This is a genomic window from Stenotrophomonas sp. S41 (assembly GCF_016624625.1).
GTDB lineage: Bacteria > Pseudomonadota > Gammaproteobacteria > Xanthomonadales > Xanthomonadaceae > Stenotrophomonas.
In genome coordinates this window covers 1-49,743 of record NZ_JACVTV010000020.1, presented here as the reverse complement: position 1 = coordinate 49,743, position 49,743 = coordinate 1, and the positions used below count along the sequence as shown (strand labels likewise).

The 49,743-nt window shown below is 61.2% G+C and carries 41 protein-coding genes and 1 pseudogene; 19 read left to right on the top strand and 23 right to left on the bottom strand.

Translation table 11 applies throughout. From position 1 onward, the window contains the following. The first annotated feature begins 190 nt into the window (after nucleotides 1–190). The 9 genes from IAE56_RS06895 to IAE56_RS06855 all read left to right on the top strand — a co-directional run bounded on the left by IAE56_RS06895 (nucleotide 191) and on the right by IAE56_RS06855 (nucleotide 10,293). Nucleotides 191–1,198: an alpha/beta hydrolase-fold protein gene (locus tag IAE56_RS06895; protein ID WP_325167174.1), complete on the top strand. Its 1,008-nt coding sequence runs from the start codon at nucleotides 191–193 to the stop codon at nucleotides 1,196–1,198. A gap of 121 nt (nucleotides 1,199–1,319) precedes the next feature. After that, nucleotides 1,320–2,699 carry a YncE family protein gene (locus IAE56_RS06890; protein ID WP_200751980.1) on the top strand — a complete coding sequence of 460 codons (1,380 nt, stop codon included), beginning with the start codon at nucleotides 1,320–1,322 and terminating at the stop codon, nucleotides 2,697–2,699. A 53-nt stretch (nucleotides 2,700–2,752) separates the two neighbouring features. Continuing rightward, complete coding sequence (locus tag IAE56_RS06885; protein ID WP_108768844.1) at nucleotides 2,753–3,799, top strand: ABC transporter substrate-binding protein; 1,047 nt, start codon at nucleotides 2,753–2,755, stop codon at nucleotides 3,797–3,799. Further along, nucleotides 3,796–4,839: an iron ABC transporter permease gene (locus IAE56_RS06880; protein WP_108768845.1), complete on the top strand. Its 1,044-nt coding sequence runs from the start codon at nucleotides 3,796–3,798 to the stop codon at nucleotides 4,837–4,839. Before IAE56_RS06885 ends, IAE56_RS06880 begins: the two co-directional genes overlap by 4 nt. Continuing rightward, nucleotides 4,836–5,597, top strand: a complete 762-nt coding sequence (locus IAE56_RS06875) for a heme ABC transporter ATP-binding protein (protein ID WP_200751979.1) — start codon at nucleotides 4,836–4,838, stop codon at nucleotides 5,595–5,597. The genes IAE56_RS06880 and IAE56_RS06875 overlap by 4 nt, the downstream gene beginning before the upstream one ends. A 69-nt stretch (nucleotides 5,598–5,666) precedes the next feature. After that, complete coding sequence (locus IAE56_RS06870; protein WP_200751978.1) at nucleotides 5,667–6,416, top strand: hypothetical protein; 750 nt, start codon at nucleotides 5,667–5,669, stop codon at nucleotides 6,414–6,416. Nucleotides 6,417–6,891: 475 nt separating this feature from the next. Beyond that, on the top strand, nucleotides 6,892–8,928 hold the full coding sequence (fusA, locus tag IAE56_RS06865) for an elongation factor G (protein WP_200751977.1): 2,037 nt from the start codon (nucleotides 6,892–6,894) through the stop codon (nucleotides 8,926–8,928). A gap of 225 nt (nucleotides 8,929–9,153) precedes the next feature. Continuing rightward, nucleotides 9,154–9,426 carry a hypothetical protein gene (locus IAE56_RS06860; protein ID WP_079221882.1) on the top strand — a complete coding sequence of 91 codons (273 nt, stop codon included), beginning with the start codon at nucleotides 9,154–9,156 and terminating at the stop codon, nucleotides 9,424–9,426. 111 nt (nucleotides 9,427–9,537) lie between these two features. Next, the gene (locus tag IAE56_RS06855; RefSeq protein ID WP_200751976.1) at nucleotides 9,538–10,293 is read left to right on the top strand and encodes a SapC family protein; all 756 of its coding nucleotides are present in this window, start codon (nucleotides 9,538–9,540) and stop codon (nucleotides 10,291–10,293) included. A gap of 1 nt (nucleotide 10,294) precedes the next feature. Here the strand turns inward: IAE56_RS06855 and IAE56_RS06850 are convergent, their stop codons facing one another. Next, nucleotides 10,295–12,607: an ATP-binding protein gene (locus IAE56_RS06850; RefSeq protein WP_325167172.1), complete on the bottom strand. Its 2,313-nt coding sequence runs from the start codon at nucleotides 12,605–12,607 to the stop codon at nucleotides 10,295–10,297. Beyond that, nucleotides 12,604–13,230 carry a response regulator transcription factor gene (locus tag IAE56_RS06845; RefSeq protein ID WP_200751975.1) on the bottom strand — a complete coding sequence of 209 codons (627 nt, stop codon included), beginning with the start codon at nucleotides 13,228–13,230 and terminating at the stop codon, nucleotides 12,604–12,606. Before IAE56_RS06845 ends, IAE56_RS06850 begins: the two co-directional genes overlap by 4 nt. A 315-nt stretch (nucleotides 13,231–13,545) precedes the next feature. Between IAE56_RS06845 and IAE56_RS06840 the strand changes: the two genes are divergently transcribed. Beyond that, nucleotides 13,546–13,749, top strand: coding sequence for a hypothetical protein (locus tag IAE56_RS06840; protein ID WP_200751974.1), 204 nt, complete (start codon nucleotides 13,546–13,548; stop codon nucleotides 13,747–13,749). A 352-nt stretch (nucleotides 13,750–14,101) separates the two neighbouring features. On the opposite strand, the gene IAE56_RS06835 is transcribed toward IAE56_RS06840, so the two are convergent. Next, nucleotides 14,102–14,581, bottom strand: coding sequence for a hypothetical protein (locus IAE56_RS06835; protein ID WP_200751973.1), 480 nt, complete (start codon nucleotides 14,579–14,581; stop codon nucleotides 14,102–14,104). A gap of 280 nt (nucleotides 14,582–14,861) precedes the next feature. On the opposite strand from IAE56_RS06835, the gene IAE56_RS06830 reads away from it, so the two are divergent. Continuing rightward, a complete protein-coding gene (locus IAE56_RS06830; protein WP_200751972.1) occupies nucleotides 14,862–15,308 on the top strand; it encodes a hypothetical protein in 447 nt (148 codons plus the stop codon). A gap of 62 nt (nucleotides 15,309–15,370) precedes the next feature. Here the strand turns inward: IAE56_RS06830 and IAE56_RS21290 are convergent, their stop codons facing one another. Then, entirely contained in the window at nucleotides 15,371–15,877 is a 507-nt protein-coding gene (locus IAE56_RS21290) for a LysR family transcriptional regulator (RefSeq protein WP_325167173.1), read from the bottom strand. Nucleotides 15,878–17,071: 1,194 nt separating this feature from the next. Here IAE56_RS21290 and IAE56_RS06820 point away from each other — a divergent pair. Further along, the gene (locus tag IAE56_RS06820) at nucleotides 17,072–17,878 is read left to right on the top strand and encodes a competence protein CoiA family protein (protein ID WP_200751971.1); all 807 of its coding nucleotides are present in this window, start codon (nucleotides 17,072–17,074) and stop codon (nucleotides 17,876–17,878) included. Between the two features lie 158 nt (nucleotides 17,879–18,036). On the opposite strand, the gene IAE56_RS06815 is transcribed toward IAE56_RS06820, so the two are convergent. Genes IAE56_RS06815 through IAE56_RS06805 form a run of 3 tightly spaced genes read right to left on the bottom strand, consistent with a single transcriptional unit; the run spans nucleotide 18,037 to nucleotide 20,359 of the window. Continuing rightward, complete coding sequence (locus tag IAE56_RS06815) at nucleotides 18,037–18,774, bottom strand: hypothetical protein (RefSeq protein WP_200751970.1); 738 nt, start codon at nucleotides 18,772–18,774, stop codon at nucleotides 18,037–18,039. Nucleotides 18,775–18,818: 44 nt separating this feature from the next. Further along, a complete protein-coding gene (locus tag IAE56_RS06810; protein ID WP_200751969.1) occupies nucleotides 18,819–19,517 on the bottom strand; it encodes a hypothetical protein in 699 nt (232 codons plus the stop codon). 38 nt (nucleotides 19,518–19,555) lie between these two features. Then, on the bottom strand, nucleotides 19,556–20,359 hold the full coding sequence (locus tag IAE56_RS06805; RefSeq protein ID WP_200751968.1) for a hypothetical protein: 804 nt from the start codon (nucleotides 20,357–20,359) through the stop codon (nucleotides 19,556–19,558). Nucleotides 20,360–20,463: 104 nt separating this feature from the next. Between IAE56_RS06805 and IAE56_RS06800 the strand changes: the two genes are divergently transcribed. Then, nucleotides 20,464–21,549: a site-specific integrase gene (locus IAE56_RS06800; protein ID WP_200751967.1), complete on the top strand. Its 1,086-nt coding sequence runs from the start codon at nucleotides 20,464–20,466 to the stop codon at nucleotides 21,547–21,549. 257 nt (nucleotides 21,550–21,806) lie between these two features. On the opposite strand, the gene IAE56_RS21310 is transcribed toward IAE56_RS06800, so the two are convergent. From IAE56_RS21310 to IAE56_RS06755, 11 genes and pseudogenes are all read right to left on the bottom strand, one after another. Then, nucleotides 21,807–22,190, bottom strand: a complete 384-nt coding sequence (locus IAE56_RS21310; protein ID WP_343237610.1) for a DUF6527 family protein — start codon at nucleotides 22,188–22,190, stop codon at nucleotides 21,807–21,809. Between the two features lie 77 nt (nucleotides 22,191–22,267). After that, nucleotides 22,268–23,443 carry a ThiF family adenylyltransferase gene (locus tag IAE56_RS06795; protein WP_200751966.1) on the bottom strand — a complete coding sequence of 392 codons (1,176 nt, stop codon included), beginning with the start codon at nucleotides 23,441–23,443 and terminating at the stop codon, nucleotides 22,268–22,270. Further along, entirely contained in the window at nucleotides 23,418–24,173 is a 756-nt protein-coding gene (locus IAE56_RS06790; protein WP_200751965.1) for a multiubiquitin domain-containing protein, read from the bottom strand. Before IAE56_RS06790 ends, IAE56_RS06795 begins: the two co-directional genes overlap by 26 nt. 86 nt (nucleotides 24,174–24,259) lie before the next feature. Continuing rightward, nucleotides 24,260–27,658, bottom strand: coding sequence for an ATP-dependent helicase (locus IAE56_RS06785; RefSeq protein WP_200751964.1), 3,399 nt, complete (start codon nucleotides 27,656–27,658; stop codon nucleotides 24,260–24,262). A gap of 1 nt (nucleotide 27,659) precedes the next feature. Continuing rightward, nucleotides 27,660–28,232 (bottom strand): hypothetical protein, encoded by a 573-nt coding sequence (locus IAE56_RS06780; protein WP_200751963.1) that lies wholly within the window; start codon nucleotides 28,230–28,232, stop codon nucleotides 27,660–27,662. Beyond that, nucleotides 28,229–29,014 (bottom strand): hypothetical protein, encoded by a 786-nt coding sequence (locus tag IAE56_RS06775; protein WP_200751962.1) that lies wholly within the window; start codon nucleotides 29,012–29,014, stop codon nucleotides 28,229–28,231. The genes IAE56_RS06780 and IAE56_RS06775 overlap by 4 nt, the downstream gene beginning before the upstream one ends. 424 nt (nucleotides 29,015–29,438) lie before the next feature. Beyond that, complete coding sequence (locus tag IAE56_RS06770; protein ID WP_200751961.1) at nucleotides 29,439–29,987, bottom strand: HEPN domain-containing protein; 549 nt, start codon at nucleotides 29,985–29,987, stop codon at nucleotides 29,439–29,441. A gap of 155 nt (nucleotides 29,988–30,142) precedes the next feature. Continuing rightward, complete coding sequence (locus tag IAE56_RS06765; protein ID WP_200751960.1) at nucleotides 30,143–30,691, bottom strand: hypothetical protein; 549 nt, start codon at nucleotides 30,689–30,691, stop codon at nucleotides 30,143–30,145. 685 nt (nucleotides 30,692–31,376) lie between these two features. Next, nucleotides 31,377–31,787 (bottom strand): annotated as a pseudogene (locus IAE56_RS21105) (hypothetical protein); the annotation flags it as partial. 43 nt (nucleotides 31,788–31,830) lie between these two features. Continuing rightward, entirely contained in the window at nucleotides 31,831–32,253 is a 423-nt protein-coding gene (locus IAE56_RS06760; protein ID WP_200751959.1) for a BLUF domain-containing protein, read from the bottom strand. 142 nt (nucleotides 32,254–32,395) lie between these two features. Then, on the bottom strand, nucleotides 32,396–33,010 hold the full coding sequence (locus IAE56_RS06755) for a hypothetical protein (protein WP_200751958.1): 615 nt from the start codon (nucleotides 33,008–33,010) through the stop codon (nucleotides 32,396–32,398). A gap of 66 nt (nucleotides 33,011–33,076) precedes the next feature. Between IAE56_RS06755 and IAE56_RS06750 the strand changes: the two genes are divergently transcribed. Continuing rightward, nucleotides 33,077–33,364 (top strand): hypothetical protein, encoded by a 288-nt coding sequence (locus tag IAE56_RS06750; protein WP_234455935.1) that lies wholly within the window; start codon nucleotides 33,077–33,079, stop codon nucleotides 33,362–33,364. Nucleotides 33,365–33,679: 315 nt separating this feature from the next. Here the strand turns inward: IAE56_RS06750 and IAE56_RS06745 are convergent, their stop codons facing one another. The 3 genes from IAE56_RS06745 to IAE56_RS06735 all read right to left on the bottom strand — a co-directional run bounded on the left by IAE56_RS06745 (nucleotide 33,680) and on the right by IAE56_RS06735 (nucleotide 37,966). Continuing rightward, a complete protein-coding gene (locus IAE56_RS06745; protein WP_200751956.1) occupies nucleotides 33,680–34,570 on the bottom strand; it encodes a hypothetical protein in 891 nt (296 codons plus the stop codon). A 434-nt stretch (nucleotides 34,571–35,004) separates the two neighbouring features. Next, nucleotides 35,005–36,012 carry an AAA family ATPase gene (locus tag IAE56_RS06740; RefSeq protein WP_200751955.1) on the bottom strand — a complete coding sequence of 336 codons (1,008 nt, stop codon included), beginning with the start codon at nucleotides 36,010–36,012 and terminating at the stop codon, nucleotides 35,005–35,007. Between the two features lie 7 nt (nucleotides 36,013–36,019). Continuing rightward, complete coding sequence (locus IAE56_RS06735) at nucleotides 36,020–37,966, bottom strand: Mu transposase C-terminal domain-containing protein (protein ID WP_200751954.1); 1,947 nt, start codon at nucleotides 37,964–37,966, stop codon at nucleotides 36,020–36,022. 1,398 nt (nucleotides 37,967–39,364) lie between these two features. Between IAE56_RS06735 and IAE56_RS06730 the strand changes: the two genes are divergently transcribed. The 3 genes from IAE56_RS06730 to IAE56_RS06720 all read left to right on the top strand — a co-directional run bounded on the left by IAE56_RS06730 (nucleotide 39,365) and on the right by IAE56_RS06720 (nucleotide 46,057). Next, nucleotides 39,365–39,772, top strand: coding sequence for a hypothetical protein (locus IAE56_RS06730; protein WP_200751953.1), 408 nt, complete (start codon nucleotides 39,365–39,367; stop codon nucleotides 39,770–39,772). Between the two features lie 138 nt (nucleotides 39,773–39,910). Further along, nucleotides 39,911–41,599, top strand: coding sequence for a hypothetical protein (locus IAE56_RS06725; RefSeq protein WP_200751952.1), 1,689 nt, complete (start codon nucleotides 39,911–39,913; stop codon nucleotides 41,597–41,599). A 1,413-nt stretch (nucleotides 41,600–43,012) separates the two neighbouring features. After that, nucleotides 43,013–46,057, top strand: coding sequence for a TrlF family AAA-like ATPase (locus IAE56_RS06720; RefSeq protein WP_200751951.1), 3,045 nt, complete (start codon nucleotides 43,013–43,015; stop codon nucleotides 46,055–46,057). Nucleotides 46,058–46,184: 127 nt separating this feature from the next. On the opposite strand, the gene IAE56_RS06715 is transcribed toward IAE56_RS06720, so the two are convergent. Both IAE56_RS06715 and IAE56_RS06710 read right to left on the bottom strand, forming a co-directional pair. Beyond that, on the bottom strand, nucleotides 46,185–46,808 hold the full coding sequence (locus IAE56_RS06715) for a hypothetical protein (protein ID WP_200751950.1): 624 nt from the start codon (nucleotides 46,806–46,808) through the stop codon (nucleotides 46,185–46,187). Nucleotides 46,809–47,727: 919 nt separating this feature from the next. Further along, nucleotides 47,728–48,438: a hypothetical protein gene (locus IAE56_RS06710; RefSeq protein WP_200751949.1), complete on the bottom strand. Its 711-nt coding sequence runs from the start codon at nucleotides 48,436–48,438 to the stop codon at nucleotides 47,728–47,730. A gap of 480 nt (nucleotides 48,439–48,918) precedes the next feature. Between IAE56_RS06710 and IAE56_RS06705 the strand changes: the two genes are divergently transcribed. Together IAE56_RS06705 and IAE56_RS06700 are read left to right on the top strand one after the other, a co-directional pair. Further along, complete coding sequence (locus tag IAE56_RS06705; protein ID WP_200751948.1) at nucleotides 48,919–49,275, top strand: hypothetical protein; 357 nt, start codon at nucleotides 48,919–48,921, stop codon at nucleotides 49,273–49,275. Nucleotide 49,276: 1 nt separating this feature from the next. Continuing rightward, entirely contained in the window at nucleotides 49,277–49,663 is a 387-nt protein-coding gene (locus tag IAE56_RS06700) for a hypothetical protein (protein WP_200751947.1), read from the top strand. The last annotated feature ends 80 nt before the right edge of the window (nucleotides 49,664–49,743 follow it).

Sequence of the window (49,743 nt, the reverse complement as noted above, 5' to 3'; positions counted from 1 at the left end):
CCCCCCCCCCGGCGGGGGGGGGGGGGGGGGGGGGGGGCCCGGGCCCCCCCCCGCCACTGGCGCGCGGCCCCAGGATCGCGCGCGCGATACACAGCGTGACGTGTGATCGATGTGATAATCATTCGCGTTTAAGGTAGACTGCGGTCCCTTGATGAAGAGGCGGCAGTGCCCGCCGCATCCGTCACCCATGATGTTTTCCGCACGCTCTTTCGGCTGCCTGGCCGCCCTGATGATGGGGGTCCTGATGGCCACGCCCTACGCCCATGCGCAGCAGCGCAATCCGCAGCAGCTGATGGGCCGCACCGTGCTCGACGAGCCGGCGTCCAGCTATCGCTTCGAACGTTTCGTGATCGACAGCCCTGACCAGCAGCGCCGCTGGCGGGTGAACGTGGCGATCCCGGCGAAGGCCTCCAAGACCCCGTCGCCGGTGCTGTACGCACTGGATGGCAACGCCGTCGCCATGGTGCTGGACCAGCCGCTGCTGGCCGAACTGGCCGCCACCAAGGCGCCGCCGGTGCTGGTGCTGATCGGCTACGACAACGAGCTGCGCATCGACTCGCCGGCCCGCACCCTGGATTACACCGCCTGGATCGACCGCGCCGATGACGAGGGCGGTACCACCCAGGCCGTCGGCGGTGGTGCCGACGTCTTTCTCGACCTGATCGAGCGCCGCATCAAGCCCGAAGTGGAGCGCCGCGCCAACATCGACACCCACCAGCAGTCGCTGTGGGGTCACTCGCTGGGCGGCCTGTTCGTGCTCAATGCGCTGTACACCCGACCTGCCGCGTTCCAGGCCTATCTGTCGGCCAGCCCGTCGCTGTGGTGGAGCCAGGGCGCCGCGCTGGGCGACCCGGAACAGCAGTTCCTGCAGAACGTGCATGGCCAGCCTGCCAAGGTCTGGTTGATGCTGGGCGGTGCCGAGCGTGTTGGCGACCGCGGCAAGCGTGACATGAGCAACCCGCGCGTGGTCGCGCATCTGCGCCGCATTGGGGGTGCCACCCCGGATGCCGCCATGCAGCTGTCCACGCGCCTGGCCAAGGTGCCCGGCCTGAGCGTGCAGTACCGCGAATTCCCCGGCCTCGGCCACGGCCCGATGCTGCCCGCGTCGTTCCACGCGGCCCTGCATGAGCTGTACGGTGTGACTGACCGCAGCGTGGATGACGGCAAGGCGCCGCCGTCCGCCAACGCTGCCGAATGAATCCCCGCACGGCGTGGCCGTGCGACCCCACTACCCAGGCGTGACTGCCGATGTGCAGCGGCCCAGGCAACCGATGAATCCCGCGCCACGAGGCGCGGCCTACGTGTGCAAGGAGCCTTTCATGTCGTTTCGTCCGTCCCTCCGCCTGACCTCCCTGGCCGCCGGCCTGCTGCTGGCAGTCACCGCCACCGCGCAGCCGGTGTTCGACCAGCCCGCCAGCGCCACGTTCAAGGGCACCGTGATCTCGCGCGGCGAGAACGTCGTCCCCGGCAGCACGGCCGAGGTCATCGGCCGCGGCTTCGTGCCGGGCCAGCAGGTCAGCCTGGTGCGCGGTGACAGCGTGCTCAACGCGCAGCCGCTGGTGGTCGACGCCGATGGCAACTTCAAGACCCAGCTGGCGATCCCCGCCGATGCCGTGCCGGGCACGCATCCGGTGGTCGTCCGCGCCAGCCAGCCTTCGGCGGCCACCGTGCTGAAGCTGCGCGTCTCGCCGCAGCTGCCGCTGTCGGGCCAGCAGCAGTTCGCCACCCAGTCCAACAAGCTGGTGCCGGGTCTGTACCAGTCGGCCTACAGCGCTGCCAGCAACGCTGTGTTCGTCACCTCGTCGGTCGGCCGTCCGCCGGTCACCCAGTCGCAGCTGCTGAAGCTGGACCCGAAGACCCTGAAGGTGACCAAGGCGATCACCCCGGCGCAGGTTGCCGGCACCACCAATGGCGCGGTGTACGCGGTCTATGGCGTGGGCGTGGATGACACCAACGGCAATGTCTGGGTGACCAACACCCGCCAGAACTCGATCGCGGTCTATCGCCAGAAGGATCTGTCGCTGGTCCACCAGTTCCCGGTCGACACCGTGCCGCATGCGCGCGACGTCGTGGTGGATGGAACGCACGGCAAGGTGTTTGCCTCGGCCACCGGCGAAGACCACCTGTCGGTATTCGATGCGAAGACGCTGAAGGAACTGCCGTCTATCACCCTGGAGTCGGGCGTCGACGAAGGCAAGTTCACCCCGATGAGCCTGGTGCTGGACGAAAAGGCCGGCAAGCTGTTCACCGTCAGCATCGGCACGCCCGAAGCTGCGGTGATCGACGTCGCCACCGGTGAAGTCGACAAGGTCATCGACCTGGGTAACTCGATCAGCGCCTCGGGCGTGGCCTTCGATGCGCAGCAGAACCGCCTGTACGTGGCCTCGCAGGGCACCGACAACCTGCTGATCGTCGACGTCGCCAGCGGCAAGGTCGTGCACGATGTGCCGGTCGGTGCTGGTGCGCTGAACGTCGCCTTCGATGACAAGAGCGGCCTGGCCTATGTCACCAACCGCGGCGCCGGTACCGTCACCGTCGTTGATCGCGATGGCAAGGTGGTCGGCAACCTCGATGGTGGCACCTTCCCCAACCATGTGCGCGCCGATGGCAAGGGCAGCGTGTTCGCGGTGAACAAGTCGCGCGGCGCCGATGACGCCAAGGGCGACCGCATCACCCGCATCACCCTGCGTCAGCCGTAACCCACGTGCCGGGCGAGGGCAGTGCCTTCGCCCGGCCAGCAAGGAGATTCCGCATGAACATCGCTTCCCGCCTGCGCCTGTGTGCGCTTCCGCTGGCCGTTTCGCTGGCACTGGCCGCCTGTGGCGGCACGTCTGCGCCGCCTGCGGCCAACGACGCCGCTGCGCCTGCCGCAGAAGGCGCCACGGCGGCCACCGAACTGCCGGCCGGTTGGCAGCGCGTGGCGGGCACCGATCTGCCGGCCCTGACCGGCCAGGTGCCGGTGCTGCCGGCCAAGGTGCGTTCTGACGATGGCGCCGACGCCGAAGTGACCGACACCAGCCGCATCATCGCCGGCGGTGACGATGTGATTGCCGTGCTGGAGGCGCTCGGCCTGGGCAAGCAGGTGTTTGCCGCGCCGACCAACACCACCACGCAGGCCGGCCAGGCCGCGCCGCACCAGTTCCTGTTCAACCGCACCACCGGCGTCGAGGGTGTAGTGAGCCTGCATGGCTCGCTGTTCCTCGGCAACAGCCTGCGCCGCCACACCGTGCTGGCTGGCAAGCTGCGCGAGGTGGGCGAATCGGCCGTGGTGATCGATGACCTGCAGCCGGCGCCGGACAAGGTGCGCAAGGTGGCGGCCGCCGTCGGCCTGGCAGATGCCGGGCAGACGCTGGCCACGCAGGTGCAGCGTCAGCTGGATGAGGCGGCGGCACTGGGCAAGGGCCTGGCGCATGCGCCGCGCGTGATCCACGTGTCGGCCACCGGTGGCGGTGGCGCCCCGACCGTGGCCGGCGCAGACAGTGCGTCGGCCGAGATGATCGCCCTGGCGGGCGGCGTCAACATCGGCAGCGAGGCAGGGGTCAAGAACTACTCGCAGCTGAGCAATGAAGGCGTGATCGCCGCAGCACCGGAGGTCATCCTGGTGACCGAGCACGATCTGCAGCAGTTCGGGGGCGCCGACGGCCTGTGGAAGGCCTACCCGACCCTGAAGCAGACGCCGGCTGGCGCGGCCAACCGGGTCTGGGTGATGCCCGATGTGCAGCTGAAGTACACCAGCGTCGGCACCGGCGCGGGCGCTCTGGCCTTGGCCAAGGCTCTGGCGGCGCTGCCGCCGGCATGAGTCCGGCTGATCGGCGCCGCCGTCGCGGGCGGGTGATGCTGTTGGTGGCACTGCTGGCCCTGGTGGGCGCGGTGCTGGCGTCATTCGCGATGGGGCCGCTGCGCCTGCCGCCATTGGACGTTCTGCAGGCCCTGGGGGTGAAGCTGGGCCTGGTCGATCCGCAGGCGGTCAGCCGCCGCGACCTCGCCGTGGTGTGGCAGCTGCGCATTCCGCGCGCCCTGCTGGGGGCCATGGTGGGGGCGGCGTTGGCGATGGCCGGTGCGAGCCTGCAGGGATTGTTCGGCAATCCGCTGGCCGACCCCGGCATCGTCGGCGTCAGCCAGGGCGCGGCGCTGGGCGCCGTGGCGGCGATCGTCCTGGGGGCGGCAGGCGCAGCGGGCTGGCTGGTGCCGGTGGCTGCATTTGGCGGTGGCGCACTGGCCATCGGCCTGACCTACGCATTGGCGCGCCCGGGGAAGGGCAGCGGCAATGCGACCTTGCTGCTGGTGGGCATAGCGATGGCGGCGTTCTGCTCGGCGCTGATCGGCTTCCTCACCTACATCGCCAGCGAGAGCCAGCTTCAGTCGCTGGTGTTCTGGCAGATGGGCTCGTTGGCGCAGGCCAACTGGGCGGACGTCGCTGCCGTGGTGCCGCTGTTCGCCATTGGCGTGTTCGCGTTGCTGCGTTTGGCCACGCCGCTGGACATGCTGGCGCTGGGTGAGCGCCAGGCACAGCACCTGGGCCTGGATGTCGCGCGGACGCGGCGGATGCTGGTGGCCTTCAGTGCATTGCTGGTGGGTGCGGCGGTGGCGTTTGCCGGCTCGATCAGTTTCGTCGGCCTGGTGGTGCCGCACGTGGCGCGGCTGCTGGTCGGCCCGGGCCATCGCTGGCTGCTGCCGGTGTCGGGCGTGCTGGGTGCGCTGTTGATCGTCATTGCCGATACCGCCGCGCGTACGCTGGATCCACCGGCAGAGATCCCGCTGGGCCTGTTCTCGGCCGCGCTGGGCGCGCCGTTCTTCCTGTGGCTGGTGCTGCAGCAGCGCCGCAAGGACACGCCATGAGCGACTTCCTGCAGTTGCGCGATGTGGTGGTGCGCCGCCAGCAACGCGAGATCCTGCATGGCATCAACCTGGCGTTCGCGCCGGGCACGGTGACCGCGCTGGTGGGCCCGAACGGTGCCGGCAAATCGACCCTGCTGGCGGTGGCGGCCGGCGATCTGCGGCCTGACGTTGGCGAAGTGCAGCTGCATGGCGCGCCGCTGCGCAGCTACAAGTCCGGCCCGTTGGCACGCGAACGCGCAGTGATGCCGCAGGAACATGGCGTGCGCTTCGCCTTCAGCGTTGAAGAAGTGGTGGCGATGGGGCGGCTGCCGCATCCGCCGGATCCCGCGGTGGATGATGCGCGGGTGGAAGCTGCCATCGACGCCGCCGAGCTGCAGGCGCTGCGCCTGCGCGAAGTACAACAGTTGTCCGGCGGTGAATCGGCACGCACCACGTTTGCGCGTGTGCTGGCACAGGACACGCCGCTGCTGCTGCTGGATGAGCCGACCGCCGCGCTGGATCTGCGCCACCAGGAGCGTACGCTGCGCAGCGTGCGCGCGTGTGCCGAAGCGGGCGCCTGTGTGATCGTGGTGCTGCATGATCTGAATCTTGCAGCCGGTTATGCCGATCGCATCGTGCTGCTGGAACAAGGCAGGGTTGCGGCCGATGGGACGCCTGCGCAGGTGCTCACCGAGGACAACCTGCGGCGCGTGTACCAGCAGGATGTGGTGGTGCTGCAGCATCCACGACGGGGTGTGCCGCTGGTGGTGGTGACCTGATGCGGTAAAGCGTCGTGTTGCATCGCGACGTATTATTGGCGGTTCGTTTTTCTCAACGGACTGACCCCCATGAAGCATCGTTTCCCCCGCGCGGCACTGCTGGTTTCGTTGGCTGCAACGGCGTGCACCGCGCATGCTGCCTCCACCCGCACGGTGTCGATCGAGAAGGCGGCCGACCAGGCCACGTCGATCGAAACGCGGCATGCAAGCCGCGCAGGCGCCGCGCCTGATCTGTTCACCACGCACTACTTCACCGGTGGCGCGATGATGATGGCCTGGGGTGATCAGCGCGTGCTGCTGCTCTGCAAGAAGTCGGCGTACCTCAAGCTGCCGGGCATGAAGCCTGCGGCCAGCGAGTTGCCGCTGGAGAAGCGCCAGATGGTCGGCTACGAGGCCATGATGGCCGGCTACGGCGGCATCGCTGCCATTGTCGGGCTGGCAGATGGTTCGGTTGAAGTGGCTGACGATGGCAGTGAAGTGCGCCGCCATGCCGAGCGCCCGTGGGCCTACGGCACTGAACGCTACGATGTGATCAGCCAGCGCATGCCGGGTGGCGCGCTGCGCGTACGCGCGTTGAAGACCGCAACGGTGAACACTGCGAAGCCGTCGAAGTCGGGCGCTACCTTCAGCAGCGATGAGGACCAGGCTGCACGTTTGGCTGAGCTGGGTGCGGTGGGCAGCTGGACCGAGATCACGATGTACGACTCGCCCAAGCGTGGCGAGGTCGATCCGCAGTACCCGTTGAAGGACTGGGTGTCGGTGACCGGTGACCATGCCGCGACCGTGGCTGAGGCGCGCCGGATCAACGGCTGCGAGTGAGGCTCGTTGGAGGGGTCAGAGCCCATGGCTTTGCCAAGGGATCCGACCCCGTCCTTGCCCATCAAGCCTCATCGTTCCACCCATGCGTGCAATAGCCACTTGCGCGCGGGAATCACAGGTCTAGAATGCGCCCCATGAACCGGATGCCGCTCCTGAAGTTTTTCACCCTGACCCGCGCAAGCGCGGAACGGGCGTGTCTGCCTGGAGTGCCACGGGGCCGTTGATCCGGCCATCGATGGACCATCCACAGAGCGCCCTTCGGGGCGCTCTTTTTGTTTGAGATTTTGTAGAGTCGACCGTTGGTCGACTGATTGTTCCAGCAGTCGACCAACGGTCGACTCTACCCGGTCGCCTTTTTCAGTACCGCAAGGAGAACGTGCCATGCACCAGATCGCCGAGACCGAACGCTAGCCGCGCGCCCTGTCGCCAACCGGGGTGCGCGGCCCCTGAAGTTGGCTTTGCAGGAACCTATCTCATGAACACCCACGTCCTTTCCCGTCGTCGCAACCTCGGCATCATTGCCCACATCGACGCCGGCAAAACCACGCTGACCGAACGCCTGCTGTGGAAAAGCGGTGAGATCCATCGCGTCGGCGAAGTGCACGACGGCAATGCGACCACCGATTTCTCGGCGATCGAGCGCGAACGCGGCATCACCATCGGCGCGGCCGCCGTGCAGGCGCAGTGGGCGCCGCGCGACTTGCTGCCGCATCGGCTGACCCTGATCGACACCCCCGGCCACATCGACTTCGCCATTGAAGTCGAGCGTTCGCTGCGCGTGCTCGACGGTGCGGTGGCCGTGTTTTCGGCCGTCGACGGCGTGCAGCCGCAGTCGGAAACCGTGTGGCGCCAGGCGCGCCGGCATCGCGTGCCGCTCATTGCCTTCGTCAACAAGATGGACCGCGTCGGCGCATCGTTCGAGCGCGTGCTGGAGCAGCTGCAGGACAAGCTGCAGGCGCGGCCGTGGGCGCTGGGTGTGCCGTTGGGCAGCGAGAGCGACTTCCATGGCTGGGTCGACCTGGTCGATGAGCGCGTGCTGCGCTGGCAGGACGGCGCTGCGGCGTCCATCACCCCCTGGGGCGAGGACGAGCGCGCGCAGTGGCAGGCTCAGCGGCAGGTGCTGATCGAGGCCGTGGCCGACCATGACGACGTGCTGGCCACGGCGTGGCTGGAAGGTGCGACGATCGATGCGGCGATGCTGCGCGCGGCGATCCGCCGGGCCACGCTGGCCGGTGCCGGCGTGCCGGTGCTGGCGGGCGCGGCCTTCAAGGACAAGGGCATCGAAACGCTGCTGGACGCGGTGGTCGATTACCTGCCGTCGCCGCTGGATCGCCCGGCTGTCACTGCCGAAGCGGAACACGGCGAAGTGTCGCTGCCGCCGGACCCGGACGGTCCGCTGGCGGGCCTGCTGTTCAAGATCACCCACCAGCAGCACGGCGCGCTGAGCTTCGTGCGGCTGTACTCGGGCACCTTGAAGGTGGGCGATGCCATTGCCAGTTCGCAGCACCCGCAGGGGCGCCGCGTCAGCCGGCTGGTGCGCGTGCAGGCCGACCAGACCCACGACATCGAGCAGGCCGTGGCCGGTGACATCGTCGCGGTGCTGGGCTGGAAGGATGCCGTCAGCGGTGAAACGCTGAGCGGGCGAGGGCAGCCGTTGCGCCTGGAGAGCATCCAGTCGCAGGCGCCGGTACTAGCCTGGCGGCTGGAGCCGGCACGCGCGGCCGACCTCATGCGCATGGCGCAGGGCCTGGCCAGCCTTGCCCAGGAAGACCCGTCGTTCAAGGTGGAAACCGAGCGCGACAGTGGTGAAACCCTGGTCTGGGGCATGGGCGAGCTGCACCTGGAGGTGATGGTCGAGCGCCTGCGCAGCGAATGGAAGGTCGATGTCGGCGTTGGCGCGCCGCGCGTGGCCTACCAGGAAACGCCGGTGCGCGCGGTGTCCGGCGTGGTTGGCCGGGTCTCCAAGCAGAACGGCGGCCAGGGCCAGTTCGCCCATGTGGTGCTGGACGTGGTGCCGCGCGAGGACGACCAGGTCGTGTTCAACGACCGCATCGTCGGTGGCGTGGTCCCGCGCGGCTTCATCGCCGCGGTGGAAAAGGGTGTGCGTGCGGCGCTGACGTCCGGGCCGCAGGGGCATCCGGTGGTGGGCATCGAGATCAGCCTGGTCGATGGGGAAACCCATGCCAAGGACTCCTCGGAGATGGCCTTCCACCGCGCCGGCGGCGAGGCGATCAAGGCCGCGCTGGCCGCGGGCGGTACGCAGCTGCTGGAGCCGGTGATGGCAGTGACGGTGCATTCGCCGTCGGCCTCGGTGGGTGATGTGGTGGGCGACCTCAACCGTCGCCACGGCCGCATCGCGCGCATCGACGACCAGGAAGGTCGCGCCGAAGTCAGCGGTTTTGCACCGCTGGCCAACCTGGTGGGTTACACCACGTCGCTGCGCTCGCTCAGCCAGGGGCGTGCCAGCAGTGAAGCGCATCTGCACGGTTACGAGCCGGTGCGCGCTGCGTGATGCAAGGCAGGGGGAGCCCGTTCGCGGGCTCCCCTTTTTCTTGTGTGCACATGTTTTGCGGGTGTCATGCGCATCCATGCATGGCATGGATCTACAATGTGCCGGCGGCTTGATGCGCGCCGGCTTGCGCTGCAATGCAACAAAACTGCAGAAAAAGCTGGATTAAAGTGATGCCTCACGATAAATTGCGCACCCCCTGTTGATTTGCCGCCGATCGCACCCGCCATGCGTGATGACAACGACCCCGGAACCCTGGAGCTGACCCTGCCGCGCAAACGCGGTCGGCCGCCCAAGTTCGGGTACGCAATGAGCGATGCGCAGCGAGCTGCGCGCTACCGTGCGCGCAGGGCAGGGCAGGCCAACCACGCCGATGTGCGCTCGTGCAGCGACATGGTGCTTCTGGACAAGATCCGCGCGGCCGTCAGCGCCCGCGACACCGAACTGGCCGGCTTCCTGGTTCACGTGCTGTGGCAACGCTACCCGCTGCAGCTGAAATAAATTCGCGTCGGGGTGGCTCTTGTCATCCGGCTTGTTGATAATGCGGGGTTCAGGTTGTTCCCGCTGGCGCGCCCGGGATGGCAGGCGTGCATGTTCGACATGGCTTTGACGATGACCACCACCAGCGACACCACCACCGAAGCTGCACAGAGCGGCGCACCCCTGTTCTACACCCGTCCGGTGCCGCTGCAGGCCGACGTGCATGCCGATGTGCGCATCCTGCCGGGCAAGCTGGAGTTCGCTGCTGGCAGCAACTCGATCCCGCTGGTGCTCGGCGAATTCTCGCTGGCGCTGCACCATTTCCCGATTCTGTTCGCCGGCCCGACCGCCGTGCCGATGGCCGCCGTCGGCATCACCACCGAAAACCTGTTCATCACCGATGGCCTGTGGGCGGATGAGACCTACATCCCGGCCTACCTGCGTCGCCACCCCTTCATCTTCATCGACACCGGCAAGGACAATGACTTCCTGCTGGGCATCGACGAAGAGAGCCCGCGCATCGCGCGTGGCGGCGAAGAAGGCCAGCCGCTGTTCGTCGATGGCAAGGCCGCCGAAATCGTGCAGCAGGCGCTGGAATTCTGCGGCCAGTTCACCCGCGAGCACGAACAGACCCAGGCCTTCTCCAAGGCACTGCTGGAAAACAACCTGCTGGTCGAGCGCAACGCCACCATCCGCCTGCCCGATGGCCGTGAGTTCAACCTCAATGGCTTCTTCGTGGTGGACGTGGAGAAGTTCGTCGCGCTGCCGGACGCCACCGTGGTTGAATGGCACCGCAGCGGCTGGCTGGCGCTGATCCACCAGCACCTGATGTCGCTGGGTCGCTTCAACGACCTGACCCGTCGCCAGGCTGAGCGCAACGCAGCCTGAGTCAGGGCTCTGGCGCGGCGGGAAGATGGCCGCGCCAGACACGCAACACCCGCAGCAGCCGCTGCGCTTCGGGCCAGTCCGGGGCAGCGGCGTTGCCCACGCTCCACAGTTCACCTGCCACGTCCTGCATGGCGGCGACGCCGCGCATCTGCAGGACGCCCTGCAGGCGGTGGGCATGATGGCGCAGCGCCGGTGCATCCCGCGCGTCCATGGCCTGCTGCAGCAGCGCCATTTCTGCGCGGATGTCCTGATCGTAGTCCGCAAGCAGCTGCGCCGTCAGGTCGGTTGCGGACGGCGACTCCGTGCCGCCCAGGTCCAGTGCCTCCAGCAGTCGTTCGATCTGCAGCGGCTTGACCAGCACATCATCGAAACCCGCACGCTGACAGCGCTGCAGGTGCTCATCACCGCTGTGCGCTGATAGCGCGAGCAGCCATGCCCGATTCGCCTGGTCGCGCTCCTGCGCGCGCAACTGCGTGGCGAGCGCATAGCCATCCATCGCGTCCAGTTCTATGTCGAGCAGGACGACCGACGCGGGTGAGGCGGCCTGCTGGGCAAGCGCCGCGGCGGGGCCATCCGCTTCGCATACGTCCGCGCCGAGCTGCTGCAGTTGTGCGGCTATGACCCGGCGATTGAGTAAATGGTCGTCAACCAGCAGCACTTGCAAGCCGCCGAGTGGCATAGACGTATCCAGCGCTTCCTGCGCAAGCGCGCCCTCATCCAGCACCCGCACCGGCACGCGCAGGATGAAGCGGCTGCCGCGGCCATGGACGCTGTGAGCATCCAGGGTGCCGCCCATGGCCTGCGCCAACTGACGGCAGATCGACAGACCCAGCCCGCTTCCGCCGCGCTCATGGCCGCCGTCTGCCTGCCGATACGGCGCGAACAGCTCGGCCATCTGTGCGGGCGCAATGCCGATGCCACTGTCGACCACCTCGATCTGCAGCCGGGCAGGGTGCAATGCGGCGTCCAGCTCCACGCGCAGATCCACGCCGCCCACGTCGGTGAACTTGAGTGCATTGCCCAGCAGGTTGTCCAGGATCTGGCGCAGGCAGTCGGGATCGACCAGCACCGGCGGCAGGGCTTCGTCCGCATGCAGTTGCAGCCGCAGGCCTCGCTGCTGGGCCTGCGGCGTCGCGGCCTGCACGGCCTGCGCGCATAGCGCAGCCGGCGCGCATGGCCGGGGCCGCGGCCGGAAGCTGCCGTCCGCCAGCCGGGAGAAATCCAGGGCGCGGTTGAGCAGTCTGCGCAGGGTCTGCCCGGCATTGGCGGCGATGGACGCGAGTTCATGCGCACCGGCCGGCAAGGCGCTCTGCTTGAGCAGATCGACCGCCGTCACCATGGCCTGCGCCGCATTGCGTACTTCGTGATTGACCATGCCTGAGGCGTGGTTGCGCTCACGCTGCTGCGCCTGCCGGCGCCCGCGCCGGCGCCGGGATACAGCGAGCGAAACGAACAAGACCAGCAGCGTCATGGAGATGACCGGCAGCACCCAGCGCGGAGTCCGGATGGTGGCATGGTGCCATCGGTCCGCCAGTGTCTGCCGGGCCCAGTGCTGCAGCAGCGCGGCGTGCTCATCGATACTGATCCGTGCCAGCGCATCTTCAATGCGGTCGATCAGCTGCTGGTCGCTGTGGCGTGCCAGCAGGTGCAGTTCGTGCGGGAAGTGGCCGCGCAGGGGCTGCACGCGCAGGCGTTTGTGGAAGTCGCGCCGGAACGCCGGGCGCAGGCTGGCCTCCAGGCCGATGGCTGCATCTGCTGTGCCGGCATCGACCAGCGCCAGTGCCGCATGCATGTTGGGCGCAGCAAGAACCTGCGCCTGCGGATGGCGCGCGGCCAGCCAGGCGGGATAGGGGTCACCTTCCACCGCAGCAAGCTTGAGGCCGCTCAATCCGCTGGCGTCATGGGGCAGGGGGGTGCCCAGCGGGCCGGCCAGTACGGTGTCGCCACCGTGAAACGGGCGGGACTGGATGAGACGAGTGCAGGGCAAAGGAAGGTCAGTGACCGCGCCTTGCACCAGCACCAGGTCGGCCTGCTGCGCGCAGACGGCTGCGATGGCGGCGAGGGTGCTGTCATGCGGCTGCTCGATGAAGGACAGGCCGGAGTGCCGGGCAACCAATTTCGCATAACGATGCGCAATGGTGGGCGGCGCGTCCGGCCGTGCCTGCTCGGGAAATGGTCGCAACATTGGTCCAGTTGCGACACGCACTGGGCGCCGTTGATGCCCGGATGGTTGCGGGCCATCCATGGTGGCGCTGGTCAGCAGGCAGGCCGCCAGTGACGCAACCGCCAGGCGCAGCCACATCGCCGCGATCACAGCGCCTCCAGCTGGGTGCGGAGTGCGTAGATTTCGGCGTCATTGCGCAGGCCCAGCTTGCGCAGCGCGGCGCTCTTCTGGGTGCTGATGGTCTTGATGCTGCGGTGGCGCTGCACTGCAATTTCGGACACCGTCATGCCATCCAGCAGCAGATGCAGCACCTCGCGTTCGTTGCGGCTGAGTGGCTCGCGCGTGGGCGGCAGCTTGCACCCGGGCGGAAGCCGGAACAGCCCCTGGGACACCCGGATTACTGCATCGGAAAGCTCGGTCAGGGGTTCGCATTTGCTGACGTAGCCGCTGATTCCGGCATCCAACAGCACATGGATGCCGGCGTTCGACGACTGCCCGGCAAACGCCAGCAGCGACACCCGCGGCGCGCATTCGCGCAGCTTGAGCACCAGCTCCGGGCCAGTCAGATCGTCCAGGCCCAGGGTGATGTCGATGATCGCCACATCGACCGGGTGGCTCATCAGGTACTTCAGCAGCGGCGCGCTGTGGCCGTGGCTGGCGACGATCCTGAAGCGCGTATCGGTGCCGAGGTGCATGCCGACGCCGCGTCGGACGACATCATGATCGTCGAGCAGTGCCAGCCGAAGGCGACGCGGTGCAGGATATCCATTCATGCGCAGGGAGGTGATCGTCGCCCAGGGGCGTGGCGCTCATTCTGGCGCTGTCATCTGGGTGGTCATCGAATTCGTACGATTTTTGCGACTATTCCTAAACGGGGGTCGGACTGCTGGGTTTTGGGCTTTGAAATCTGAGGGTCAGGGCCTTGGTTGGGCGCTCAGATTTCAAGGGATTTGGGGGCATTAACGTGACGCGTCACGGCCGTTTGGTTGGGTGGCCCATGAGGAGGCCACGCGTGGGTCGCGTTCCTGTGGCGTGTTGCGGTCCTGGTGATGGCGCTGGCTGGTACCGGGGCTGGTACCGGGGCTGGAATGGCGCTGGAGGCTCAGGTCAGCGAGCGCATCAAGGTTGCCGGCGTCATGACGATCGTTCCGGGCGGCCGGACGCCGGGATCCATCGGGCTGGATGATGGCCGGTGCTTTGACCTGGCGCTGCCGGAAGCGGTGTGTGAGCAGAGGTGGCGCTGGCAGAGCAAGCGCGAGGTGGTGAGCGGGCCGTTGAAGTCCTGCCCGTAGGGGTTGGTTGTCGGGTTGATGTGGATCGACATCAAGGACCGGAAGGCTGTGGCTGAGGGGTCGGGAGGCTGACGATCCTGAGGCGCTCCATCTGGATACGAACATAATATACATTATGCGAAATGCAAGATTGAGCTGCCGCAGCATCTGGGGTCTTCACCGTCGACAACGACCTTGGCAGGCCTGGTCTGTATGTCGCCGCTGACGGGCCAACTAAAGCTGTACTTTCGCGCCATGTAAATTTGTACTCTTCAGTGGTGGCTTGGCAACGCCTTGTAGCTTAGTGGTCTACTCAGTGTGCTTTGCCTGCGCCGTACCTGGCGCCACTGACGAGTTCAGCAGATGCGAATCGTCACGGACGTGGCATCTTCTTGGGCGATTGAACCTTCGGCCGAGGTGCCGCTTTCAGTCTAGCTTTCAACAACGCTAACCTGTCTGCCTCTCGGTGCAGCTCGCCTTCCCAAGCCTGCAATTTGCTCAGGAGGCTTCCGATCTTGTCAAAGGCGAATACAAGGACATCCCCCATGCTGCGGTTAGGGTCATCCTTCAGTCCAGAATTAAACGATTGCAAAGCGGAGAGGATCTCGCCGGCAGTTTCGGCAACCAAGCCGGGCGGTGGGTTCTGGGCCGCCTCAGCGCGACTCTTGATAAGGCGAGACATCAGGGTTGGCCCGAATTCCCGGTACCAAGCATCAATATTCTTGGACAGCTCCGGCCCGGATCCGCGCCCACCTAGCGCCTCGCGAACGTTGATGTGGTCTGGGGGCACCCCATTTTCCACAAGCGACGCAATTGCCAAGTAGACTTCTTTGTCAGTGACAGAATTAGCCATGGTCGCACCATGCGTTAGTGCCGGGCTTTTGATTCTCCCCCTTTGTTTCTCATCCGCAAGTGCAGACGGGTATTAAGCTCCGTGAGTGACGATTGCGGTTAGCCACCTCCCAGCGGCCGCGATCTAGCGGCAATGTAGCCATGCTGCCCGCACTTTGCAGCCATAGCGCCCGCAGACTTCGCTCTGCACTACAAAAATTTGATCGTCTCCGATTAGAGGATTCGCAAGGTCCGTCGGACGTGTCATCCTTGCGTTCTGCAACTCTTCTAGTAAGTTGATCATGCCCAAGAAGTTGCCAGAGGAAACACCTGCGTCCGCTGCAGCCCGAGGCGCTCTGTCGGCCGATTGGCTGGATCCAAGCGCGTTCGAGGATCTGCTTCGATTGGGCGGCGGCAACGGTCAGACGCTTTCCGAACTGGCGGAATGTGGCAGAGTTTTGGGCGTCTGGCTTCCAGAATCGGAAGGATTTTTCTATCCCGCATGGCAGCTGACGCTTTCTAACGAACCAGTACCAGTGCTTGCTGAACTGCTCTCGCTTCTCCGTGGTCCATATGGAGTGGCCGAAGGCGAGCGAACCTCAGGCTGGGAAGAGGTTGAGTGGCTGGAGGCCCCGCATGCACTAATGGGTGGTAGCTCGCCGTCCATGATGCTGGCCACCGATCCTGAGCTTGTCCTAAGCGTGGCCAGGCAACACTTTTCGTCTTGGAGCGCTGACGTAAGCTGGTAACGTCCAAGATTCCTGCGCATCGCCGGCTAAGGACTGCACTACTCTACCGCCAGCACATCCTCCTAATCCCCTCCCCCGCCATCAGTTGCTGTCGGTTGCAGGGTCGGCCCTGCTCTGAACACGGCCTCGAAACCCTCTTCTACAAGGTCGACCGTGCGCTCGGTGAGGTTGACCTCAACATCGACCTGCGGGTGATCCGCGATGTATTGGGTCAGAAATTCCATGAACGGGCCGGGGCCGAAATTGACGGGGGCGTTCAGTCGAATTCGTCCTCGCGGTTGGACGACCGCTTCCCCTGCCATAGCGTCGGCGGCATCGGCATCTGCCACGATCGTTCTGGCACGCTCTAAGTAGCGCTCACCAAACTCAGTGAGGCTCTGGCGTCGCGTTGTTCTATTGATCAGGCGTATGCCCAATCGTGTTTCCAGCCCTTGGATGTGCTTGGCAACCATCTGCGATGACAGGCCTAGACGCATGGCCGCTGCCGAAAAGAACCCGACTCGGCGACGGCAATCAGCACCTCCATCTTCAAGAGTCGATCCATGATTAACCGCCTTTTCTACGGTTATAGGTCAATCATAGGGGAGTTCATGATCCTGCCGGGGGTGCTTTGCGGCTCTTGATGCCGCCTTGCTGAGCCAATATGGCAGGGCGCAACTAGGATGCCCAAGGTAGGTCACTGATTGATGCTCTGTGGGGCTCGGCTTGGCGACGGAACGTTGGTGTCAATGCAGCCATGGCGCCCTCACTTTGCAGCCATGATGCCCGCAGTTGCGCTTCATTTCGATGGAATTTGGCGTCCTGAAGAAGACGGCTGAGCAAGACTTTCGGTTAAGCTAACGCCTGTGACATCAGCCGAAGTTCGCGGTCGCGCCGGTTGATCTGCGCGAGATCATTCTTTCTGAGGAATTTCGATGCATTTCCTGGAATCGCTGTCCACCTTCCAACAGATGAGCCTCTTTGCGGCTCTCGCCATATTTTGGGCGATAGCAGCAACCGTTGGTGCACTCTTCGTGGCTTATCGACAGAACAGGCGTTTCAACGAGCGCGCAAGCCGTCACCGCCGTAGTCAGCGCTGTGATAGGTGTGGTCGTTGATGTGCCGCGCTTTGGTCCCTGCGCATGATGCGACACCACGATTTTAGTGGCGGCAATGTAGCCATGTTGCCCGCAGTAGCTGCACTTCCCTCAGCGTTGGTGGTTCATGAATTTCTTTGACTCTATGACACTCTTTCAGCAGATGTCACTGGTTGCAGGCATTGTTCTTGCGATGATCGCGTTTACGACGATGGCTGCGCTGTGGCTTGCATACCGTCATAACAAGAATTTCGATGAACGAGCCAGGCGTCGCCGAGCTAGGCGGGTAAGTCGAGGTGGTGGCGCGTAGAGGGTCTCGCCTGGTACGTGCGGGCTTGAGGGTTGAGGGGTCGCTCGGGCCGTTGTGCGTGCCCAATGGGCGATGCCTCATTTTCAGTACCTTTCTGTGTTCGGCCTTTTTGTGAGGGGCGGCCATCCAGTCGCGCAAAGGGCTGCCTCACATTTTATCCGCCGATAATGCCCGTAGAGGCTGATCGAAGCCTGCGTCCCGCCCTCGTGTGGGCCAGCCCGATCTCTGCAGCGTGCAACTCTGCGACTCACAGGAAATAGACCGCGCAGGGTTCAACCAGGCATGCGATGGGCGCCTGTGGTTAGCCAGAGCGACAGATTGCATTGCGCCTGAGCAGATCCTTACACTGAACCAAAGTCAGGTAGAGGCGATCAGGGATGGAAATCGCATTGGTGCAGGGAGTACGAACGCTGCCGAGCGCCGGTCTAAAGGGGGCGTGCCCGAGTTGTGGTGCGGCGATGGTTGCCAAATGTGGCGAAAAGGTCATTCATCACTGGGCCCATGCTGGGCGGCGCAACTGTGATCCATGGTGGGAGAATGAGACCGAGTGGCATCGGGAGTGGAAAGCCCATTGGTCCGTCGAGTGCCATGAGATCAATCACGTTGCGCCAAATGGCGAGATTCATCGGGCAGACGTCAAGACACCCAGTGGCATCTACGTGGAGGTGCAGCATTCTGCGATGACGGATGCTGAGCGTCAGTCGCGAGAAGATTTTTATCAGAACCTTGTGTGGATCATTGACGGCAGGCATTTCCAGAAAAACTTCACCATCCATCACCTGCTTCCCGATCCTGCACTGCTCTGGGCGCAGGATTGCTTGTGGCTCCCCATCGAGCACAGGACACATCGAGGTACCGCGCAAGGCATGTACCACAAGCTCTCGGAGATTGCAGAGGATCGAAAGCGATCACCCAATAGCAACATGCATCGCGTCTACTTCTTCGCAGATGAGCGCGCGAAGTTTGAAGCCGCTGACGCCGGTTATCGCAACTACTGTTGGATGAGGCCGCATACCACCTGGTTGAATGCAAGCAAGCCTGTTTATATCGACTTCGGCACTGATGTATTGGTTCGCCTAGAGGTATATCCGGTAGGGATGCTGCGTTGCGTTCGTTTGATCAGCAAAAGTAGGTTGATCTACGAACTTGGTACTTTGCCCCATGCATCGGAGGTCTGTGCATAGAGATGGCGGGACACGGTGACGATGGCTGCTGTCGACACTTCTCTCCGGCTCCCTCTCGGCGGATGTGTAACTTTTAGCCGCCAGATGATGCATGTCTAACCATGGCTTCGCCGAGGCGATGCCAGAGCGGCGAAACCACGTGAAACGTGAGCATTGGATCACGCGCTGGGTTCCAGCTCAGCCTCGGTGCTCCACAAGCGGCGGCGGATCCTTGCCTCAATGTTGTCCATCTCCTGCCTCCCCTGCTTTCGGACCCAGGTGATGTCGTCATCAATTCGCTCTGAGCGAGGGATCATCGGTGATTCATGATTGGTCTCATGCTCAATCAGCGCCCCGTGGATGCGCCCTAGTATTGCTAGAAGATCGTCCTTCATGGTTTGGTCAAGAAAGATGGCGTGCCGGCTGATCTTGTTCAACGCAGAATGGCGGGCCCGCTTCGCATGATGCAACTGATGCCAGAAATCGTAGGTGCGGAACTGTGTCGTTTTGTCCGACGTGAGGCGGATCGCGTCCTTCTGCCACTCATCCAGCTCGCACTTCTCAAGGAATGCTTGAAGCTGTTCATGTTGCATCCGATTCAAGTCTGGGTGAAGTTGAAGAGGCGAGACGAACGTTTCGGTCGTCCAGAACGCCTCATGCACCTCGTCCCAGACCATCGGAAGCACTTCAAATTCACGCTGGTGCAGCTTGGTTGCTCGATCGAATGACTTGGTCAGTTCGTTGCGCAGGCGTTCGATTTCTTTGTTCTGCGCATGCGCCAGGTCTTGTAGGCGGCTCTTGAATTTCTCATCGAGCCAGCCTTCGGCCAATTTCTTGAAGATCTGGTAGACAATGAGGCTAAGGCCGCCGCCTGCGGCGAGCGCGCTCAGGATCCATTCGGTGATGGTATTGGGCATCGGCTGCGCTCCCTCGGGCGCGGGCAGGTGTGAGGATGGCGAGCTTAGTGGCTGGGGGGTGCTGCAGTCTGCGCGCCGGCATGGTTGGCGTTGAAGTAGGTCATGGCCTGGCCATGGACGGCGCGAACGGCCCTGTCCAGGGCGTCTGGTTTCAGCGGGGACAGCAACATGGCCACACTCAAGGCCAGCTGCGTAAAGACGGCGATGTTGTCCACGTGGTGCGCCAGTTCGCCCCACTCCACTGTCAGGTCACCCCATGCGTCGTGCTGGGTGTAGATGGCCAGGACCTCTTTTCCGCCATGGACCAAGCCCGACAGGTCGCGTTGGTGGTTACGCACGGTGCTCAGCAGCTTGGAGGTGTCCCACCCAAGGTGCTGGCCCGCCTCCTCGGCAACGGCGGTCAAGTGGATCGGCCGGTGGCCGCGCTTAGGCATGGCACCGGTCCGTCTAAACGCCATCAGTTCGCGCTGGCTGGCCGCCTTGGCAAAGAACGCTGCGCGCAGCACGTACTCCATCTGTGAGCGCTGCATCACCAGTGCTGCCACCCAGTACTGATCCGGTTGCTGCAGCAGCAGCGCATAGATTGCCTCGGCGGTATCCAAGGCGGCCAACAACAACGGCACTGCCGTGGCGGTGCGTTCGTCCACCTTGATATCCAACTCGGTAAGCACTGGGCGGGTGGCGCGCACTAAGGCGAGTGCGTCGCCGGTGCGTGCTCGCAAGTGGTTGAGTGCATCGGTCATTCTGTCACCGTGGCGGTAGCGTTTGGCCGCAAGTGTACTCAACGGCGGCGTGCCCTCGGCGGTCGATCCTGCCCGCTACTCTGGGTGCTTTGCGCTGATTTGGCCGCCCGCCTGCGAGGCGTCCCTGCGTTGGGGTTTGGCTTGGCCTGCAGTGCCCGCTCGACCGACGCGGCCAGCGCACTCAGCGATTCGGCCTGGTTCTGCAGCTGTTCGGCGCGGGCACGCTCGGCTGCAGTGGTCGCGACGGCGTCAGCGCGATCTTCGACCGCCTTGCTGAGCTGGCCTTCGAGCGCCTGCAGCGCGGTGCGGGCTTGGGTTGCCTGTTTGGCCAGGCGATCTTCCAGGGTTCGTGCCTCTTGGCGGGCGCGATCGACTTCCTGATTGAGCCGCTCTTCGGTGGTGCGGAAGTGGAGGGCTGCCTCCTGCCGCTCGGTGTGGTGGGCCTGCTGACGCTCATCTTGATCCTGGCGCAGCTGGGTCAGCTGCATCTCCAGGCGCTCGTTGCGGGCGTAGGCCCCGTCACGCTGGAGTCGCGCTTGTTCCGCCTGCGCGGCGGCGTCGGCCAACTGGCTGCGTAGCAACTCGATGCTGGTCTGTGTAGCGGCAACTTGGGCCAGCGCGACCTGAAGCTGCTGCTGTTCGCGCGCACGGAGCACGTGCTCGGCGTCCAGCCGTGCGCGGTGATCCTCCAGTGCGGCCTGCTCCGCTGCGAGGGCGGCACGGGCATGCTCCCCTGCCCCTTCCAGGGCGGCGGTCCAGCAGCGCTGGGCCAGGGCGATCACGGTCGGCGGGACATCCGGCCGGGCGTCATGGACGTCCAGTTCGGTCAGGCCGCGGGCCATGGGGGGGTCTCCGGTCAGTGAAGCGGCGGGTTTCGGGCCTGTACTACCGATAAGTGATGATTATCGAGGGTACGCTCCTCTTAGCGTAGCGTACATTACATAGTATGAAAGATATTTCTACAATTCCCGCGCTCGCCGCGACGGCCACCTGCCTAGCCCTGCCCGAACAGCTGGCCCGACAGGCTGCCGATGCGGTCCGCGAGCTGCTGGCCGAAGCCGCGGCTGAGAACACCACCCGCAGCTACACCAGCGCCCTGCGCTACTGGGCTGGCTGGCATGCGGCGCGCTACGGCATCGAGTTGGCCTTGCCGGTATCCGAAGCCACCGTGCTGCAGTTCGTCGTCGATCACGTACAGCGCCGCTCGATCGATGGCGAGTTGGCATGGGAACTTCCACCAGCCGTCGACCAGGCCTTGGTGGCCGCTGGCCTCAAGGCCAAGGTCGGCCCGTGGACCTTGGCCACCGTGCGCCACCGCGTTGCCGTGCTGTCCACCGCGCACCGACTCAAGCAAGTGGCCAATCCCTGCGAGCAGCCGGCAATCCGCACCGTACTCAGTCGCGCGGCGCGGGCCGCGGTCAAGCGCGGCGAGCGCCCACGCAAGAAGACTGCAATCACCCTGGCCGAGCTGGAGGCCATGTTGGCCACCTGCGACGACAGCCTGGAAGGAATTCGGGATCGCGCCCTACTCTGCTTCGGTTTTGCCAGTGGCGGGCGCCGGCGCAGCGAGATCGCCGCCGCCGATCTTCGCGACCTGCGTCGGATTGGCGAGGCGGGCTATATCTACCGGCTGGAGCACAGCAAGACGCAGCAAGCCGGCGTCACGGCCACGTCGACACCGGATAAGCCGGTGCTTGATCGGGCCGCCCTCGCCCTTCAAGACTGGCTGGAGGTCTCAGGTCTCACCGAGGGGGCGATCTTCCGGCGGCTGTGGAAACAGCGGGTGGGCCCTGCCCTTTCCCCGGCCGCGGTCGGCGAGATCGTGCAGCGGCGGGCCCGCCTGGCCGGGTTGGAGGGGGATTTTGGCGGGCACAGCCTGCGGTCCGGGTTCGTGACCGAGGCCAGCCGCCAAGGCGTAGCCCTACCGGCGATCATGCAACTGACTGAGCACCGGTCGGTGTCTAGTGTCGTGGGGTACTTTCAAACCGGTGGTGCGTCGGCGAATCCTGCAGCTCGATTACTCGAAGACTAAAGACATTGCATACGGTCCGTTTATGCAGTAGGTGGTTGGAGTCGAGTCAACCACCTGTTTGTCCTGAGAACTAATGCACTTAAAGAAATCTTCGGCTCAGAAAACTATACCGAAGACGATCCCTAACTAGGCGCGCGACGTAGCCCGGGCTCGAGCGTTTCGGCAAGCCCTCCCGCTTCAGCGTCAACGAGGCTCCTTTATGTTGCGCTGCTCGAACGGCACCTGCGCCGCAGGAGCAGCGCCAAGTCAACCCAGCATCAAATCTTCCCCAGCCGATCCAAGAGCCTTCGCATCCACGAAGGATGGGGCGCCTTAGTTGAAGGCGAAGACGGAGCTAGCGTCTGGCCTTGAGTGTGATCCGCGCTACCGGCGCCAGTCTTCTGGTAGTAGGCGGATTTCGCAGTCCGATCACGCCGCCTCTCAGCATCGATGCGTTCTTGGTTCCAGTTTCCACACTCGATGACCCGATTTCGGGAGATCACGTAGTGGGAGCGGCACGGCAGATTCCAGTTCCCCACCGAAGGCTTCAATGAAATCGCCTCGCCATCGAAGCTCAGGTTCCAATCCGTTGGCGTCAAGGGCGTCACAACCTCCCGCCCGCAGCCGCAGCAGCAGCTGTGGACGACAGTGCCGTATTCCATTGAGACATATAGCGCGCCAGCCTCTAGGACCTGAGGAATGGCCACGACGAATCGCGGCTCGAGGACATGATGGCGGATCATACTGTCACCCTGTTGTCGAGCTGGTTGCCATCCGTCGTGTAGGTAGAGTGCACTTCTGATTCGAAGTCTCGATAAAAGTCCACGAGCTTCTTCCACTTGATGACTGCCAATGCAGCATTGAGCATATTAAGGTCGGCCACTTGGATGTTGGTTGCGTAAACGTCGTCGGCGCCTCCCCCAGAGAAAGAAACGCACGAGCGCAGCGTTGCGCGGTCTTTGGGCGTGCTTGTCGATACACGCAGAATTCCGCCCAGCGAGTCGCCATCGAGGGTCAGTCCCATCCCGACGTCGATAAACGAAACCCCCATCGCCTCTAGCTTCTCGACGGCCACGCGCTTCGCTTCACCTGCATCCATGCACAGAAATGCGAAGGACACGCCATCGAGTAGATGGTCCGTGTCAGCCGAGAGTGCGACCGCATGCGGAACAATGCCCCGATGCATCTTCGAGTAGATGCCTGCGTAGTAGTCCACCTTCTTAGGTGCTTCGCGCAACCTGTTAATCGAGGGGGCACCAGGCGCTCGAAAAGCGTTGTGCTGCAAAAAATCGTCTGCGTCGATGATGCGGATCTCATCGACAGGCGTCTTTGCCACTTGGTCCAGCACATACGCACCGGTGCCGCCCACGCCTACGATTGCAATGCGCTGGCCCTTGAAACGTGCCGTCAGATGCCCAATCCCGACCCGGTCAGAAGCGGTCTCGACGTAGTTGAAGACGCTTTCCTCCTCTGGATCCGGCTCCCGATACACGCGTGGCGTCGCGGTCGGGTCTAGCACCGCGGCAGGTCCCGCGAGGATCGAGGCGTAGGTCGACATCTTTTCGAAGTAGTTCGAGTAGCCCTGCGGCCCAGGTTTGGATGAAAAGAGATGTCGCGAGCGCAGACCATACCCGAGATCGGCATCTGCAGAGCCCGCACTGATCGCCGAGATCGGCACGCCCAGCGCGTCGCATGGAAATTCCCCATCGAAATGGACGGTGTGCGGCTCAGGTTTCTGCGTGCGATCACCCGATAGGCATAGGTCCGAGATGATCGTGCCACGCTTGACCTTGCGAGCTGCATCAACGTACGGAACTTCCTGCATGACCAGTAAGCCCCCCACGCGACGAACCGAATAGCCCGCCTCACGCAGCTGCCGCAGATCGTCGTTAAGACTGAACAGTGCAGGTGACATTGGCGCGCGTCCCGTTTTTGACGTCGATGAAGCCGCCCTGCCCGAGCTCGCCACTGTGCGGTGTCGAAGCCGCGCGGCTGTAGGTGATCGAGTAGACGGTGTTGGGTGCCGCAGCTGTGCCCGGATAAGCCAGCGCAACGAGATCGTTGAAGGTCTGCCGCTTGCGCGAGACCTCGATCTCGCGTCCGTTCACGATGATCTGGTAGGTGCGCGGAAGGCGCGGAGCGGTGATAAAGCGCTCAACGCCCGGCGCAGCCAGATCGACCAGCTCCGTGCGCTCGATTTCCCGATCGGTCCCGCCGGCCACGACCAAGAAGACGGCCTCCTCTTCAGACGGCGAGGCCAATCCGTAGAGCACTGCGCCCGAAATGACCGGCTTGCCCCATTGCAGCTGGCTGCCGTTGACCATCAGCTTGAACTCGCGATCGGTCTGGAAGGCAACGAAGCGCTCGGCCCCCTGTCCGCGCAGATCAAAGGTTTCGTCCAGCCGCACATCTTCGAAGTCGCCCCCATCCAAGATGGCGAACAACGAGTAGTCGCGCTGCGCGTTGAGCCCGGCTGCCGTCAGGATCTGCCGCCCCAGCGGAATGGGGTCGGACACTTCGATCACTCGGAAATTCAGGTCGTCCTGGGCGAAACGGATCCGATATGCACGCGCGGGGCGAAGTGCGCGCCCGTCCCGGATGGCCTCGCCGACGTCGTCGCAGTCAATGAGATCAGGTTGTTTCATAGTTGCGCTGCCTCTAGGTTGCGGCGGGACGATCTGTCCCTGCCTACCTAGGCATCGCTCGACGAGCGCCTGACCGGTAACTTTTTTCAGCAATCGATCGTGAGCGGTCCAGGTGGCACCTCACCGCAGACGAAGAAGGCGGGACAGCTCGGGCAGGTAAAGGTCGATGGCCTCGCATCGAACTCGCCCGAGCGGACGTTTTGAAGCGTCTTGGCCACCCTGTCGCGGGCATTGGTGAGCTGCCGGGGCGTCGGCTCGATCGGGACCACCGTCTGGTCGGCGAGCGAGATGACTTCCACCCTTGCGCTTGGCGCCGCCGCCTTGACTGCAAGGACGAAGGCCAAGTGAGCAGGGTCTTTTTCATCGTCCTTGCGTGCATGCCCCGTGCGCACGCGGCGATAGAGCTGCTGCCCATCAGGCGAGGCCAGGATCTCATCCGGGGTGATAACAATGTGCTCCCCATTCAAGTCAAGCGACAGGGTGACCGAAGGCTGGGCGGCATGCCCCGTGCGACTGGCGACGAAGAACTCGACCATTCCCTGGGCGAGGCCGTGGTAATCAACTGCGTAGCCGTGGTTTCCCAGCCCGGATATCGCAAATGATGAAGCAATCTGCTCGGCGATGAACTCACTTCCCTCTTGCCCGCTTTCAGCGCAAGCCTGAACAGCATTGCGCACTGCATCGTGCATCTGCAAAAAAGGGGTTTGCACGCGCTTCCCGCCAATCTGGAGAAGCCGCATATAGAAGTATCGTCGCGGACAGCGGCCATATAGACCGATGTCGGAATCTGCTACCGTCATCCCTGCGGCGTAAACCATGTCCACAGGATCTTCGGTCGCGCTCTTAGGCGCAGGGCCTGATGGGGTGATTTGCAGACTATTGATCGTGCTCGCTATCCGCTCAATATATGATGACAAGCCCCGCCTGCTACCAGCTGCGTTGACTGAAGCAGCGTAGAAGAACAGCCGATCCCGGGCGCGGGTGATTGCCACATAGAACAAGCACTCCTGTTCCTTTTCATGCTCTCTACGCGGCTCATCATCTGCGCTACCGCGGCACCCTTCTACCATGCCTTCGGGCGGCACGCACCTCGGTGTCTGAAACGCGCGAGGAAGCGTCGATACATTCATGCCAGGCAGGTGCACAACAGGAAATTCAAGTCCCTTGGCGCCATGGATTGTCATGATTCGAACGGCGTCGAGATGTCGCGCAGCAGCAGGCAGCTGCCGAAGGTCTCGATCGTCCCCGAGCCTCACCAGTCGACGGATTCGCTCGAGCGCGCGCGTGATCGGGAGTCCCTGCCCCCGCGGCTGCACGCGGATGAAATTCATAAGCTGCCAGATGCCAATCCCTTTCGCGCGATCTTCGATGGCAACCGATTGATTGAGCTCGGCAGCCAAGCGCGTTCGGTCCAACAGCACGGCCGCGATCACACGCCAAGGGTCAGAATCTGCATCAAACCCGTCTAGCGCCACTGCCACTGCGGTTAGCGCAGCGCGCCCATGATCGCTCATGTCCGGAACATCGGCGGCTGCAGCCCGCCACTGACCCGGCGCCCAGTCGCTTTCACGCGCATGCCGAATAACCCGAGCCACGTCGGCCAGCGACATCGAGAATTGCGGCAGGCAGCCTAGCCTAAGCAGCCCCATCGCCCGGCGATCAACGAGCAAAGAAACAAGCGACAGCATGTCCTTGACTTCACTGCGTTCGAACAAGCTCCCGAGAAAGAGGACAGGAATGCCCAGCTGTTCCAAAGCCCAGCCATGACTGGCGAGCTTCTCATTTCCTGTGCAGAGCACCACCTGGTCTCGATACGCGTATCCCGCAGCCTTCATCTCCTTGATGGCGTCGACGATCGCAACAGGCTCCTGTGGGCCAGTCTCAACCCGGCGCATCTGCGGACAATGTGCGCCTTCCCCTCGCGTCGGCACAAGCCGAGCGCCGTCAGGCGCGGCAATCATATCGGCTGCGAACGTTGAGGCTGCCGTGACAAGCGTGCCAAAAGACCGATAGTTCTCACTGAGGCGTCCGCGCTTGCCCCCGGGGAAATCCTCAGCGCCAAAGCGATCGAGGTTATAGGAAGAGGCACCTCTGAAGCGATAGATCGACTGACGAGCATCCCCGACCGCCCACACGTTCCCTCTCTCACCCGATAGCGCGGTGAGGAGTCGCACGCTGCTTCGATTTACGTCTTGGTACTCATCCACCAAGATGTGGTCATAGGCTCCCTGGAGGGTGTCTCTGACGGCCTTGTTTTCTTCCAAAAGCTGCACAGGCCTGAGGACAAGATCGCCAAAGTCCACTGCTGCCCTTTCCAGCTTCACGCGCTCGTAGAACTCGTAGACTTTCGCAACTTCGACCGCTTTCTCAGCGGCTTGGGCCCTCATTTGATCTCCGCGTGCCGATGCCTGCATCGCATCAGCGAGCACTCGATAGCGGTCTGCGTCGACCGCTTCATCCTTCGCGCGTGAAATTGCCGAAAGAATATCTGCAATGAGATCAGTCGGATCTACCAGATTTCGGTAGTGCACGAGGCCGAGTCTCGGCACTTCGTTCTCGACCATTTCCACACCTTCGGTGCGGTCGAGTAAGCGAGGATCAGATGGCAGCCCCATCTCACGGTGGAAACGGCGGACCAGGTCGAGCCCGAATGCGTGAAAGGTGCCGATCCAGATGGCGGCAGCTGCTTGCGCATCGAGCCGAGCGATTCGCGTCGAAAGCTCACCAGCTGCCTTGTTCGAGAAGGTCAGGACCAGAATGCGTCGCGGATCCACGCCCTTGTGCAGAAGGTGCTCAATTCGCCCCACGAGCGTTCGCGTTTTACCAGTTCCGGGTCCTGCTTCCAGTAGATACGGGCCCTCTTCATGCTCCGCCGCCGCCCGTTGATCCGCGTTGAGTGGACGCTCACCTGGATCGTCTGCCACCTCCTCCGGCACGGCCGGGAGTAGTAAGGCATCCAAAAGCTGCTGCGCAACCACCTCGAAAGGCGCGCCGATCCGATCGGCAATGTCGCTCGCGGTGAGTCGTTGGTCAATGTGCAGCGTCCGCACCCAGGGGCGCGGCAGGAGCAGCTCGCGCGCGAACAGGTCCATCTGCACTTCCCGGCGCTGCCGACGACCGTAGTCAACGACCCGATCAAGTCCAATCGCGGCTGGCTCCACTGGGCGCAGGGCGTCAAATATCGCCGGCTCGTCCTCGGGGCGGTCGTCTCCAAGCTCGGCATGTCCAAGCTCATGGGCAATCAAAAACGCGAAATCGAAATCCGTATCGCACGGCTCGTGAACAATCAGGTCCGCACCTGGGATAAGGGCAGCCCGCGCCCCACCCAGGGTCGCCGCCCCCTTCGCTGCCGCCTCGATATCAAGCATCTTTCGTGCCGCGCACGCATGAACAAGCTCACGCAGATTCCACGGATCAACTCCGGAGGAGGTAAGCTCCGCATGGAGACGCGCAGCCTCGCGCCGACCAAGCTCGATCCCATCCATCTCACAGCTCTTCCTTAAGAAATTCCGCCGCCTGCGCCTCTGAGAGTCCCGCGTCGCGTAGGAGCTGCTCGAAAGGCACCTGCCCCGGATCGAGCGGCTTGTCGTCGGCCTTGGCGTAGCGCACCGCACGCTGAGGCTCTTGGGACAGGTAGGTGCGAAGATCGGACACAGTCGACTGAAGAGCTTCGGCCATGCGTGTGAGGAACCGCCCTGGCACAGAGCTCGCGATCACGCCTCGCTCGACAAATGCAAATATTACTTGGCGCGGCACCCCCAGAGCTTGGGAGAGTTCTCGCTGACGGGCAGGCGACAAGCGCTCCAAAGCGGGCCGTGACGAACGGGACGCCGCGCTTCTGAACTGGGCGAGCACTGCGTCAATCCGCTCCCTATCGGTGCTTGGAAGCTCGCCTTGTTCCACATTCGAAAACTGGTAGATCTCATTGGAGAGATCGATCAGCTCATCGGAGAACTGTGGGTAATCGTTCAGATAACGCTGAAGTGTTGCGGAACCCATCTCCGTTTCCATCGAGAAAGCGTCAAGCACGTCTTCGAGGGTAGCCTCAGGCCTGGTCATACCTCCCCCTCCGGGCTCAATAGACCCCTGAGCTTCGCAAAGGCACGGTCGCGTATGTTCCGAATTCCCTTCTCTGAGCGCCCCGTTATGCGCGTCATGGTGGTGATGCTCGGATCTTTCGAGTCAATCGGAACGTCGTTTCGCCACATCTCAACAATCCTCTTTTCCAAGGGCTTCAGCTTCTCCATTGCTGCTGGGAGGCGCGACCGGTAAATTTCATCTTGGAGCAGATCAGGATTAAAAGGATCAAACACACCGATCGCGAGCTCGACCTCGGCCCTGAGCTCTCCTTCATCCTCGTCATAGAGTTCCTCCTGCCGCCCGATTGAACGACGCGACCGCCGCTTCGCGGTCAGGCTGAGCTTTGCAATGCTCTGGGAAAACGAAATTTCGTAGTAATCGAGCCGCTCGTCGTAATCGTTCGCCTCACCGATGAGCATCGCGACGAACGTGTCGTGGACCTGCTCGGCCTGGTCGCTGCGAGATAGGGACGCGGTCTTCCCATCCAGATTGAGTACTCGCGGCAACCTGCGTCGCAACCGTTCCAACAGCACGGCCAGCAGCGGCTCGCAAAGCGCGTGATTCTGTGCCGCCCACTCCCGGCGCACGAAGGCGAGCACGCACTCGACCGGAACAGCCCCCGCTTCCTTCTCCGGAACTCGACACCGCTCGATCAGCTCCTGCGAGGGAAGCTGATCGAGCGTATCGAGCTGAGTTTGAATATCGGGGAAGCGAGTATAGAGTATGCCCTCACGCGATCTCTTCCGAAGCGGCCTGATCAAGGTGACCCCCCTGCGGTCAGCTGAGTGCATTACTTCAATGCGATATTTATGAAGAATCCTACTGTGATGGTGTACCTCAGAAAACCATCTTTCTGACGCCGACATCAGCCCTATCTTTACATGAAGTCCGCCTCGCATGTAAGCGACGGCGCTACGCCACGCGGGTGGTCGCTCCCCGTTGACGTGCCTGATCTATCAAGTGCGACATTTGCCACCGGGATGCGAGTCTTCTGTTCGAGCCTAGCTGTATGAAGGACGCCCGCCCTTCACTTCTCCGAGTTTCTAACGGACCCCGCGTGTCGCAGAATCCCGGCCGCCACTAATCGAGTGGGCGGAATCGCTCTCCTTCCTGTCGACGATGGCCGCGTTTGGGCCCCAAGTCAACGCCCCCCTACCCCCGATAAATCTTCCTAATCTTGAGCCTTCAGAGGTTAGCTTCAATGTACCTATCGGTTGCAGCCGCCAGGTCTTGAATGAAGCGGATGTGCTTCCTAAGATCTTCTCGGGTGACTGCGTGTGCCGATGCTTGTCCGCCCACAGGTCGGAGCGAACGATGCGCAATATCTCCACGCTTTTTGGCAATCGCGCTTAGGTGTTTTTTAGCACGGACCTGATCGTAGTTGTTCCAGGCCCACCCTTCGAATACATTTATCCGCAAGTACTTCTCAAAGAGTCGCCCGACACGGTCGGGTGTCGGAGTGTGGAAGTACCTTAAATCGTTCTGGAGCGAGTCGAGATAAAATTCCTGAATCCTTCCGCCAGAGCCGTCCCTTCCCACGACCTGCCCCACGGCCTCACTGATGCGATCTTCTATGTAGGTCTCAAGTGCCGCGAGGGCCATAACTAGGCTTGCGCGCTTCAGCACCTCAGCACTGTCGGGTGGTGGCTGCGAATTTATAGTGTCAAAATGTGCAAGCAGATCTACGGCATCCTGAATTACATGGTTGAAGCTCTGTAGTGCTTGAGACGCCATTTGCTAAGTCCATTTGGCTGACGAAAGAATGTGAAGCGAGATTCGCTGCCCCTGACAAGCAGCGCTGGCGCACTGGGCCGCGACGTCACAGCCTTACCCTGGGGCAGCTGTAGGACTGCTTGTAGGCCTAGACTGGCCTGCTCCGCTGACTGTGGTTAGTCCTTATTTGAAAGGCGCGATACGAGTTCTTTTCGGGTAGAACAGATCACGTCGTGGGTGCAATTCGCCTGACTATGGAAATAGAATCCAACCCCCACGGCGGCGGCAAGTCCTACAATTCCTAGGATGACCGAGGCTTCCGGAAATCGGAGTGACGCAAGAATCGTCGCTCCGAGCAGAAAGGCCGGCGCAGCCCACATCATGGCGAGCTCAAAGTAGAGCGTCGTGGCGAGCCTACTCATGTAGCGATACCCAACCGGCTCCTTATCTAGGACTTGGGATAGATAGGTATACCAGTTCTCCGAAACCTGATGCGCCTCCTCCTTGCTGTTGTCCCACTTGACCTCAAGCTTCGTCCCTTGCGCCTCGAAAAACGTACCGGCTACGATTGCGGCAGAGAAGATCAGGGCATGCCCGAGGGTGGAGTTTGAGTCGAAGCCAAGAGTTGCCTTAGTGTGCTGGACGAGCGCGAGCAACCAAGGGGTGATTGCGATCAGGCCTGGCACCAAAATGCCGAGGACCGTCCGGGTAAGCGTAAATGGCATAGTTCCCTCGGTGAATGCTAATCGATCCGCCCTGTCGGTAGACCCAGCACGCTCAACTTCCAGTCCAAGTTTGAGTGGTATCAACTGTGCGTCATCGAGGCGTCGCGTTCAAGTGTGGCCTACAACCTTCATGACGAGCTGGTATTGCAGCCGGGCGCGTGGTTCAGCGCGCCGCCGAGCAGTAGACAAGTGAGCAGTAGTAGACCTCGTGAGCATGAAGCGCAGCTTGGTTGGGCTCCCCAATTTCCACCCTCCCGGATCCCCCAGCGCCAACAATGATCGCGCTGCGGCGGCCTCCCGAGCAAGGGCTCGTGTCGCCTTTGCCGCCTTAGCCTGTCCGCGGCGGGCTCAATCGGCACGCACTTATCAGCTGCGCAGTCCCTAGGCTATTGCGCCTTCCGGTGTGTACACCTGTCCGCGAGTCCCAGAGTCATTGGGCCAGCTTAGGAGTTACCGGGGCAGCTGGGCTCCGGACAGAATCAGCCTCTGTGAAGGAAGGAGCCACCCCCTAGCCTCGATAAACATCCCTAATCCCTTGGCCCCGCAGATGTCCGCTTCCGGCCAGAAGCGGACATCCGTCCTGCCTACAGAAGGCTTCCAGATCACCATTCGATCCCAATAGCTACTTTCGGCTGGGTTAGGACGTGTGCCGTGGTTCCTTCCTTATGAGAGGTCGCTGCGACCCCAGCGCGTCCATCACCCGCGCAGATGCAGCCGCCGCTGCTGCGTCTAGGCGCTGGGCTTGCTGCCGTTGCTCACGAGTGGGGCGCAGGCCCGGGAGCGGCTCTCGCGGCTCGATCGATGTGCTATCTGTCAGGCGGGCCACGGCCTCTCTCAACGGCAGGCCCGGGTACAGCCTGACGGCGCACCAACGCTCGGCGAAGCGCTTGCCCTGGAGGATGCTGGCGACTGGGGCGTTCTTGGTCTGCCACATCTTCAGGGCGTTCAGATGGAGACGGTAAGCACCCTTGCTGGCCGGGGTGACACTGGCCACCTCGCGCCCGTTCCACCACAGTGCCCAACGCTCGCCCATCTGCACCCACCCGGATGGGATGGGAGAGGTGCGGAAGCCTTGGTAGCCAATAGAAGGAAGCATGCCGATCAGCTTACGTTTGCGCGTCGCACGGCTTGCGACGCCGTCAGACCGTCAAATGCGGAGACACGATGATCGAGAGGTGATCCACGGCCGAGATCCTTCCATGCAGGTTCTCGCCAGCCCGAGCGAAACCCGTCCAGTCCGAGATCGCGACCTTTCCTAACGCCATTTGATCTACACGGATACAGTGCATCGACCAGAAAGGGAACTGGCGACGTCCCACTCTCCCCCGGTTAAGTTCGATCACGTTCTCGTGAGATGTCGCCCCATACACGCGCTGCAGCGCTATCCCAAGCCCATCCTCCGGACCTTCGATGTACTGCAAGAACCTGGCGCCATCAAACAGAAGCACCCCGGTTACGCCGGCCTGCAGGTTGAAGGCAGCGGCGTCCGCGACTATCTGATCGACCTTGCGGGGATCGGTATCGGGCGCCTCACTGACATATGCCACCGCGCGAATAGGCATGGCCCGACCTGGATTGAATAGACTTCAAGCATACGAAGGCCAGCGTTGCCCGTACGTGACAGCCAGCTACCTGAATACGCAAAACTAAGGGGCCGTAGCCGTCGCCTGAAAAAGCACGCAGCCAAGAATCCGGGCTACTAATTCAAACGCCACCGAGGTCTTGGATGGACGCGTGCCCCTGGCGAAGCGCTGCGACCAAGAGCCTGCCTCCTGCAACCTGCCGCCCGCTCTTCCTGTTCAACCACTCAGCCTGAAGGCGACCCGCCTCCAGTACATTTTCCGGATCAAAGCTGTCCTTCCTACCCCGCAACGGATCTCCCGGCGAAGCCAGACCACCAACCAAAGGTTGCACTCGCGTGGGCTCCCCGCTGACGCTTTTGGCATATGCGGTGGCCACCATACGACCCGCCTGGGAGGACCATCCGCCTAGGACGAGCTCAGTTCCTATCGCCTCTGCAGCCATCCCTGCTTCACGGGCGGCCTTTTCGTAGGCCGGCCACAGCTTGTCAACGACCAGCCCCAGCTCTCTGCCAAGCTGCTCCATGGTGAAGTCCGCACGGAAGCTAGCCTGCAACGCCAGCTCATAGATTCGGAGGAAGAACTGCGCGCTCCCCCGAGTCGCCAGAACCAGGTTGTGCTGGGGGATCAGTAGCAGCTTTGCCCCCGCTGAGGGCGCCCCGGTGAGCGCGTCCTTAGCCAAAGTGTCGACCGCAACAAGAAGCTGGTCAGCGCGTAGCAGAACATTGAGGATGCTCAAAGCTCGGGTCCATATGGGGCCAACCTACTATTGCCGTTATTCCACTCACTGTCGATGGAGGCTCACATGGACACACCCTGCGTCACCAGCACCCATGCCGGCGTTGAAGCAGAACTTGCCGCCCACCTAGGGTACATCAAGGCACTTGAGTACGGCCTCCGGGCGGCAATTGCCGCACACCCAGCCGCAGGAGCAATGTCGCTTCTGTGGGCGCAGATGCTGCCTGAGATCTCGGATCGCCATGCTTCGACGGGTCACGTTGACTTCAATGAGGCTCTGCAACGTGGTCTGAGGACGGTTGGTGCGCAGATCAACGAAGCGGCTGGGATCGTGCCCTCCGATCCTGTGACCTAGTTGGAGGGAATGCTGTCCAAGGGAACCCGCCCAACTGATGAGCGCGTATGGAGTGTCCGCTTCCGGCCAGAAGCGGTCTCCTGCCCTACCCCCGATAACGCGCCCTAATCGCGGGGCGCTGTCCTTGCCGGCGCGGTTGCGCGCCTACAAGAGCCCCAGCGTTCTGCAGGCGTAGCTGGGCGACCACTTGGGTAGTAGAGGACTAAGCTGGAATGGAGTACGCAGTAAGATGAACTAGACGAGGCATTTGCTTTGCTCGCCTCGTAGGTGCTGGCGGATGTCGCCGTGTGTGCCCTGCCTGTCAGCCGTGGCCACCTAGCTGAGCCGGTGGATCCTGCGCATTATGGCGCGGTGCGACTCAATTTGCTGCCGCAGAACAGCGCCATGATCGCAGTGGCTGAGTGCCCTAAGATCAGGATGGCGAAAGTGTATCGGGCAGGTGTAGAAGGCGCCTGGCTGCATCAAGGCCCAATGCGGGGGTGCGCCGACACCGTCGATGAGTGCCAGCTTTCCGGTGCCACTGAACTCTTCCCGAATCTCCGCCATGGCCTCAACCCAGTGTTCAAATGAGCTAACAAAGTTCAGCTGGGCCGCGCCGAGGCTAGGAAGCCTGATCTCTGCATTTCTCTCTCCTGGTTGGCCGAGACGCAGGTACTCCGGCATTTCCTTTAGCGAGCGCTTCCATTGCAGCTGCCAGAGCGCAAAGCCTTGCCCAAGACAGCACAGATCTGGCTGGATGCGCACCTCCGGGTTCAACCCACGCCCCAGCGCCCCAATCGTCACGGCGGCGTATCTAGCGCAAAAGCCGTGGCCGCGCAGGACGGTTCGTCGAAGGTGGCGGGATACGTCCCTCAGCAGCATGATGTAGGGACGGACAACCTGCTCGGCCATTGAATGCCCCATACAGCAGTTCAATGGTCTTGATAGAGAGGATGTTGGGAGTAATCGAAAGCTACTCGGTGCTGGCACCAACGCGGCGCCGACGCGAAGGTTGGGGTTCAGTCGCAGCGCATGCCAGTACAGGCCGGCATGCACATTCTTCGACAGACCGCTCCATAGGTCGACCGCATTGCCCGTCCCTGGCCGCTGGTACCCCTTGTTCAGCTCTTCCGCCTCCAGTTGCCATGACTCCAGCTCATCGAGGATGAACGTGTCCCAGGCCGTGCGGGCTCGCGCACGGGGCTCAAAGGTGTCCGCGCCGAGCATGATTGCACCGCAGTGGGCACAGACGAAGCCTTGGGAGGACTGTCCCTTAGTATCAAGGCTGCCCCCACAAGTCGGGCAACCGGTACGGAGCCGCTTGAGGTGAACGATGCAAGATCGAAATCGATAGTCCTGCTGATACCGGTAGTGCATTCCACAGCGAATACAGACAGGGCAATAGCGCAGATCTTCAGAATGTAGCCATCTGTGCTTCTCGGATAGCAGATCGGAGACGTGGATGAGCTCGGACTGGTCAGCTCCTGAATCACCAACGCGTGCGTCCGGCAGAAGAACCGCTCTACCTATCAGGTTGAATCGCCACGAACGCTGCGTCGGCAACCAAGTGGCGCGGGAGCAGTTGAACCACTCGACTGCTTGAATAATAGACCACGACGAGCAGTGCCTATCAATGAAGGATGGGCTCCATGCAATCATATCTAAACTCGCCGCTCAGACCGCCCGCGCCTAGCGGCGGAGGCGATGATAGGCGGGACGCGCGTGCGGTAGTCGGAGTCAACGATTGCCTTCTCCCACGCCGGGCGGGAAAGAGAAAAGTCATCCGCGTCTCCGGTTTCCGCCTCCAGCCCGACTAGCATCAGCGCCTCGGCTACCCACTGCATGCTGACACCTTCTCTGTCGATGACTCCGCCAGAGTGCGCACGAAAGGCTTCGAATAGGTCACTTGCACAGTTCGACAATCGAAATCCGTGCTTGAAGGCGCGCGGCCATAGGTACTGCGTGTAGGACCATCCAGATCCAGCTGGATACTCCGTCTCCTCGTCACAACAGTGTAGGCAAACCCTAAGATCTGCCGCATCCTGCAGACTTCTAAACTCATTGAGCCGAGACATGAACCTCGCGGTAAGGTCCGGCATCTGGACTCTAAGACGGTCATGCATGTCGCGCAACTGACTCTGACCGAACAGCACAACTGTGACCTTGATGTCGCGCACAGTGAGCCAGTTGACCAAGCGCTTGAGCCAGCCTAGCTCCTTGGAATGCAGGTTCTGCGCCTCATCGATTACGAAGAAGAGATGTCGCCCCGCAATTGCTAAGGAATAGAGCGCCCTTTCCAGCTGACTTCGCTTGCCCGTCAGGGATCTCTCGATGCGTGACTCATATCCAATCTCAGAGAGCAGGTCCTCGATCAACGCTCCCTCGGCTGGGACTTCCTTTGAGGATGGCTCGTAAACAATGAATCCACAGCCTGGAAACTGCATTGGTGCCAGCTTGCGCAGCGCCGTTATGCACGAGGATTTTCCAGAGAGTGGGTGTGCCCAGAAGGCAACCGATGATCTCGCACGCAATGCCTTATCGAAGACAAGTGCTGCCGCTTCTCTTACCGGGGGCGTTGCAAGTACTGCGTTGGCCCGCAGAAGTGGGTGGCCGGAAAGGAGGTCGGCATAAGTGGCATAGATGGCGGCTGTCGTGTCATATGTGTTCATCGAAGCCTCACTCTTTTCCAACCACGCTGAAGTCAATATTGAGTGGCTTTCGGATTCGTTCCGCGAGCTGCTTTGTGGATGGCCTAACCGATGGTTGCCTGCCAGCCGACATGGCACTTGAGCTGTACCCTTTACGCTGTTCTTCGGCAACAATTGATGCAGCCAATGTGATCTTGGGTGACTTCTCGTTAGCCTGAAGAGCGTCCTGCTCCAAGTCTAAGAGGGCATCTTTGATCGGGTCTTGGTCCATCTGATCGTGAGCGTATTTGATCTTCTGTTTCAGAAGTCGACGCATCTCTAGCGAATGCGGATGTCTCCAACGAGAGGACGTGGGTGTCAAGTGACCCAGGTCCGCGCCGTCAACGGAATAGGCGTGAACCACGGATACGTCGTACGGATCAACGTGTATTCTGACTTTCTGCCCTACGAGGTCCCATCGGGCGGCAAGCTTTGGAGACGAGTACTCCACCCACGCGTACTCGATGCCAGGTGCCCTGCCCCTCTTTTGGCTTCCGTGCACGGTGGGGAGCGTTATCACTGTCCGCATGGGCATCGAGATTGGGCGTGGCGGGCAGACCGGTGATATCACTCCATCAGTCTTTGAGTAGTAGTCCAGCATCTGGCTGTTGGGGCTACATCCATAATTGGCCTCTGTTGACCTGTTGTTCCAGCGCCTTACGGCCCGCTCCATCGCCTCCGCCAGCCCGCTAAACGTCACCTTCTTGTTGACCGCGTGGTATTCCGGTTTGACTCGCCGTGTATCAACGGGGTTGTTTCCAGTGGTCGCGCGGGAGCAGTGAAAGACCTCTCCGGCCATCCAGCTGAAGACGTGCTCAACCAAGGAGCGGCGTTCCGGGCGACGCACTGCGCCAAAGCTGACTGATGCGCCTGCATGCCGGCGGAGCTTATCGCATACCGAATCCGACAGGTGTGGCAGGGCGTTGTCAATGAAAAGACTGTCAAAGCCTACTCTAAAGGCGTCAGCTTCGTCCGCCCCAGGACTTAGACACATGCGCATTGCCGTCCTGACATCTGACGAAAGGCACTGGCCGTCGATAGCCTTATCCATGCACTCGAGGAAGTCCGTGCTAGCAATCTGGCGCCTGACTACGAAGTCCCACGCAAGGATGCAGCTTGTAAACCTATCTACGATGACAATAAGAGTCAGCCGCTTGCAGGGAACGTACTTGATACCTTTCGGAGTATCTATGCCGATCGAAAAAATGATGTGGGCCTCGTGTTCGTCAGCCTCTACTATCTCCAGGGGCGCCTTGGCCTCGATCTTTTCGAGCGGTGACTTTCCTCGCTTGGAGCGATCTCTGCTGGCCTCGCCAAATTGCAGTAGCGCAACTCTCTGATGATTGTTCTCAAAGAAGGATTTTACGTACCGACCCACACTATTCCTGCCCGTACGCTCGACGCAGAATGGCCAATCCGATGTCCCTACTCCTACCTCCTCACAGAGCTTCAAGAAGACCTGGTGAGCACCGCGCTGGGTCACCCTCCCTTGATCGGTTCCCCATGGATCGACGCCAGTCGCGAGGTACTTTTCCAACGCAGCTCTAACCGCTGGATATGAGGATAAGAGATGTTCTAGGGCCCCTGTGTAGCCACCGCGCGACAACTGCGGCATTGATTTCAGAGGGCTGCTACGGGTTGGCGGCTTAGTTCGAATGCCCTTTACCAGTCCGATCCAGCCAGCAACAGCGCCGTCATCCATTAGGCGTACGCAGCGGTTCAGGTAGAGAACAATCTGATGGCATTGATACCCATACCGGGACTCAATCTCAGATACTGCGGCACCGCCGAGATAGGAGCCCACCGCGTCACGCCTGCGCTGCCACACCGTCAGTTCCTCCGGAGCTAACGCACTCACATCGAAGTGCGGCCAGGTGGTCGTATCGGCTAGCTCGGCGGGAAGAGTGCGACGGTTGTACCTAATGACGGTCGCCATTGGGAAGCCTCGCGAGTCGGGTGTGCATGCACCAGGGCGCGCTGTCCATATTGGACGTAATTAGACGCCTGCGGAGCGCGTAGATCGCCGCCCCAAGCACTAGCGAAGGATGCTGCGGGTTTAGATCGCGCACAAGCGCGCCAATGCTCGTCGTGGCGCGTAAGCGAACATACGTTTCTACCTCGCCGACTATTGACGTCAGGTCCATATCCGCGCAGCGATCATAGGCCGCGATTGCCGCCCTCCAGTTCCTGATGCGCAACGAAGTCGCCAACAGATCTCCAGCCGAAACTGAGATTGCTGAACAACCACATGAGCTCCGCAGTGCAGTGATGTTCGCCAGCGCCTTGGTGGAGCCGTCATCCAGTACTCGCGCCTGTGTTGATCCATCCTGGAGGACAACCAAGGCATCAGCGACCGCCTCCGTACCAGTGTCGGAAAGGTCCAAGGCAGCACCGGCGTACTGGGCGCTTAGAACCGCTGGATCGCCTTCGCATTGATAAAAAAGGAGCATGCGCATATCGCCACTTAGCGTTACTGCACGATCTGCCAAGGGCGACTTGAGATTCCACAGGTTGGCAGAGTTGCTGGTGCGTGCCTGCCGCACGCCCAGCTTTTGTCTTCGCGCTCGTGTCGCCAAGCTCATATCAATAGCTCCAGTCCAGGAAGAGCTCTGGCAAGGGTTACTACTAACAATGAAGTACGGGGCGACGGACTCACCATGGAGCAAAACAGGAAACACAACTTCGGCGGCCGCCGTGCAGAGCACGACACTACTACCATCAGTCTGTGCTGGCAATCGACAACAAAAATCAGGTCGGAAGTACAAAAATAGTTTGGGTTTCCGAATAAAGTACAAACCTAGTTGAATGAGGTTGCACGTTCATACTGTTTCGCAATATGAGTTTGAATTGCTAAATTGTTGATTTGCCAATTGGCCGTGGATACATGTTTAGTTGGCCCGTCAGCCGCCCCACTTTGTTGGACAGCGGGCGTCATGCTCGCACAGCGAACTTTTGCCGCCGATTGACTGGGCAATGTTGGACGCTGTAGCTGTCGACCGTAGTCCAACGGGTGCATATGCTGTCCAAGGGTCGCAAGATCAATCCAGTAAAGAGTCCGTGCGAGCTGCCCAACATCAGGATATTGTTGGGCAGCTCAGTCAGACGCAAGCGAGGCTCGGCTGCCGGCGCGCACGCCGAGCTCGAGGTCATGCTGGCGAATTGTGATGCCACTGTGGAAGGGCTTCGTAGTCGTGCCGTGCCCTGCTCCTCTTTTGGCTTTGCCAGTGATGGGTGCTGCCGCAGTAAGGTCGCCGGCAGGGATTAGCGCGTCCCGCGGATATCTTTGTGAAAATCTTTGAAAGATCATCAGTTTTACAGATATTTGAGGCGCCATTTGACGACGTTCGATCTAACTAGAATTGGCTGGAAGGCATTTCAAGATTTGGCTGTCGCAGTCGCGGCGGAGATCCTGGGCCGACCAGTCCAGACTTTCCTGGGATCCAACGATGGAGGTCGCGACGGCGCATTTTTGGGGGTGTGGGCTGGCGATAATGGCCAGCCTGTGAAATCGACGATCCAGTGCAAGTTCACGGCTAAGCCGGGCGCTAACCTGACGCTGGCTAACGTGAGAAATGAACTCCCAAAGGCTGAGCGACTCGTCAAGGAAGGGCTCGCTGAGGATTATGTGATCCTCACCAATGCCGGTGTGTCGGGTGAGGCGGACAAGGAGATCTGTGCTGCATTTGAGGGAGTTGGTGTAAAACGGTGCCAAGTCTTTGGTGGATCGTGGATTGAGCAGTAACTTAATGAGAGCGTACGACTGCGCATGCTAGTGCCTCGGATCTACGGAGTTGGCGACCTTTCTCATATAATCACTGGCCATGCTTACAAACAGGCAAAGTCGATTCTTGACAGCATGGGGTCTGACTTGAGCTGCTTTGTGCCGACCGATGCCTATCGGGACGCAGTTAAAGCTCTTCAAGAGCACGGGTTTGTAATGCTGCTTGGTGATCCGGCCTCGGGGAAATCGACGATTGCAGCAATTCTTGCTCTTGGGGCACTCGATGACGGGTGCATCGGTGCTGTGAAGATCAACGCTCCGGACCAGTTGCATCTTTGGCATCCTGGTGAAAAGCAGCTGCTGTGGGTTGACGATGCCTTCGGGCCCAACCACTTCGATGTCGATCGAATGAGTAGGTGGAATGCCGAGCTCGGCACGGTCCGCGCTGCGATCGAAGGAGGGGCGCGTGTTGTCTTTACTTCCCGAAATTACATATGGGAGGCAGCCCGGCCTCATCTAAAGATGAGTGCGTTCCCCTTATTTAAGGAGAGCCAGGTTGTAGTGAACGTACAAGACCTCAGTGAAAATGAGCGCGCGCAGATGCTCTACAATCACGTGCGCCGAATTCAATCTCAGCCAATGCGCCAACGGTTGAAGGCTTTTCTGCCTGCGGTCGCTACAAATAAGTCGTTTCTGCCAGAGACTGCTCGGCGACTCGGCGATCCGCTGTTCACCGCTAAGCTGAATCTAACCGCTGGTAGAATGAAGGAGCTTGTCGAAAGGCCTCTTGAGTTCCTGACAGAAGTGCTTGAGCAGCTCGATGCGCCATCTTTAGGTGCAGTGGCGTTGATATTCCTTCACGGTGAAGGTGGGGTGCTTTCACCCATCGGGCAACATCCGTCACTGGTAATGGTCACGCGACTACTGGGCGTACAACCGGGGGCAGTTGCGAAGGCGATGGAATATTTGAATGATAGCCTAACTCGGCGGATCTGCGCCGACGATGGGGATCGCTGGGTGTTTCGGCATCCGACGGTGGCCGATGCGTTTGCAGAGATCGTAGCGCGCTCTCCAGAGTGGGTGGAGTTCTACGTGCATGGCGCCAAAACCGATCGGCTAGTTCAGGAAGTGGTGTGTGCGCCGTTGGCCACAGAGCATGCGCGTGTTCGTGTCCCCTCCTCCCTTTTTTTGGTGCTCTCGTCGCGATTCCAAGATCACGTTCTTGATGAAAAATTTAAGTCGTTTCTTGGTGCTCGCGCAGGCGGTGCATTCCTTAGCGAAATTGTCGCGGCACGACCGGACATCCTCGAGTGGGCGACAACCATTCGGGCCTCTAGCATTTCGCTGAGTAGCCTACTGCTTCTGACAGCCCTAAATTCCTACGGCCTTCTTCCCGAGGATTCTCGCAGTCGAATTGTTGAAGATTTGAGCCACGATGCGATTGCGTGGATGAAGCCCGATGTTTTTACAAGCAAGATATATCGGCAAATTTTTACAGATGAAGAGTTTAATGTGCTTTTCGCGCGTTTCCGCGCAGAATGGCTAGGTGATCTAGATAACTTATTTGACGTGCTCCGCAGCAGATTTACATCCACCAGTGAGATCGATCTATTTGAGGGGTTTAAGGAAAATATGGAAAGAGCTGAGCCCTATTTCTTTCCGGACGGGCGTACAGAGTCTCTCACTAATTTCCATGCCGAAATTGATGCGCATATAAGCACACTTGAAGATGAGGCGCCCCCCATGGCACCTTCGGCATGGTCAACGCAGGCGACGACATCTGCAAGCATCTCTGCCACTTCCTCCACAATGGACAGCAGCAAAATCTTCGACGATGTCGATGACTGAGGTTGGACGCGCCGCTATTCGGTGAGTATTTGTGCTTACGCTTCTTCGCGTGCTGGCTGGTAAGCGCCGGGGAGGTTCCGAGCGACGCTACGGATGAGTTGCTAGTTGGCTTGCCGGAATCCACCGTCATGCGCCTACGAGCTAGCCTGGTGATTTTCGAGAGCCTGCTAGAGATGGCGCCGAGCGCCAAGCCAACTGCTTCTGCGAGGTCAGCGAAAATACAGAGAGTTTGTTGCAGGACGCCTGGGCGAATGAAGAACAACGCAATGAACAGCACGAAGATCGTGAAGCCTTGGCATCGTCCGCCACGTCTATCGGTGGCCGCTGCAGCGTGCGCGTTAGGAGTCGCGCCATGCCCCCCCCACACGCACTCCTCTAGGAAGCTCCCTCTTTCGGCCCCTGCCGGTTCCCCAGCAGTCTTCGGTCATCCTGCGCGGCGTCGGAGCCAGTTTGGCATCTGGTGGGCTGCTTGCGGCCGCAGTCGCCCGCCAGAATGGCGACCTGGGCTAGTGCATTGGCGATTGGCTTATTAAGGGTCAGGCCATGGCAGGCGCCCAACCCTTTGCACCTATTCGTTCGGCACGCCAAATGAAACCTGGGAGTGGTCAACTTCGTGTCAAGAGCGCAGTAACCGCCTCGGCGGTCAGAGCCATGGCAGGGGTTTCAGCTCTTGAGGCAGAAGGCCTAAGCTCGAGACATGGCCTGTGTCAAAAATATTGGCCCGCGAGTGATGCAGTGCAGAAACTTTCGAACCAAGCGCCTGGCCTGCTTGGCATTCGGCGCAAGGCAGGCCGCGAGTCGTCTTCTTGATTGGTCAAAACCGTTTTTCGCCGCATACGATTGGGCATCACCGGCATGGCGTGTGGTCCAAGGCCCGGGCACGCGGCGCCTGGAGGAGTGGTGATCGCACGTGGTGGGGGTGTTGGCGCCACCGCTGCAGGCCCACCGCAGGGCGCCATCGGCTGCCGGCTCGATAGCTGTCGTGCCGCAGTACACTCGGATGGGGCACCATGTGCGCGGAGTTCGCACTGAAGGAGGGGGATGGATCCATCTGGTTTCATGCACCAACACTACGTCGGACACGCCTTCGAGCGTTTGTGACGGAGCGCCATGTCGCCGTCGGAGAGGTCATCGTCTGGCAGCGTCGCGCCGACCTCGACCAGTACGGTGTCAGGCAGCAGGTTGACGTCCACATCGTTCAGCGATCCTGCTTCCCCTCCTCCCCCTTCACTGCAAGCTTCCCTGCACCTCGGGCAGTCCTTGGTGCAACGCTGGAGGGGTGGACGCCGAACAGGGGGCTGATCTGAAACTCAAAAGCGCGTCTTGAAGGCCCGTGCAGGTTCACCTATATGGCATTCTGAGGCGCGATACGTTGGCATCGGCACACAACTACGAGAACAGGGGAGTTCGGTAATGGAGCGTACGTCGCAAGGGGCGCTGTGGAGAGTATGGGACTTCCACTGCCATACGCCGGCATCGTATCAATGGAGTGGCTCGCCCAACTTGCGTGGAGCGGTTGGCGAGGCTAGGCGGGCGATCGTCAAACAGACGGTCCTTTCACTGAAGAATGCTGAGCCAGATGTCTTTGTGATCATGGACTACTGGACATTCGACGGTTACCTGGCGGTAGCTGATTACGTGCGCGAGAACCCAGAAGAGCTGCCGAACAAGCAGGTCTTTCCCGGCATCGAACTGCGTGTCGAAAGCTCGCTGGACAAGCGGCTCAATGTGCACTTGGTCATCGATCCCGCGGTGGAGCGGCAGGTCCTCCAGGACGTTTTGAATGATCTCAAGGTGAGCCTTCGAGCCGGCGAACGAGGGCTGAGTGAGGCATGTCTGATTCAGTACGCTCGGGAGCTGAGCGCCGACAAACTCTCCCCTCACGGCTTCGATGTCGCACGTGTAGCCCAAGATGCTGAGTACGCTCTGTTGGTCGGTTGGCAAACCGCAATGGTGACCCCTCAGTCTCTGTCCAAGGCACTGGAGACGCTGGGTTCGCGCGGACTACTCTTGATGCCCTGGGACACCTATGGCGGCCTTAAAGACATCAAGTCGGGGCCGCACTATGCGGAGGTCAGGCGCCACATGACGGCCGCGAGCATCTTCGAGTGCAAGGATCAGGGCAATCGCGACGCCTTTCATGGCGTCAGGTCGGCTGCCAATGAGAAGTACTTTGATGCGTTCTGGGAAGCGCTGGGGTCGAGTCCGCGCTTGTGTGTGCGCGGCACCGATGCCCACAGGCATGCAGACTACGGCGTGTTTCCCAATGGCATGAAGACGTGGATCAAGGCTGAGCCAACCTTCCAAGGAATGTGCCACGCTATCAAGGAGCCTTCGTTCCGTTCCTACATCGGTGACATTCCGCCCAAACTGGCGAAGGTAAGAGACAACGGCCGCCTCTTCATGAAACGATTGACGGTCACGCGCAAGGCCTCGGCTACGCTCGCCGAGGCCTGGTTTGACGGTACGGACATTGAGCTGAATCCGGATCTGGTTGCGATTATCGGGAACAAGGGCTCAGGCAAGAGTGGCTTGGCGGAAGTCTTGGCCTTGGCCGGAAATTCCAAAGCCCATGAATACTTCACCTTCCTAATTGATGACCGTTTTAAGAGCGGGGCCACTCAACGAGCCGCAGCATTTGATGCAGCGTTGACCTGGTGTAACGACGACGTCGGGGAAGTGTCGTTGGATCACCGGTTCAAAGAGGACCAGCCTGAACGCGTGAAGTACATCTCGCAGGACTACTTTGAGATGCTCTGCAACGATCACATCAGCGGACAGTCCGATCAGTTCAGTGCAGAGATTCGGCAAGTGCTTTTCTCGCACTTGGACAGCGCTGACAAGGGCTCGCACGCCGGTTTGGATGAGTACCTCGCGGACAAGGAGCGCCCCACATTGGAGCGCATAAGCGCGCACCGAGTTGCACTCGGTGAGATCAATCGCGCACTCGCTGATCTAGAGCGGCAAGCAAGCGCAGGCCACCTCAATGAACTTAGGGAGCGCCTGGCATCCAAGGAACTCGAACTCGGCGATCACAACGCCAAGATGCCCGCCGAGGTGCTGAAACCTGAAGCTGGTGGGGATGAAGCATCCCCGGAAGGCGAGCGGTTGAAGGCCATTGCCGAGGAGTTAGCGGCTACAGAGTCGACGCGCCAAAACTCCGAGGCAACCAGGCGCATGCTTTCGTCACGCCGCACAAAGGTTGTCAGCGTGGCGCAGCGCTTGGACGACCATGTCACATTGGCCGCACAGCTAGGGGCGAGCCTAGAAAAGGAGCTGGCAGAAGTGGCTGTCGACATCCGGCCGCTGATCACCGTTGAAGTGAAATCAGGGCTTCTGCGGGAAGTGGCGGCAGAGGATGCGCTTCACATTGACCAGCTTGTTAATCGCGAGCTGGAGCATCAAGCCGTGCGCCAGAGACTGGAAGCCGAGCAGAAGCAGCTTCAGGAGAAGCTCGACGGCCCCTCCAAGGCGTACCAGGAGTACCTCACCGTTCGCGCGACATGGGACCGCGTTCGCGCCCAGATCGTTGGCACGGATGGTCAGACAGACACCGTGGCGTTCTACAGGGCCAGACTTGCAGAGCTATCCACCCTGCCCGACCGCTGCAAAGGACTGCAGGACAAACAAGATGAGATTGTGCGCCAGATCCATAAAGAGCTCCTCTCAATTGCGGATTCGCGCCGACCGCTCTTCGATGGGGTTGAGGAGATTGTAAGGTCAGTGCCTGGTGTAGCTGAAGAGCTCAAAGTAGCGTTCCAGAGCGCCCTATTCTTTGATCGAGCTGCATTTTTCGATAGCTTCTTCGGCCAGGTAAAGCAGAACACGGGCGGCTTCCGTGGCGAGGTGGAAGGCGCATCGAAACTCAATGGACTCCTCCGCTCGATAGACTTCAATGACACGGAGAGCGTTGTTGCTGGGCTCCGATCCGTTCGCAGCGAGATCACGCAGAATGGCGACAACGAGCTGCCGTTGCAGCCGATCCTGCGAGCAAAGGCTGATGTGGAGGACTTCTATGACTCCCTGTTCGACCTTCGGAATTTGGAGGCAAAATTCTCTCTGAGCTTGGCGGGCACGAGCATCCAGCAAATGTCGCCAGGACAGCGAGGTGCGCTGCTACTGATCTTCTACCTTCTGGTCGACACTGATCCCACCCCTCTGATCCTGGATCAGCCAGAGGAAAACCTCGACAACCAAACGGTCTATTCGATATTGGTTCCGATCATCCAGCGGGCCAAGGAGACTCGTCAAATTGTGATGGTCACCCACAATGCCAACTTGGCCGTCTGCTGTGATGCTGAGCAGATCATCCATGCGGAGTTTGATCGCGCTGCCGGTTTTGCAATGCGTTATCAAAGCGGTGCGATTGAGAGCATGGAATTGAATAGGTCGGTACTCAACGTTCTTGAGGGAACTACTCCCGCATTTGTGAATCGGCAGGCAAAGTACCTGCATTGATAGAGGCGCCGACGCTCCTTCGCGAGCGTCGGCTGCACTGGATATGGAAAATAGCGCGATGGTTAGGCGGGCTTATGATCAATTAGCGCCCGGCTGATTGCCCTGCCTCTGGACAATTTGTAGCGGTCTAGTTGACCACTGTTTGAACGTGCTTCATTACCCTTGCAGACAGAGCAAAGAGATCTTTTGCGTTTATCTGGTGCTTCTCGGAGATGTCAAATACGTCAACGGCGTTGTCTAAGCGCTTTGATCCAGGGTCGGGGTAACGACCAGCCCAGACTACAAAATGCGAAAGCCCCTTCAGGATTGCTTTGTCCTTCTCGTCAAGATCGGGGATGAAGCTGGCAAGCTCTCCCAGCTGGTGGTGGAAGTGTTCCTTCTCTCGCCTTGTAAATTCTTCAGCTCCGAGTCTAAGCAGGATCATTGCTTTCAGGCACACTTCAAGGCTGTAGCCAACAATCATCAGCGCCACTGCGTGGTACTGGCTGTGACATATTGTTCTGAGCTCTTGAGGGAAGCTATCTAAGCTCGGTGGATTCCTAACTAACTGAACCGCAGCCTCAGACAGTGCATGGGCATGGCTAAGCCAAAGGATGGGGTTCTTTAAATCAGAGATGGTTGGCGGCTTGGAAATGTCTATCGGGAAACCATTTGCTGTTGCGAGCAACCCCCATTTGTGCCAGGCAAGTGCGCTGTATCCGAAAGGATCGGCTGCGAATCCACCTGGGTTTGGCTGTAGAGAATCTTTCATGGACAGTTAGCGCCTGAACTGGGCCACGCCGCTAGGCGGCATAGGCTTGAGTTGGTGGTTAGAAGACGGCCGGTTGCTCATAAGCGGCAGCCAGTTGCCGATCTTGCTTGAGGCAGGCACGGAGCAAGCATAGCGACGAGCGAACAAGCTTCTCATCCCGTCCGGGCGGTGAGTGGGGGGTGTGCTTGCCGCCATGAAATAGGTTATTGCGAACTCTACAGGCCGCATCCAATGCAGTACCGATGGATCCTGGCCCTCCACGCAGCAAAACGTTTTGATCCCACTGATCCGGCGCCACTTGAACGTGAGGAGGCTCCGCCGTGAGGTACTGAACGGCCTCAAAAAGCTCCGGGTCAGCGTCGTCAAGAACCGTAGCGTTGGCATGCGAAAAGTAGCGATCCCAATCGGCTGCGGCACGACCACGACGATTTACATAGTAGTACCCTGAATCTTTGAGTGCGAACTCGAAGCGTGAGAACACTGCGAAAAAATCGCATGCGAGCCGCGCTGGCATTTGCAACCCATCAAATGGCGACATATAGGCCCCGCCCCCAAACTATATGATATCCGAATCAATGATTCTGGTTATGCGACTTATCTTTGCGCACCATAGGTGGCTTCCCCCCCCTTGACGCGCTTCGATATTAGGGTGTGCGGGCCCGGCTAACAAGCCGGCACATAGCCGGACCAAGTAGCAGGCAGGGTGTGAGTTCCGGCGGATATCCTTTTCCGGGCGGAGGCAGTCCTCTCCTATCTCCAACAAATATGCCTTATCGTCGGCCTGAGTTGAGAAGCTTGGCCCAGTGAATCGCCATGAGCCATCCATCGAACTGATCGTTCGGTGGGGAGTTGCCGCGCGCCACGAGTGCTTGCGGCAGGCACATGAGGCTTCCTGCGCCCGGCAGGCGCAGTGAATTGGCTAATCTTTGAGCGGAACTACGCTTGAGCCCTTTCGCGCGATTTCGAGCGATGTAACGTCGCTGGCCGGGAAAAGCGCTGTCGCCTTCTTCGCGTGGTCCCACAACGCATAAGTATCACCGAGGCGTCCGATCAAGACCAGGTCGCCACGCGTGCCGGCTTCAGTGCGCAGGATGGAGGTGTAGGGTTGGCCCCCTGTAGTGATTTCCCCCGCCCGCTTCTCGCCGAGCCAGCTTGAAACAACCGACACGTAGACCATCACTACCAGCGAGTAGATCATCCACGGCGAATCCTTGATGGCGCGGGGTACCACGGGCGAAAGTTGGACCGCCAGTGCGCAGCCAATGGTCAAGATCATCCCAATCAGCGCGACCCATGCTTCTGCCCACCAGATGAGGCCAGCAAGCGTACCGAAGAAGGCTATCGGAACCACCCATGCGCGAGCCCCGCCCTTCGCGGTCTCGCCCGTCAGCCGTGCCTCAATCCAGCTGGCGAACAGCATGCCAACAACCAAGAGAAACAGCACAAAAGCCATCGCGGCCAACCCGGCCAGAGCCAGTTCTCCCACAGCGACAAACTGGAACGGGTCCAGACCGAAGTGCCCCCAAAAGGCCTTCAGGTACAAGGCGCCTTGAACCAGTCCAAATGTGGCCAGAGCCGACCCCCAACCTGCGAACGTGGCCAAGGTGTAATCCTTCTCTGCGCGTTCCATGCATCGCCTCGTTGTTCCGCTTCTCAGCGTCAGTTGACCCAATTGTGTCGCATTACACCCGCTCGGAGATGGCTGCGCGCCATCCATTGCGATGCAACGCCGTTGCAGCACAGTCGGTCACTTTCCTTTGTGGGACGGGCGTCTTGCCTAACCTTCCCCCTATGCGACAATGCCAAAAGCGTCAGGGTAATTGGCAGATTTGACCCCTACCCCTTGGCATGCCTCGCAACCGGGCGTAATCCTAACCACGCCACCGAAAACGGGTGGTCGGGCTTCGAAACCCCGGTTGTATGCTGAAGTAAACGCTTGCCAGCCGGCATCACCCTGTGTGGTGCCGGCTGGCAATCCGTCGGCCGGCTATGGCGGGCGGTGCGTGGAGGCCTTGTGCCTGCCGGTTTAGCGTACGCCGGGTTTCGAACCACGCATCGTCCGCCACCTTTTTTTGGTGGCGGCTTCTGCCTGCACGTTAGGAGCCACGCCATGACCAAGCCCTACTCCCCTGCCCCCACGCCCATCCAGGAAGCGCCCTCTTCCGCGCCGCGCCTGGATCCCAACAGCCTCATCGCCATCCTGCACAGCATCGGTGCTGGTGCGGCGTCCGACGGTCAGCCCTGGCCCGAGCGAAACCTGCTGCGTGGCCGGCAGATGGCCCTGGCTGACGCCGACTGCGCCTTGGCGGGCCAGCGCGTTATCCACGAGATCCTGCTGGCGGCCGAGCGCGCCCGCCAGAATGGCGACCCAGACCAGTACGTGGGGGATCGAGTGATGGAGGGTCTGGCCATGGCCTGCCTTGCGCTGACGGTCTTCATCCAGGAACGTGTGCGGCCGGCGGCCTGACGTGGCTGATCGCAAATTCTGGAGCAGTCGAGCAAGCTCGACTCTACTTGGGGTCGCGCTGCTGCTGCCTTCGATGTTGGTTGAGGCTGGACCTGCGCCCGCGCAGGTTCAGACCTTTGAGGTGCTGCAGCCGCGGCAGTTTGAGATTCTGCGTAGCCACGCGCAGGCATTCGTTAGCGCCAAGGAATATGCGGGGTTTGCGCTGGATGCGGACGAGACGTCAGGCGCCTGGTTCCATATCCGTTACCAGGGGCGCGCGGTGATGGCGGTGGAGAACACGCCGGCCGGGCTGGTCGTCGGCCTGCCGGCGGGCGTAGACCTGCTGGCGCCGGATGTCCTGCGGCTGCGGGATGAGTTCCGGATCTGGCTGGAGCATGGCGAGCGCTGAGGGGCCGAGGAGCAGTCGAGCAAGCTCGACTCTTGTGTCTTGGAATGACGCCCTGATCAGGCACAATTCCCCCGGTGACC

What these genes read in the sequence shown, in the direction of transcription:
- IAE56_RS06895 (WP_325167174.1), top strand. Translation starts at nt 191, where the DNA reads ATGTTTTCCGCACGCTCTTTCGGCTGCCTGGCCGCCCTGATGATGGGG.
- IAE56_RS06890 (WP_200751980.1), top strand. Translation starts at nt 1,320, where the DNA reads ATGTCGTTTCGTCCGTCCCTCCGCCTGACCTCCCTGGCCGCCGGCCTG.
- IAE56_RS06885 (WP_108768844.1), top strand. Translation starts at nt 2,753, where the DNA reads ATGAACATCGCTTCCCGCCTGCGCCTGTGTGCGCTTCCGCTGGCCGTT.
- IAE56_RS06880 (WP_108768845.1), top strand. Translation starts at nt 3,796, where the DNA reads ATGAGTCCGGCTGATCGGCGCCGCCGTCGCGGGCGGGTGATGCTGTTG.
- IAE56_RS06875 (WP_200751979.1), top strand. Translation starts at nt 4,836, where the DNA reads ATGAGCGACTTCCTGCAGTTGCGCGATGTGGTGGTGCGCCGCCAGCAA.
- IAE56_RS06870 (WP_200751978.1), top strand. Translation starts at nt 5,667, where the DNA reads ATGAAGCATCGTTTCCCCCGCGCGGCACTGCTGGTTTCGTTGGCTGCA.
- fusA (WP_200751977.1), top strand. Translation starts at nt 6,892, where the DNA reads ATGAACACCCACGTCCTTTCCCGTCGTCGCAACCTCGGCATCATTGCC.
- IAE56_RS06860 (WP_079221882.1), top strand. Translation starts at nt 9,154, where the DNA reads ATGCGTGATGACAACGACCCCGGAACCCTGGAGCTGACCCTGCCGCGC.
- IAE56_RS06855 (WP_200751976.1), top strand. Translation starts at nt 9,538, where the DNA reads ATGACCACCACCAGCGACACCACCACCGAAGCTGCACAGAGCGGCGCA.
- IAE56_RS06845 (WP_200751975.1), bottom strand. Translation starts at nt 13,230, where the DNA reads ATGAATGGATATCCTGCACCGCGTCGCCTTCGGCTGGCACTGCTCGAC.
- IAE56_RS06840 (WP_200751974.1), top strand. Translation starts at nt 13,546, where the DNA reads ATGGCGCTGGAGGCTCAGGTCAGCGAGCGCATCAAGGTTGCCGGCGTC.
- IAE56_RS06835 (WP_200751973.1), bottom strand. Translation starts at nt 14,581, where the DNA reads ATGGCTAATTCTGTCACTGACAAAGAAGTCTACTTGGCAATTGCGTCG.
- IAE56_RS06830 (WP_200751972.1), top strand. Translation starts at nt 14,862, where the DNA reads ATGCCCAAGAAGTTGCCAGAGGAAACACCTGCGTCCGCTGCAGCCCGA.
- IAE56_RS06820 (WP_200751971.1), top strand. Translation starts at nt 17,072, where the DNA reads ATGGAAATCGCATTGGTGCAGGGAGTACGAACGCTGCCGAGCGCCGGT.
- IAE56_RS06815 (WP_200751970.1), bottom strand. Translation starts at nt 18,774, where the DNA reads ATGCCCAATACCATCACCGAATGGATCCTGAGCGCGCTCGCCGCAGGC.
- IAE56_RS06810 (WP_200751969.1), bottom strand. Translation starts at nt 19,517, where the DNA reads ATGACCGATGCACTCAACCACTTGCGAGCACGCACCGGCGACGCACTC.
- IAE56_RS06805 (WP_200751968.1), bottom strand. Translation starts at nt 20,359, where the DNA reads ATGGCCCGCGGCCTGACCGAACTGGACGTCCATGACGCCCGGCCGGAT.
- IAE56_RS06800 (WP_200751967.1), top strand. Translation starts at nt 20,464, where the DNA reads ATGAAAGATATTTCTACAATTCCCGCGCTCGCCGCGACGGCCACCTGC.
- IAE56_RS21310 (WP_343237610.1), bottom strand. Translation starts at nt 22,190, where the DNA reads ATGGAATACGGCACTGTCGTCCACAGCTGCTGCTGCGGCTGCGGGCGG.
- IAE56_RS06795 (WP_200751966.1), bottom strand. Translation starts at nt 23,443, where the DNA reads ATGTCACCTGCACTGTTCAGTCTTAACGACGATCTGCGGCAGCTGCGT.
- IAE56_RS06790 (WP_200751965.1), bottom strand. Translation starts at nt 24,173, where the DNA reads ATGAAACAACCTGATCTCATTGACTGCGACGACGTCGGCGAGGCCATC.
- IAE56_RS06785 (WP_200751964.1), bottom strand. Translation starts at nt 27,658, where the DNA reads ATGGATGGGATCGAGCTTGGTCGGCGCGAGGCTGCGCGTCTCCATGCG.
- IAE56_RS06780 (WP_200751963.1), bottom strand. Translation starts at nt 28,232, where the DNA reads ATGACCAGGCCTGAGGCTACCCTCGAAGACGTGCTTGACGCTTTCTCG.
- IAE56_RS06770 (WP_200751961.1), bottom strand. Translation starts at nt 29,987, where the DNA reads ATGGCGTCTCAAGCACTACAGAGCTTCAACCATGTAATTCAGGATGCC.
- IAE56_RS06765 (WP_200751960.1), bottom strand. Translation starts at nt 30,691, where the DNA reads ATGCCATTTACGCTTACCCGGACGGTCCTCGGCATTTTGGTGCCAGGC.
- IAE56_RS06760 (WP_200751959.1), bottom strand. Translation starts at nt 32,253, where the DNA reads ATGCCTATTCGCGCGGTGGCATATGTCAGTGAGGCGCCCGATACCGAT.
- IAE56_RS06750 (WP_234455935.1), top strand. Translation starts at nt 33,077, where the DNA reads ATGGACACACCCTGCGTCACCAGCACCCATGCCGGCGTTGAAGCAGAA.
- IAE56_RS06745 (WP_200751956.1), bottom strand. Translation starts at nt 34,570, where the DNA reads ATGCTCGGCGCGGACACCTTTGAGCCCCGTGCGCGAGCCCGCACGGCC.
- IAE56_RS06740 (WP_200751955.1), bottom strand. Translation starts at nt 36,012, where the DNA reads ATGAACACATATGACACGACAGCCGCCATCTATGCCACTTATGCCGAC.
- IAE56_RS06735 (WP_200751954.1), bottom strand. Translation starts at nt 37,966, where the DNA reads ATGGCGACCGTCATTAGGTACAACCGTCGCACTCTTCCCGCCGAGCTA.
- IAE56_RS06720 (WP_200751951.1), top strand. Translation starts at nt 43,013, where the DNA reads ATGGAGCGTACGTCGCAAGGGGCGCTGTGGAGAGTATGGGACTTCCAC.
- IAE56_RS06715 (WP_200751950.1), bottom strand. Translation starts at nt 46,808, where the DNA reads ATGAAAGATTCTCTACAGCCAAACCCAGGTGGATTCGCAGCCGATCCT.
- IAE56_RS06710 (WP_200751949.1), bottom strand. Translation starts at nt 48,438, where the DNA reads ATGGAACGCGCAGAGAAGGATTACACCTTGGCCACGTTCGCAGGTTGG.
- IAE56_RS06705 (WP_200751948.1), top strand. Translation starts at nt 48,919, where the DNA reads ATGACCAAGCCCTACTCCCCTGCCCCCACGCCCATCCAGGAAGCGCCC.